Source organism: Nostoc sp., from assembly GCF_036917975.1.
In the GTDB taxonomy this organism is placed as follows: domain Bacteria; phylum Cyanobacteriota; class Cyanobacteriia; order Cyanobacteriales; family Nostocaceae; genus Nostoc.
The window spans coordinates 1-57,671 of record NZ_JBALEJ010000109.1 but is presented as its reverse complement, the minus strand read 5'-3'; the positions used below and the strand labels follow the sequence as shown (position 1 = coordinate 57,671).

The 57,671-nt window shown below is 42.4% G+C and carries 52 protein-coding genes and 2 pseudogenes (1 of these 54 running past the window's edge); 32 read left to right on the top strand and 22 right to left on the bottom strand.

Features of this window, described 5'->3' with window-relative positions; translation table 11 throughout:
• The 3 genes from V7K76_RS33105 to V7K76_RS33095 form a co-directional block, all read left to right on the top strand.
• The coding region annotated (locus V7K76_RS33105) for a tetratricopeptide repeat protein (RefSeq protein WP_335030395.1) crosses the window boundary (this coding region is incomplete at its 5' end): on the top strand, positions 1–287 show 287 of its 2,840 nt. The annotated region extends 2,553 nt beyond the left edge of the window.
• Between the two features lie 67 nt (positions 288–354).
• Positions 355–1,287, top strand: coding sequence for a trypsin-like serine peptidase (locus V7K76_RS33100; protein WP_334779019.1), 933 nt, complete (start codon positions 355–357; stop codon positions 1,285–1,287).
• Between the two features lie 185 nt (positions 1,288–1,472).
• The gene (locus V7K76_RS33095; RefSeq protein WP_334779020.1) at positions 1,473–3,317 is read left to right on the top strand and encodes a tetratricopeptide repeat protein; all 1,845 of its coding nucleotides are present in this window, start codon (positions 1,473–1,475) and stop codon (positions 3,315–3,317) included.
• 392 nt (positions 3,318–3,709) lie between these two features.
• Here V7K76_RS33095 and V7K76_RS33090 read toward each other — a convergent pair whose 3' ends face one another.
• Positions 3,710–5,509 carry an iron uptake porin gene (locus V7K76_RS33090; protein ID WP_334775556.1) on the bottom strand — a complete coding sequence of 600 codons (1,800 nt, stop codon included), beginning with the start codon at positions 5,507–5,509 and terminating at the stop codon, positions 3,710–3,712.
• Positions 5,510–6,179: 670 nt separating this feature from the next.
• On the opposite strand from V7K76_RS33090, the pseudogene V7K76_RS33085 reads away from it, so the two are divergent.
• Positions 6,180–6,524 (top strand): annotated as a pseudogene (locus tag V7K76_RS33085) (class II aldolase/adducin family protein); the annotation flags it as partial.
• Positions 6,525–6,774: 250 nt separating this feature from the next.
• Here V7K76_RS33085 and tftA read toward each other — a convergent pair.
• On the bottom strand, positions 6,775–8,127 hold the full coding sequence (gene tftA / locus V7K76_RS33080; protein ID WP_334775557.1) for a hormogonium tapered terminus morphoprotein TftA: 1,353 nt from the start codon (positions 8,125–8,127) through the stop codon (positions 6,775–6,777).
• A 340-nt stretch (positions 8,128–8,467) separates the two neighbouring features.
• Between tftA and dnaG the strand changes: the two genes are divergently transcribed.
• Together dnaG and V7K76_RS33070 are read left to right on the top strand one after the other, a co-directional pair.
• Entirely contained in the window at positions 8,468–10,426 is a 1,959-nt protein-coding gene (gene dnaG / locus V7K76_RS33075; protein WP_334775558.1) for a DNA primase, read from the top strand.
• Positions 10,427–10,843: 417 nt separating this feature from the next.
• Positions 10,844–12,394, top strand: coding sequence for a DUF3131 domain-containing protein (locus V7K76_RS33070; protein ID WP_334775559.1), 1,551 nt, complete (start codon positions 10,844–10,846; stop codon positions 12,392–12,394).
• A 68-nt stretch (positions 12,395–12,462) separates the two neighbouring features.
• On the opposite strand, the gene V7K76_RS33065 is transcribed toward V7K76_RS33070, so the two are convergent.
• From V7K76_RS33065 to V7K76_RS33055, 3 genes are read right to left on the bottom strand one after another with little or no spacing between them, the layout of a single operon-like run.
• A complete protein-coding gene (locus tag V7K76_RS33065) occupies positions 12,463–12,711 on the bottom strand; it encodes a type II toxin-antitoxin system VapC family toxin (protein WP_334775560.1) in 249 nt (82 codons plus the stop codon).
• Positions 12,708–12,938, bottom strand: a complete 231-nt coding sequence (locus tag V7K76_RS33060; protein ID WP_334775561.1) for a hypothetical protein — start codon at positions 12,936–12,938, stop codon at positions 12,708–12,710. Before V7K76_RS33060 ends, V7K76_RS33065 begins: the two co-directional genes overlap by 4 nt.
• 25 nt (positions 12,939–12,963) lie before the next feature.
• Positions 12,964–13,122 (bottom strand): hypothetical protein, encoded by a 159-nt coding sequence (locus V7K76_RS33055; protein ID WP_334775562.1) that lies wholly within the window; start codon positions 13,120–13,122, stop codon positions 12,964–12,966.
• An 87-nt stretch (positions 13,123–13,209) separates the two neighbouring features.
• Here V7K76_RS33055 and V7K76_RS33050 point away from each other — a divergent pair, with 87 nt between their 5' ends.
• From V7K76_RS33050 to V7K76_RS33035, 4 genes are all read left to right on the top strand, one after another.
• Entirely contained in the window at positions 13,210–16,002 is a 2,793-nt protein-coding gene (locus tag V7K76_RS33050; RefSeq protein ID WP_334952703.1) for a DUF3131 domain-containing protein, read from the top strand.
• 314 nt (positions 16,003–16,316) lie between these two features.
• Positions 16,317–18,323, top strand: a complete 2,007-nt coding sequence (locus V7K76_RS33045) for a glycosyltransferase (RefSeq protein ID WP_334775564.1) — start codon at positions 16,317–16,319, stop codon at positions 18,321–18,323.
• 46 nt (positions 18,324–18,369) lie between these two features.
• Positions 18,370–19,083, top strand: a complete 714-nt coding sequence (locus V7K76_RS33040; protein ID WP_334775565.1) for a PIG-L deacetylase family protein — start codon at positions 18,370–18,372, stop codon at positions 19,081–19,083.
• 107 nt (positions 19,084–19,190) lie between these two features.
• On the top strand, positions 19,191–19,517 hold the full coding sequence (locus V7K76_RS33035; protein WP_334775566.1) for an STAS domain-containing protein: 327 nt from the start codon (positions 19,191–19,193) through the stop codon (positions 19,515–19,517).
• Positions 19,518–19,748: 231 nt separating this feature from the next.
• On the opposite strand, the gene V7K76_RS33030 is transcribed toward V7K76_RS33035, so the two are convergent.
• On the bottom strand, positions 19,749–20,939 hold the full coding sequence (locus V7K76_RS33030; protein WP_334775567.1) for a PP2C family protein-serine/threonine phosphatase: 1,191 nt from the start codon (positions 20,937–20,939) through the stop codon (positions 19,749–19,751).
• A gap of 150 nt (positions 20,940–21,089) precedes the next feature.
• On the opposite strand from V7K76_RS33030, the gene V7K76_RS33025 reads away from it, so the two are divergent.
• Positions 21,090–21,506, top strand: coding sequence for an ATP-binding protein (locus V7K76_RS33025; protein ID WP_334775568.1), 417 nt, complete (start codon positions 21,090–21,092; stop codon positions 21,504–21,506).
• 370 nt (positions 21,507–21,876) lie between these two features.
• On the opposite strand, the gene V7K76_RS33020 is transcribed toward V7K76_RS33025, so the two are convergent.
• A complete protein-coding gene (locus tag V7K76_RS33020) occupies positions 21,877–23,022 on the bottom strand; it encodes a BMP family ABC transporter substrate-binding protein (protein ID WP_334775569.1) in 1,146 nt (381 codons plus the stop codon).
• 785 nt (positions 23,023–23,807) lie between these two features.
• On the opposite strand from V7K76_RS33020, the gene V7K76_RS33015 reads away from it, so the two are divergent.
• From V7K76_RS33015 to V7K76_RS33005, 3 genes are all read left to right on the top strand, one after another.
• Positions 23,808–25,310, top strand: a complete 1,503-nt coding sequence (locus tag V7K76_RS33015; protein ID WP_334775570.1) for an acyl--CoA ligase — start codon at positions 23,808–23,810, stop codon at positions 25,308–25,310.
• A gap of 116 nt (positions 25,311–25,426) precedes the next feature.
• Entirely contained in the window at positions 25,427–25,633 is a 207-nt protein-coding gene (locus V7K76_RS33010) for a hypothetical protein (RefSeq protein WP_179064108.1), read from the top strand.
• Between the two features lie 18 nt (positions 25,634–25,651).
• The gene (locus tag V7K76_RS33005) at positions 25,652–26,839 is read left to right on the top strand and encodes an AIR synthase related protein (protein ID WP_334775571.1); all 1,188 of its coding nucleotides are present in this window, start codon (positions 25,652–25,654) and stop codon (positions 26,837–26,839) included.
• A gap of 64 nt (positions 26,840–26,903) precedes the next feature.
• Here the strand turns inward: V7K76_RS33005 and V7K76_RS33000 are convergent, their stop codons facing one another.
• A complete protein-coding gene (locus V7K76_RS33000; RefSeq protein WP_334775572.1) occupies positions 26,904–27,218 on the bottom strand; it encodes a hypothetical protein in 315 nt (104 codons plus the stop codon).
• Positions 27,219–27,639: 421 nt separating this feature from the next.
• Here V7K76_RS33000 and V7K76_RS32995 point away from each other — a divergent pair, with 421 nt between their 5' ends.
• A complete protein-coding gene (locus tag V7K76_RS32995; protein ID WP_334775573.1) occupies positions 27,640–28,326 on the top strand; it encodes a PHP domain-containing protein in 687 nt (228 codons plus the stop codon).
• 148 nt (positions 28,327–28,474) lie between these two features.
• Here the strand turns inward: V7K76_RS32995 and V7K76_RS32990 are convergent, their stop codons facing one another.
• A complete protein-coding gene (locus V7K76_RS32990; RefSeq protein WP_334775574.1) occupies positions 28,475–28,954 on the bottom strand; it encodes a hypothetical protein in 480 nt (159 codons plus the stop codon).
• Positions 28,955–29,450: 496 nt separating this feature from the next.
• On the opposite strand from V7K76_RS32990, the gene V7K76_RS32985 reads away from it, so the two are divergent.
• The 4 genes from V7K76_RS32985 (at position 29,451) to V7K76_RS32970 (ending at position 31,199) form a co-directional block, all read left to right on the top strand.
• Positions 29,451–30,050 carry a TetR/AcrR family transcriptional regulator gene (locus tag V7K76_RS32985; RefSeq protein ID WP_334775575.1) on the top strand — a complete coding sequence of 200 codons (600 nt, stop codon included), beginning with the start codon at positions 29,451–29,453 and terminating at the stop codon, positions 30,048–30,050.
• Positions 30,051–30,067: 17 nt separating this feature from the next.
• Positions 30,068–30,457: a tautomerase family protein gene (locus tag V7K76_RS32980; protein ID WP_334775576.1), complete on the top strand. Its 390-nt coding sequence runs from the start codon at positions 30,068–30,070 to the stop codon at positions 30,455–30,457.
• Positions 30,458–30,570: 113 nt separating this feature from the next.
• Entirely contained in the window at positions 30,571–31,014 is a 444-nt protein-coding gene (locus V7K76_RS32975; RefSeq protein ID WP_334775577.1) for an acyl-CoA thioesterase, read from the top strand.
• A 20-nt stretch (positions 31,015–31,034) separates the two neighbouring features.
• A complete protein-coding gene (locus V7K76_RS32970) occupies positions 31,035–31,199 on the top strand; it encodes a hypothetical protein (RefSeq protein ID WP_334775578.1) in 165 nt (54 codons plus the stop codon).
• Between the two features lie 207 nt (positions 31,200–31,406).
• Here V7K76_RS32970 and V7K76_RS32965 read toward each other — a convergent pair whose 3' ends face one another.
• The 4 genes from V7K76_RS32965 to V7K76_RS32950 form a co-directional block, all read right to left on the bottom strand.
• Positions 31,407–32,978, bottom strand: coding sequence for a serine hydrolase (locus V7K76_RS32965; RefSeq protein ID WP_334775579.1), 1,572 nt, complete (start codon positions 32,976–32,978; stop codon positions 31,407–31,409).
• Between the two features lie 365 nt (positions 32,979–33,343).
• Positions 33,344–34,084, bottom strand: coding sequence for an RNA methyltransferase (locus tag V7K76_RS32960; RefSeq protein WP_334775580.1), 741 nt, complete (start codon positions 34,082–34,084; stop codon positions 33,344–33,346).
• Positions 34,085–34,207: 123 nt separating this feature from the next.
• Positions 34,208–34,603, bottom strand: a complete 396-nt coding sequence (locus V7K76_RS32955) for an HNH endonuclease (protein WP_334775581.1) — start codon at positions 34,601–34,603, stop codon at positions 34,208–34,210.
• A 2-nt stretch (positions 34,604–34,605) separates the two neighbouring features.
• Positions 34,606–34,947 (bottom strand): hypothetical protein, encoded by a 342-nt coding sequence (locus V7K76_RS32950; RefSeq protein ID WP_334775583.1) that lies wholly within the window; start codon positions 34,945–34,947, stop codon positions 34,606–34,608.
• A 211-nt stretch (positions 34,948–35,158) separates the two neighbouring features.
• Between V7K76_RS32950 and menB the strand changes: the two genes are divergently transcribed.
• Positions 35,159–35,992 carry a 1,4-dihydroxy-2-naphthoyl-CoA synthase gene (gene menB / locus V7K76_RS32945; RefSeq protein ID WP_163936219.1) on the top strand — a complete coding sequence of 278 codons (834 nt, stop codon included), beginning with the start codon at positions 35,159–35,161 and terminating at the stop codon, positions 35,990–35,992.
• Between the two features lie 332 nt (positions 35,993–36,324).
• Here the strand turns inward: menB and V7K76_RS32940 are convergent, their stop codons facing one another.
• Positions 36,325–36,606, bottom strand: coding sequence for a hypothetical protein (locus V7K76_RS32940; RefSeq protein WP_334775584.1), 282 nt, complete (start codon positions 36,604–36,606; stop codon positions 36,325–36,327).
• Between the two features lie 442 nt (positions 36,607–37,048).
• Complete coding sequence (locus V7K76_RS32935) at positions 37,049–37,588, bottom strand: DUF721 domain-containing protein (RefSeq protein ID WP_334775585.1); 540 nt, start codon at positions 37,586–37,588, stop codon at positions 37,049–37,051.
• Positions 37,589–37,828: 240 nt separating this feature from the next.
• On the opposite strand from V7K76_RS32935, the gene V7K76_RS32930 reads away from it, so the two are divergent.
• The 7 genes and pseudogenes from V7K76_RS32930 to V7K76_RS32900 all read left to right on the top strand — a co-directional run bounded on the left by V7K76_RS32930 (position 37,829) and on the right by V7K76_RS32900 (position 46,291).
• The gene (locus V7K76_RS32930; protein ID WP_334775586.1) at positions 37,829–39,169 is read left to right on the top strand and encodes a hypothetical protein; all 1,341 of its coding nucleotides are present in this window, start codon (positions 37,829–37,831) and stop codon (positions 39,167–39,169) included.
• A gap of 272 nt (positions 39,170–39,441) precedes the next feature.
• Complete coding sequence (locus V7K76_RS32925; protein WP_334775587.1) at positions 39,442–40,194, top strand: PspA/IM30 family protein; 753 nt, start codon at positions 39,442–39,444, stop codon at positions 40,192–40,194.
• A 345-nt stretch (positions 40,195–40,539) separates the two neighbouring features.
• The gene (locus tag V7K76_RS32920; protein ID WP_334775588.1) at positions 40,540–41,319 is read left to right on the top strand and encodes a PspA/IM30 family protein; all 780 of its coding nucleotides are present in this window, start codon (positions 40,540–40,542) and stop codon (positions 41,317–41,319) included.
• Between the two features lie 151 nt (positions 41,320–41,470).
• Positions 41,471–41,806: a thioredoxin family protein gene (locus V7K76_RS32915; RefSeq protein WP_292853761.1), complete on the top strand. Its 336-nt coding sequence runs from the start codon at positions 41,471–41,473 to the stop codon at positions 41,804–41,806.
• A gap of 60 nt (positions 41,807–41,866) precedes the next feature.
• Positions 41,867–43,099: an LL-diaminopimelate aminotransferase gene (locus V7K76_RS32910; protein WP_334775590.1), complete on the top strand. Its 1,233-nt coding sequence runs from the start codon at positions 41,867–41,869 to the stop codon at positions 43,097–43,099.
• A 1,209-nt stretch (positions 43,100–44,308) separates the two neighbouring features.
• On the top strand, positions 44,309–45,307 hold the full coding sequence (locus V7K76_RS32905) for an NF038130 family PEP-CTERM protein (protein ID WP_334775591.1): 999 nt from the start codon (positions 44,309–44,311) through the stop codon (positions 45,305–45,307).
• Between the two features lie 560 nt (positions 45,308–45,867).
• Positions 45,868–46,291 (top strand): annotated as a pseudogene (locus V7K76_RS32900) (response regulator).
• Between the two features lie 21 nt (positions 46,292–46,312).
• On the opposite strand, the gene V7K76_RS32895 reads toward V7K76_RS32900, so the two are convergent.
• Positions 46,313–46,492 carry a hypothetical protein gene (locus V7K76_RS32895; RefSeq protein WP_334699329.1) on the bottom strand — a complete coding sequence of 60 codons (180 nt, stop codon included), beginning with the start codon at positions 46,490–46,492 and terminating at the stop codon, positions 46,313–46,315.
• Positions 46,493–47,241: 749 nt separating this feature from the next.
• Between V7K76_RS32895 and uvrC the strand changes: the two genes are divergently transcribed.
• Together uvrC and V7K76_RS32885 are read left to right on the top strand one after the other, a co-directional pair.
• Positions 47,242–49,119, top strand: coding sequence for an excinuclease ABC subunit UvrC (gene uvrC / locus V7K76_RS32890; RefSeq protein WP_334775592.1), 1,878 nt, complete (start codon positions 47,242–47,244; stop codon positions 49,117–49,119).
• A gap of 819 nt (positions 49,120–49,938) precedes the next feature.
• A complete protein-coding gene (locus V7K76_RS32885) occupies positions 49,939–50,118 on the top strand; it encodes a replication restart DNA helicase PriA (RefSeq protein WP_334775593.1) in 180 nt (59 codons plus the stop codon).
• A 325-nt stretch (positions 50,119–50,443) separates the two neighbouring features.
• Here the strand turns inward: V7K76_RS32885 and V7K76_RS32880 are convergent, their stop codons facing one another.
• The 6 genes from V7K76_RS32880 to lgt all read right to left on the bottom strand — a co-directional run bounded on the left by V7K76_RS32880 (position 50,444) and on the right by lgt (position 55,604).
• Positions 50,444–50,929, bottom strand: a complete 486-nt coding sequence (locus tag V7K76_RS32880; protein WP_334952684.1) for a hypothetical protein — start codon at positions 50,927–50,929, stop codon at positions 50,444–50,446.
• A 30-nt stretch (positions 50,930–50,959) separates the two neighbouring features.
• Positions 50,960–51,844, bottom strand: a complete 885-nt coding sequence (locus V7K76_RS32875) for a class I SAM-dependent methyltransferase (RefSeq protein WP_334775596.1) — start codon at positions 51,842–51,844, stop codon at positions 50,960–50,962.
• Positions 51,845–51,972: 128 nt separating this feature from the next.
• Complete coding sequence (gene rlmN, locus V7K76_RS32870; protein WP_334775597.1) at positions 51,973–53,067, bottom strand: 23S rRNA (adenine(2503)-C(2))-methyltransferase RlmN; 1,095 nt, start codon at positions 53,065–53,067, stop codon at positions 51,973–51,975.
• A 78-nt stretch (positions 53,068–53,145) separates the two neighbouring features.
• Positions 53,146–53,499 (bottom strand): phenylpyruvate tautomerase MIF-related protein, encoded by a 354-nt coding sequence (locus V7K76_RS32865; RefSeq protein WP_273763732.1) that lies wholly within the window; start codon positions 53,497–53,499, stop codon positions 53,146–53,148.
• Positions 53,500–53,616: 117 nt separating this feature from the next.
• Positions 53,617–54,441: a precorrin-4 C(11)-methyltransferase gene (gene cobM, locus V7K76_RS32860; RefSeq protein WP_334775598.1), complete on the bottom strand. Its 825-nt coding sequence runs from the start codon at positions 54,439–54,441 to the stop codon at positions 53,617–53,619.
• 287 nt (positions 54,442–54,728) lie between these two features.
• On the bottom strand, positions 54,729–55,604 hold the full coding sequence (gene lgt / locus V7K76_RS32855; RefSeq protein ID WP_334775599.1) for a prolipoprotein diacylglyceryl transferase: 876 nt from the start codon (positions 55,602–55,604) through the stop codon (positions 54,729–54,731).
• Between the two features lie 493 nt (positions 55,605–56,097).
• Here lgt and coaD point away from each other — a divergent pair, with 493 nt between their 5' ends.
• The 3 genes from coaD to V7K76_RS32840 all read left to right on the top strand — a co-directional run bounded on the left by coaD (position 56,098) and on the right by V7K76_RS32840 (position 57,602).
• Positions 56,098–56,649: a pantetheine-phosphate adenylyltransferase gene (coaD, locus tag V7K76_RS32850; protein ID WP_334699322.1), complete on the top strand. Its 552-nt coding sequence runs from the start codon at positions 56,098–56,100 to the stop codon at positions 56,647–56,649.
• The gene (locus V7K76_RS32845) at positions 56,559–57,227 is read left to right on the top strand and encodes a DivIVA domain-containing protein (RefSeq protein ID WP_334775600.1); all 669 of its coding nucleotides are present in this window, start codon (positions 56,559–56,561) and stop codon (positions 57,225–57,227) included. The genes coaD and V7K76_RS32845 overlap by 91 nt, the downstream gene beginning before the upstream one ends.
• Before the next feature lie 231 nt (positions 57,228–57,458).
• Entirely contained in the window at positions 57,459–57,602 is a 144-nt protein-coding gene (locus V7K76_RS32840) for a hypothetical protein (RefSeq protein ID WP_334775601.1), read from the top strand.
• The last annotated feature ends 69 nt before the right edge of the window (positions 57,603–57,671 follow it).

The window sequence follows — 57,671 nt, the reverse complement described above, 5'->3', positions numbered from 1 at the left end:
TGAGTGCTTGCGAAACGGGTTTAGGTAAGGATGTCCAAGGTGAAGGATTGGTAGGGTTGACACGAGGACTGATGTATGCAGGGGCAAAAAGTGCTGTAGTGTCTTTGTGGCAAGTCAATGACACCGCAACATCACAATTGATGCCCCAGTTTTACACAGCGATGTTGCAGCAAAAAGCATCTCCCACAACTGCCCTGCGTCAAGCACAACTCAAACTGTGGCAGCAAGAAAACTGGCGAAACCCATACTATTGGGCGGCTTTCACCTTGCAAGGCGAGTGGAGATGAGCCAGGGAGTAGCAATCCCCAATCCCAGTTAGTTCAAATATTCAATAATTACGGAGTGTTAGTAGCAATGAATAGAAGATTTTTTGCCCTCTTGTTGACCGGATTTCTGATTGTCACAACTTTTAGCTATTGGTCATCAGTTCAAGCAGAAACCCAGGTAAAACCACAGCAAAGCATTACACCCAAATTCATCAGTTCCCAAAAACTTAATCTAGAAGGTGATGGCAAACCTTTCATCCCTCCTGGTTTGGAACGGGGTGCCAAACCTGAGGAAAGCGACTCTAGAGGCATTCCTAGAGGAACAGATAACCGTACCCCGATGTTGAGCCATAAATATCCTTGGTCGGCAATTGGTCGAATCAAAGGAACTACAGGCGATGGCAGTGGTTATTACTGCACGGGAACCTTAATTGCTGCTAATCTGGTTTTAACTAATGCTCACTGTGCTATTGACCCCGAAACAGGCAAATTAAGCACAAAAATCGAGTTTCTGCCTAACGTCATCGATGGCCATTACGAAGACATAGCGGAAACCAAAGAAGTTTATTATGGAACAGATTTCAAGGAAAGCAAGGATCTTAGTCCTAATGATTGGGCAATTCTGAAAATTAACCAGCCTCTAGGTCGCAAATATGGTTATTTGGGATGGAAATCGATACCTTCTACTACGCTGGTTCGCAAGGAAAAAGCATTCTTTTTTGTGGGCTATTCTGGTGATTTCCCTAACGACAATTATCAAGAATATTTCAGTGCCGGGGCGGGATGGACGGCAAGTTATGAGGCAGGATGCAGTATTGTCGGAGAAAAAGATGGTTTTTTATTACATGATTGCGCTACTGCTGCTGGTTCTTCGGGTAGCCCCATTGTTGGCGTAATTGGTGGCGACCCTTATATTGTGGCTCTGAATAATGGTGAAGCAAAAAATCTCCAGACTGGACAAGATATCATCAATTTTGCGGTGAAAATTTCTACCATTGAGGAGGCTACGCGGGGAAATTAGATAGGGTTAGTTGTCTTTAAGAAGTAAATTGAAGAAGAATTCAGAAGTCAGAATTCAGGAGCGGAGCCGGAGACGCTCCGCCTCCGGTCAGAATAATCGAAAAATTTTTTGCCGCTAATTATTTTTCCCATTTTTGCTGCCAAGACTAGAATTAGAATTGATGTGACATTCTCCTAGTAGCCAAAGTGCCAGACTCTCTGCCATTAAGCGATCGCTATCTTGCCTTAATCGATGAAATTGTCGAAACCACCCTCAAGGGCAAAATTAGCTCTGTAGAACAGGTGTATCAAATGCTGCTAAAAGGTATCACTTCCGGGACAGGGGAAGTGTTTGAGCTAGCTTTGAGCGATCGCCTGAGTGCCTTCCAAAGCCAAGTCGATAGCGAAAAAGACGAACTCAAGAAAGCCAAGGCGACTCGCAGTTTGAGAGCCATTAAGACGATTCAAAGTCAATGGCAACGCTGGCAAGAGCAAAATAAAGCCACAGAAGCGATCGCCTCCGCAGTTACAGAAATTACCACAGCTACCGCTAACGAGCGTCTGGCGACATTTATTCGGGTTACTGACCCCAATCAGAAGTATCCACTAAATTTGCAACAGCTACAGCAATTGTCAAAAGCATTGCAGCAATTTGCTCAAGCTGATTCTGATTTACAACAATTTTCCGAAGGAATTACTCGTGGTTTAGCTTCTTGGCAGCGATTACAAGATAACTTGCTCAGTTGGATGTACGAGCAAAAAGAATCTCTGGGATTTGGCGGCGTACCAGGAGAACGTGGCCCTTGGGCAAGTTGGGCTAAACAACTCAGTAGCGAGTTACCCCAAGCACTGCTTCGCACCTTAGCTAGAGAAGAATCAGCAATTGAGTTTGCCCAGCGACAACGGGGTATCACCCTCAGAGATTGGGTAGAAATGGCATTGATTTTACAGTTCTTGCAACGGGGACTAATTAACTGGTTTGACCAACAAGCTTACGATGTGAAAGCTGGGCCAAAGTTGTCCATTTCTACTTTTTTGACCTTTGCAGTAATTTGGAGTCAGTTAGCCAGTGGTTTTAGCAGCATTGGGACAGTATATAGCGATGCCTGTTCTCAAATCATGCTCCAGATATTACGAACCTTTGCCCAGCGTCCATATTTTCCCTTTTACGGCGGGATTTTTGCCTCTTTTACTGGCACTTATTTACGAGATGCCTTAGATTATCTGGATGAACCACTGCGACGAGGCGAGGGAACCCAAGAAAAGGCACGTATTTTGACACTTTTAGGCTATTCTCAACGTGCTTTGGGACAATACCAGCGCTCAATTGATTTTCATCAGCAGGCACTAGAAATCGCCAGAAATGCAGGCGATCGCACCTGTGAAATTGCCAATCTCAACCACCTCAGCCGTACCTACGTGCAACAGCAAAATTATGCTGAGGCAATTAATTATAGTCAACGAGCATTAATACTAAGTCGGCAAGCAGGCGATAGGACAGGAGAAGCAAACGCGCTGGTAAATTTAGGTTACAGCGAAGTTATGCAGGCTCAGGAATTGGAAAACCTAGAACCTGAAACTTATGAAGCCGCAATTAACTATTTGGAACAAGGTTTAAAATTATCAGAAAAATTAGGCGATATTCAAAGTAAAGCCTTATGTGTGAGCAGCTTAGGAATTGCCTATTTAGTAATCGGAGAACATCAAACGGCAATTAAATATCTTGAAGATGGTTTTAAAACGGCACAAGTTTCCGGTGATTTGTATTTGCAAGGGCGGAACTTAGCTTATTTAGCAGAAGCTTATTATCATTTGCAAAATTCGGAAAAAACCGTTTATACAGGCTGCTTGGGAATGTATCTTTTACAGCAAATTGCTTCTCGTGAGTGGCGACAACCGGCAGGGTTACTGACAATTTTACAAGGACAAATAGGGGTAGAAGCTTTCCAAAAGTTATTACAGCAACATCGCCCGAAGATGATTGCTGTTATCGGTGTAGATGGGTACGATCACATTCCACAATTGTTAGAAGAATATAAGCAAGATATGTAAACAAGGGGAGCATCCCAATGAGAGCTTAAATCTTTTCCCTCACCCCCAGCCCCTCTCCCAAAGATGGGAGAGGGGAGACATAATTCTAGTTCCCCTTCTCCCAAAGATGGGAGAAGGGGTTAGGGGATGAGGGCTATCAAGGTTTTTGCACATTTGGGATGCTCCCTAAACAAGTAATCTGATCATTAGGATTTTGACCCCTCTCCAAACCTCTCCCCCTGTGGGGGAGAGGCTTTGAAACTTTTTCTCTGGTTGTATGAAACCACCCTGCTTCTTAAGGGGGATTTAGGGGGATCTAATGTCTTTAATTTTGAATGGGTGAATGCGTGAATTGTGGTTAATTATTTCTTTCTGTAGCTTACCCATGCGGGAACCGCTATAGTTTTTTCAGGTTAAAATCTGAAGGTAGTGCGGAGCCAAAGAACTACACTATCAGGATTGCTAGCATTGAAGTCAGGTGCAGTAATCCAGATTACACCAGGCGTGATTGCAATATTGTCATTGACTTGATATTGATAAAAACCCTCAATGTGTAAGGAAGTATCTTTGTCTACGACACCATTGCCATTACCTAAATTCACATTTGGACTCAGACTAGTCAACTTTGGCTCCATCCCCACAAAAATACCTCCCAAACTACCTTTGTGGAATAAATCGGGAAATGATAGTCCGGCACCCCAGTCCCAGACCTCTGCATCACCACTCTCCAAGTAACGGTGCGCGGAATAACCAACCCATCCATTTACTGCCAGAGATGGATTAATCCGATAAAACGCTTCTGCACCATAAGTATTTGCTAAAGTTCCTTTTCCAGGCACGGTGCTGTTTGCTAAGTTACTGCCGATAACTGGGCCAAAGTTTGTGCCACTCAGACCTGTAGTGTTTGGTGGACTATAAGTATTGGCGTAAGTCAAAGCCAGTCGGAAATTACTCTTGGGGCTGCTGTATAGTAATTGTCCTAGAGCTACATACCTGCCATCAAATAAGCCATTATTAGCCGTCGGATTGTTACCGTTAATCGAGGTGTACTCCAACCCTAATTCCAGCTGTTTACCAAAGTTATGGAGGATGGCGATACCGGCTCCGGTATCTCCATAGTCATAGACCATATTTCGCCGCGAATATCGTGAGATCCCATTAGCTGCTGACCCTTCAAAATACGGGTTGATGGTTCCACTCAAGCCTAGTTCAAAGGCTCCATCAGACTGAGCAAAAACGTTAATTGCAGTATTACCACCAAGTAAATAACGATAGCGGACACCACTAACTATAAGTTGATTGTTGGGGAATGATGGACTGGCGTAATCAGAAGTTTTGCCATCATTAGTTCCAAGTATTCCACTTCTTGTTGCTCCCGAAGGGGTAGTATTGTTTGCCGCTAAGGTTACTCGCAGTTGATCTGTGCCATTAAAACTGGTGTTTAACTTTAAAATAACCGAGTCGCTGAAAGTGAAGTTGTGAGGTGCAGGTTGTTTGGTGAAGACGTTATTCCCTGCCACAATTCCTGCAACCACACCCGCAACTTGACCAACGAGTTTGGTTGTGGTGGAAAACTGTTGTGCTTGAAGAGTTGCTGTTCGTGTCTCCAAGGAATCCACCCTCCCCCGCAGTTGAGCCAGTTCTGGCGCAAACTGATTTTGGAGTTTTTGCAATGTTTCTAAATCTTCTTTTCGGACTAGATCGCTAGTTCCCGCACTCACCAGTTCATTGATTCGAGCTAGGGCTGCATTTAATCCAGCTGCAAACTCGTAACGAGTCATTGCCCGATTCCCCTGAAAGGTTTGGTTGGGGTAGCCTGCAATCACCCCATACCGTTCCACTAAAGATTGCAAGGCTTGAAATGCCCAATCGGTAGGTTTGATATCTGATAACTGCGAAACAGAAGTTACCTGCTCCATTGCTGGATTGCTGACTGTGCGATCGCTACTCTTACGAGTAGGTGATCCTTTCGGTGCTGGTGAGAGTAGTTGGGAAACAGGTGTAACTTGCTCAACTACAGTATTGTTGCGATCGGCATAAAATACAGGCAACTGCATAGAAGCAGGAACAACGTTACTATTACTCACAGGAGATGCAGTAGATGCAGGTATATTAGCCTGACTTTTTGCCGGATTTATAACTAAGAGAATTGATATATCTAGCAAAAAAAGTAAGCAAAATGTAAATCTAGAATCCCAGCGAACAATCGACATGACTCCTCAACCTTAAAAGCGAAACAACTGACTGAAATATTTCTGACAATACTTCTACTCAAATCTGACAATTCAGGTCATCTGCTAAAATCTCAGATGAGATCAGATTACTATCAAGGATTTAACTGGGTAGAGAGGTGAAATCTCAGGTTCTCAAACCAGCAATACATTGATGCAATATGAAGTCCAGAAAATCGCCTAAATTCTGATTTCTGATTTTTTAACTCATTCGAGAATACTTGAAACATCTTGCTTATGATGCTGCTTCATCAGATACCTTATTCAAGCCTTTTTTTCTAGAGAAAAAATAATATCAAATAGATGCTATGTGAACAAAGATTTCTAAAACATCTTCTGACATCCTGTTTTGCTGGTGATGGCACACGAAGTTTATCATTGGCTACTTCAACGACTAAAACTTGATTTGTATCCTAGTTATTTCTAGGCAAATTGATACGGCTAGATATCATATTTTGATTCAAATAACTAGAAATACTATTAATATTTATTTAAATACTGTAAGTTGATAGGCTTACAGTATTTTGTGCAAACTTATCTTTGCATAGAGATTTCTAAAATGCAAGTCTCGCTACTCTACTGGAGTTTAGACTAAAAGCGTAAGTAGTTAAAAATCTGATATCAGGTAATTAGTATAGCGGTTCGCATTCAGATGCGGTACAACATTACATCACGAGGTGTAGGGAACTTCGTTTCCATTGAATCAGAGCGTCGCCATCGCCAAGAACGTTTGGCAGCAGCCTTTCGGGTATTTGCGCGTTTGGGTTTTGCTCAAGGATTGGCAGGACACATCACTACCCGCGATCCCGAACTTACCGATCACTTTTGGGTAAATCCCTTTGGGATACATTTCAGTCGCATTCGCGTATCAGACCTGATATTGGTAAATAGTGAAGGTCAAGTAGTCCAAGGTGAAGGTCAAGTTAGTCAAGCAGCGTTTGCCATTCACTCTCAAATCCACGAAGCCCGCCCTGATGTCATAGCAGCATGGTATGCACTTACCTGTTAGAGGTCGTTTTAGGCTTTAGACATCTCCAGAAATTAAAGATGCGTTACCCAGAACCCTTGTAGAGACGTAGCACTGCTACGTCAAAACAATTCTTTTTCGGAGATGTCTTTTGATTAATAATTATTTGATGCTAGATAGACCCGTGGTGTAGGGGCAATTCATGAATCGCCCCTACGACAGATGTGGTTTTTCCAATTACCTATACTTGGTCTTTCGTGTCAATGCGTAAGTCCCTAACTCAAAGAAGTCCTGCTGATTCATATAATCGTTTGAGCATTGCTGAAATCTTTGTACCATAATCTAAATCTGCTGACCACCGCCCTGCTAGCTGATCAATTAATGGCGCAATCCCCCGCGTAACAAAGCGAAATCTTGGATCTACTACTTCTTGTACCAAAGGTTCTAAACTGGCGTAAGCTTTCAAATGTTGGATATGTGCCCTCACCCCAATTCTGGCACTTGGAAAAGATGCAGCCTCGGCACCACCACCGATCGCACCCAAGCCAGCAAAGTTATTTTGCTCAGGTTTAATATCACCACCAAACTGTAAAAATCCAGTTTCTACACACATTTGGCAAAAGGCAATATCATAATTCACTCCTTCTATAGCTGCTTCTTCACGATAAAGTTTTGGGATATCAGGAAACTGTGCTAAAGCATTTTGATTATTATTTCTCAGGAATAATTGTAACTGTATTTCAGAAGTAGTACCGTTTGACATCACCCGCGAAAATTGACCTGGGCAAACTACCAAATTCGATCGCAAGCTAACAGTACGCGTCGCCGCATCCCAACTGACTGCAACATTAAAATCTCGTAGTTCGATTGCTTTGACATAAACTACTTTGTGATAGGTAATCCGATTGACATTAGTCGCTTTTGAAAGGTCAATCCGCAGCAGGTCTACTAAATCAATGGGAATGTAAGCATTGCCATTAACTAAAACTCCTTGTTCTGTATAACTTTGTCCATTAATATTAATATTAATTGGTGGATAATTTGGTTCTGCTGGAGTTCCAGGACTGGGGTCAATTACGCGACTCCAAGTTACTAGTCCATCGGCAATTCCCAAAGCAAAATCACGGCGGCGAGTTTGCAGCAAAGCCCGATCTTCTGGATTGCTGAGAAACCCCACTTGCATCACCAAAGCTGCAAGCGTTGTCTGGCGACAGAATGCTAAACTACCCAATCCACTATCTGTATCTGGCTTGACTCCGCGATTTGGTAATTGGGGTACGCGGCGCAATAACCCCACTAGCAACTGTTCAGCATTACTCTTGCGATCGCTATTATTAGCAATGTAAAAGACGCTAGCCCCCCGTACAGAAGGGCTACTAGCCGCATTAGCTGCAATTTCTAGAGCGACATCACCCCGACGGCTGCGGGAATTGATCCAGGTGATAGTTTGGGCGGCACTCAAGTCATCAGGAACCGCCAAAATTTCTAAACTCCGCGCCCTCAGTTCTGTGACAATCAAATCCCGCAGCAAAATCATTTCTTTTGCTTCAGTTGTACCACCCGCGATCGCACCTTGATCTATTCCTCCCGCTTCTTTGCCTCCATGAGCCGCTGATATAAAAATACGCCCCATTTTCAGTATTTCCTCTGGTGAAATTAAGTCTAAGCAATTCTATACATCATTCTTGGTCTAGCAACAAGAATATAATAGCGATCAGAAGCCCAAAGTCATTTATCCTTTGGTATTTCTCTAAAGTTAATGACTAGTGATTGGGGACTGGGGACTGGGGAGTAGGGAAGGGAAAGCAGGGGAGCAGGGGGCAGGGAGAAGAGGAAATTGGGAAAAAAGGAGAAAGAGGAGATTTTTCTTCATCCCCCTTGCACCCCGCACCCCGCTCCCTTGCGTCTTCATCCCCCCCAATCCCCAGTCCCCAATCCCCAATTCCCAATTCCCAATCCCCAGTAACTAAGATATGCAAATCCCCCGCTTGCACCCAGACACAATTGAGGAAGTTAAATTACGGGCTGATATTGTAGATGTCGTCTCGGAATACGTAGTTTTACGCAAACGTGGAAAGGATTTTGTCGGTTTGTGCCCCTTCCATGACGAGAAATCTCCCAGTTTCACTGTCAGCCAAACCAAGCAAATGTACTATTGCTTCGGCTGTTTAGCTGGGGGAAATGCCATTAAGTTTGTTATGGAGTTGGGGAAACGCTCTTTTGCTGACGTGGTGCTGGATTTAGCACGGCGTTACCAAGTACCTGTACAAACTCTCGAACCCGAACAACGCCAAGAATTACAGCGTCAACTATCTTTGCGTGAGCAGTTATATGAAGTTCTCGCTTCCTCAGCACAGTTTTATCAACACGCCCTGAGACAATCCCAAGGGCAAAAGGCACTTCAATATTTGCAATCTAACCGCAAATTCAAAGAAGAAACTATACAGCAATTTGGTTTAGGTTTTGCCCCCGCAGGTTGGGAAACTCTCTATCGGTATTTGGTGGAAGATAAACATTACCCAGTGCAAATACTGGAAAAAGCGGGATTGATTAAGCCACGCAAGGAAGGAGGCGGTTATTATGATGTATTTCGCGATCGCCTCATGATTCCCATCCGCGATGTCCAAGGGCGCGTTATTGCCTTTGGCGGTAGAACTCTGACTGATGAACAGCCTAAATATCTAAATTCACCAGAAACCGAACTTTTTAGTAAAGGTAAAACCTTATTTGCCCTCGATCAAGCCAAAGGTGGGATTTCTCAACTCGATCAAGCGGTGGTGGTAGAGGGATATTTTGATGCGATCGCTCTCCACGCTGCTGGTATTAATAATGCTGTCGCCTCGCTCGGTACAGCCTTAAGCTTAGAACAAGTCCGGTTAATATTACGCTACACCGAATCGAAACAATTAGTACTCAACTTTGATGCTGATAAAGCTGGAACTAATGCCACCGAACGGGCGATCGGTGAAATTGCCGAATTAGCATACAAAGGTGAAGTTCAGCTAAAAATTCTCAATTTACCCGATGGTAAAGATGCTGATGAATATTTGCATAGCCATACCCAAGAAGATTATGGAGAACTGCTAAAAAATGCCCCACTTTGGCTAGATTGGCAGATTCAGCAAATTATTCAAGACCGCGACTTAAAACAAGCTACTGATTTTCAGCAAGTAACTCAGCAATTAGTCAAATTACTTAAAAACATAGCTAACAGCGATACACGAAATTATTATGTTTCTTATTGTGCTGAAATACTCAGCTTAGGAGATACCAGACTTATACCCCTACGAGTCGAAAATCTGCTAACTCAAATTGCTCCGGCTGCGGCTATATATTCTAAACCTGTTTCAGCTAAGAAGGCATGGGGAGGTAGCAACGTTTCCCCACTCCCCATTTCAAACTTTCCACTCCCCACAGAACGCAGCCTTTTAGAACACGCAGAGGCGTTATTATTGCGAATTTATTTGCATTGTCCTGAACAGCGTCAAGCGATTATTGACGAACTAGAGGAGCGAGATTTACAATTTAGCCTTTCCCACCACCGATTTTTATGGCAACAGATTTTAGAAATTTCATCCGGTGATGGAGAGACAAAAAATTTAGTTTCTCTACCAAATTTAATTTCCCGCCTCCAAGACCAGTTTTTAGAATTTGACAGTGAGATCGGGTTAATTTCCCATTTATTTCATGTCGATGAAAAAAACCAGAAAGAAATACTTCGGACTCCGCAAGTAGTTCAAGCTGCGATCGCTTGTATGGATTTGGTGATGCTTGAAAAACGTTATCGTCACTTTTTGGAACTATGGCAACAAACCGATCCAGAGGCAGAACCAGAGCGGTATCAATCGTATTATCAGGCTTTCTACGCTGAAAAAATCAAGCTTCAAAAAATAGACCGACAACGGTTATTTTCCATTACAGAGTTAATGTAAGATAGCGATCGCCTATAAATCAATACGCTTGGGTTTTCGAGACGCGATAAATCGCCGTCTCTACAAGTGTTTTGTTGCTCATTCTGAACTGTATTGTTGTATAAATAGCTCGACCAATTTTCTATCTGAGGATTGGTTTTAGAAATCTGCATTGCTTTTGATGCAAAATTTGGCGTTGTAGAGATGAGTTATGAATTAGACATCTCCAGAAATTAAATATGCGTTACCCAGAACCCTTGTAGAGACGTAGCAGTGCTACGTCTCTACGTTATTTTTCGGAGATGTCTATTAGACATAGGAGTGAAAATTAAATATGCCTTACCTGAAACCCTGTTAGTTAGATTTCAAAGTTGGGAAGAATGCATTTAGTGAAACTACGCAAGCAACGCTAACTTATAATATGAGGCTTTAATCAGTATGAGTTCTGATTTTCAACCGCCACCTAAGAGCTTGTCCATACTAGCTTCTGTAGGAGGAGTAGTTACTGCTGTAATCGCGATCGCAATTTTAAATGGTTGGTCTAAGCACCTTTCCAAGACTTCTATAGCAAAACCGGAAATATCAGCATCCGAAACTGCTTCACGCCAATTGCTACAACCAAGTAAACCCCAAACCCAAAGTCCTGCCTCTGGTGCTAAAGCAGCGGAAATAGTTGCCAGCCTGGATGCGAAATCTGTAGTTTTGCCAGGTCAACCCATTCCTAAGAACCAATTAACAGTAGCCATAATCCCATATACTGCTCCTGGAGTTGGAAAACTCACCGCAGAAGAAACGACAACTGCGCGTCAGGCTTGGTCATACTTCCAGCGCAATTGGAACGATGAAACTGGCTTGATCAATTCTGTGGATGGTTTTGCCTCTATCAGTATGTGGGATCAGACAGCAGCGATTGCAGCCTTAGTCAGCGCTAGAGAACTCAATATCGTGCCTGCGGCTGAATTTGATGCCAAAATGACCAAAATGTTGAATACATTAGCGTCTATGCCCTTATATAAAGGAGAACTACCTAACAAGGTCTACAACGCTAAAACTCTCGTACCCGTTAATTATGGTCAACTAGAAAAACGCGAAGAAATTGGTTGGTCAGCCATCGATTTGGGGAGAATGGCAATTTGGCTGAAGATTGTCGAGGCAAAGTATCCAGAAATGCGATCGCAAACATCAGCAGTTTGGAAACATTGGCAAGTTAAGCGTCTAACCAAAAATGGCCAAATGTATGGTACTGCTGTCATCGAAGGTAAAGAACAGTACAACCAAGAAGGCCGTTTGGGCTATGAGAATTATGCCGCCTATGGTTTGAAACTATGGGGTTTGGATGTTAAGCAAGCCTTAGATTATCAATCTCATACAGCCTTTGTTGACCTTTACGGACAGGGAATTCCTTACGATAAACGCGACTATAAAAACTCTGGAGCCAATAATTACGTTCTGAGCGAACCCTATATCTTAGATGGCATCGAAACTGGGTTTCAAGCTTTGCCGAAAGTCTATGCCGATCGGATTTTAGCTGCTCAAGCAGCGCGTTATGAAGCCACAAAACAATTAACTGCCGTCACCGAAGACAACTTAGATCGCCCTCCCTACTTCGTTTACAGCAGCCTATTTGTCAACGGGGAACCTTGGGCAACCATTGCAGATACCAGAGAAAAACACAACGATTTGCGATTTCTCAGTGCCAAAGCTGCGATCGGCTGGCATGTACTTTATAACACCGCATACACGCAGCAGTTATTTAATTTCGTTCAAAGCAACCTCAAATCAAAAGATGGCTGGTACAACGGCTTTTATGAATCTCTGCGTCAGCCAAATAAAACTCTTACTGCTAATAATAATGGCGTAATTTTAGAGAGTTTGCTGTATAAACAAGTTGGACAACCGCTCACCGTTTGGGCAGGAGTCAAAAGCTATAAGTCAACCAAAAGGGCTATCAGAACGCCGCAAGTTACAGCTAAGATTCTCAGACCATGAAAAAACTGGCGTTGCATACTAGGGGTCATCTACTGTGCAATGTCCATATTTTACCCACATAAGTCTATTCAGTAACGCCACCTTATGGCAAAAGTCTCTGAACAGACACTGAAATATCTGTAAATGCTAATGGTGTAATCAATGCTGCGAGTGTGTCTTCGGGAAATATAAAAAATATCTGTAAGTGTTGTCGCAGTGACATATCCAACGACACGACTAGAATCAATCTCCTGAAACAACAGTTCCGCGTCCTGGAAAAATGGCTCTCGCTGCAACAGAAAATCTAGGACAATATTGGTATCAATTAAAACTTTCATTCAAGATACTTGTCCACTCGTCGCTCTTCTAACATTACAGCCACTTCTTCATCAGTCGATACTGGCTGGTCTGTTTTTAGCAAGCCTCGCATCCGTCTAATCGCGCTAGAGCGTTCAGGCTCAGAAATTAGCGTGTCTTGCAAAGACTCAATGATAGCGCTCACCAGTGCAAGGCGATCGCTCGGTGGTAGCTTGAAGACCTGGTCTTTCAATTCTTCTAGCAACATAGACGGCTCTTATGGTCGAAGGTGTCTACCATCTAGTATGAGCGATCGCGCCCTCTATAACCAGATTCTTGACTCTGGTATAGAGGCGATCGCCCCCAGCATATAGCAATCCTAAATGAGTTGTGAAAATCGAGAGACTAAGATCCCCGACTTCGTAAAAGTTGTCGGGGATCTTATTGTTCACGAATGATTTAGGACTCTGATGAAAATTCGATTTATGAATTATAACTGTACAGACGGGCTATGACGCTCCTAACTCTTTCTTTACATTATGATATACAAACCCCCTCAACAAAAAGTGTTGAGATGGATTGCATTGTTCCTAGTTGGGACATTTCTGCAATTGTTATTTTACATCCCGACACCAGTCTTATCCCAAAATTCCAATAGCTGTAGCAATATTACAGCCCCGCTCACATCTGAAGAACAAACTTATGCTCGTGCTGCTTGGCAGTATTTTGTCAAAAATTATCAGCCAGCAACGGGATTTACCAATTCTACTGGGGGTTATCCTTCGGGTACACTCTGGGATATGGGTAACTACCTGATGGCATTGAATGCTGCACGCTGGTTGAATCTTACTGACCAAGCAGACTTTGATTCTCGCCTCAACAAGTTTTTGACGACTCTCAACAGCTTAAAGTTATTTGAAGATGCATTACCCAATAAAGTCTATAACGCGGCCACTGCACAGATGGTTGATTATGGTAACAATCCACTCTTGAGGGGTATTGGTTGGTCGGCTTTGGATGTTGGGCGAATTCTGGCTGCTTTTGATGTCATCCGTACCTGTCATCCGCAATATAATGAGTGGCTCAAAGGGATTGTAGCAAAGTGGCAGGTGGCGCGATCGCTCAAAGATGGACAACTTTTTGGCGCTACTGTTCTCCCTGACAACAAAACGTTACTGGTGCAAGAAGGACGACTCGGCTACGAAGAATACGGCGCTAGGGGTTATCAACTTTGGGGTTTCTCTGCACCCAAGGCTATTGCTTTAGAACCGTTCAAGTTAGTCGAAATTAATGGTGTCCAAATTCCTGTTGATAGCCGTGACTTTCAAAGCACCAATGCTAATAATTATGTTGTGAGTGAGTCTTATATCCTGGATGAGATTGAATTTGGTTTGCAAGGTGAGTTAGCTGATTTTGCTGCCAGGGTTTTAGATGTGCAAAAACGGCGTTTTGATACCACAGGTCAATTAACTGCTGTAACAGAAGATAATATCGACCAAGCACCTTATTTTCTCTACAACACCGTCTACGCCAACGGTGTCAACTGGGCAACTATTACCGATAGCAATCAACCTTATCCACAGTTTCGCAGTATCAGCACAAAAGCTGCTTTTGGCTGGCATTATCTATTTCCAGATAATGCTTATGCCCAAAAAGTTTTTGATGCTGTTAAGGATCTCCGCAGTCCTGATGATGGCGGTTACTATGCTGGTATTTATGAAGAATCAAAACAACCCAATAAAGCTTTAACAGGTAATACTAATGGGTTAATTTTGGAGATTTTATACTACAAAGCTAGGGGAAATCACCCTTTAATTGCTTCTGGTTCTGCAAGTGTGTCTAATAGTAAGCCTAGTGTAAATGCTTCTCCAGCAACACCCGCAAATCAACCGAATTCTACTGGTAAGACTGCGATCGCAACTCCTGCGGACAATTCTAAACCGACAGAAGTGGCTGTTGCACCAATTCCACCAGTAGATAGTCCATCATCTAACCTGAAGCTAAATCGACCACTGACGGTTATTGAACGGCGTTATGCAGAGGCGGCTTGGCGATACTTTCAAGCCAATTATCATTCTAAAAATGGGATGATAGACGATCGCAGTGATTTTAAAGGTGCAACCCTCTGGGGATTGGGAAATTATCTCGCAGCCCTCCATGCAGCGCGATCGCTCGATATAATTACCCCCAAGGAATTTGACGGGCGCACCCGGCATCTATTAGCAGCCTTGACAAAGTTACCATTATTTGCTGGGGAATTGCCGAGTCGAAGTTATGATACGCGATCGCTCCAACCAGTAGATTATGGTGGAAATCCAGTTCCAGAAGGAAACGGCTGGTCAGCTTTAGATTTAGGGAGAATGCTAGCAGCGCTTTACAACTTAAAAACCTGTCATCCAGAATACACGGCTGCGGTAGATAAAATTGTGCTGGATTGGTCATACTTGCGTGTGGTGCGTGAAGGTATTCTCTCTAGTGCCACTGTCACTAAAGAGCAAGATGGGCGATATCTGACGCGCGTTAACCCAGAAATCCGGTTGGGTTATGAAGAATATGCCGCTCGTGCTTTTCAATTATGGGGGTTTAATCTTGAGCGTTCTGCTGTTGGGGGAGAATATCAAACTGCCTTAGTGGAAGGATTGAAAGTTCCAATTCAACGCCATCGCACAGATACTAATTCCAAAGTTAACCAATACACAGTTAGTAATCCTTTTGTACTCTATGCCCTGGAGTTTGGACTAGATCCACAAATGCGATCGCTCTTTGAGCCAATTTTTCAGGCGCAAGCCGAACGTTACCGTCGTACCAGCACCCTCACAGCCTCAGCTACCACTTTAATTGACCGTAAACCTTACACTGTCCACAGTACAATTACTGGACAAGGTGAGCCTTGGGCAGCTTTAGGAGATGATGGTAAACCAGTAGCAAAGGGGCGATTGGTAAGTACAGCAGTAGCTTTTGCCTATAATGCCCTGCTTCCAGAAAATAAGTATAGTCAACAGTTACTCCAAGGGACGACTGACTTATATAATCCATTAGCTGGATTTTATGAGGGCTTCTACGAAACCACCGGCAAAACAGCAATTGGTTTCACTAGCGACACCAACAGTATAATTTTGCAATCCTTGTTATACAGCGTGACAAATCGACAACCCTTAATTCGTCCGACTACCACCACGAACTCTCTTTGGTGGCAAGCTGTCACCGAGGGAAATTCTGGGCGGGGTCTACCTAGCACTGCCACACAACAAACCAAGTTAATTTCTGATAGTTCTGGAAGTTACTGGGTTTCAGATAGTAAAAATACTCACTTAGTAACTGGCACAAAATAACAAAATTCTTGTAGAGACGTAGCAGTGCTACGTCTCTACATACGATTTATCGAACAGAATTCAGGAGTCAGAATGGGCTAAACGCCCCGCTACCGCTAACAGAATGAATTCTGTACGACTGGCGGATAGCGCAGCGTTAGCGAGTATTTTCGAGTCGCGTCAAGATTGCTGAATTCTGAATTCTGCATTCTTCTTCAAACCTCAATTCAGCAACGCCAATTTTGGGTTAATCGAGAATAAGTTGTTAGTTATAAATTTAACTAGGGAATACTTCTTTTGAGGGGGATGCAGATACATTAACTATCGATACTCAAATGACTTCAGCTTCTATTATTGATAATTCCGCAAACTTTTCTGGTAACAGCCGCTCATTACTCAAAAAAAGAACCCTATTATTTCGTTATCTAGCAGAAATCAATTTAATTTTTGGCATCTGGTATTTGCAATGGCGCATCACCCATTCCATCAATTTTGATGCCCTCTGGATTTCTATTCCTTTGCTGATAGCAGAGATTTATAGCTATTTCGGTGGCGTAATGTTTGTAATTGGCTTATGGCGACCCTTAGTCCGACAAATTAAGTCTCTCGACCAAATGACCCCACCTATATCCAGAGCAGACTGGCCAACAGTGGATGTGTTTGTAACCTGCTACAACGAGCCACCAGAAATTGTCGAAGAAACTGCTAAAGCCGCCCTAGCAATGGATTATCCGCCAACAAAGCTACGGGTTTATGTGCTGGATGATGGTAACTCGGCTGATATGCGAGCGATGACCGAAAGATTGTGTATTGAAGATTTGCAGTCTGTACAATTACAGAAAGAAGTAGTGCGAATTGATGCAGAATGTTCTTATTTGTTCGAGCGCTTGAAGCAACTAGAAAATCTCACAATTAATGCTCAAGCTGCTGAACAATGGCTGCAAGCATCATCAAAATCAGTAGTTAACGATTCTGCTGCTGGATTTGTGCAAAGTCTGCGTCAGTTAATTCTCTGGCTATCTCCTGAACATCATACTATTAGCGATTCTCCTGCAAAGACGCTACGCGAACGCCTAATTAGCGAACGCAAAGCCTTACAAGAAGCTATTAGCAAGAAAGAACTAGAACTAGTTGAACTCGCTCGTTTTCGCTACATTGCTCGTCCCAAACCGGCTGGTGTACCCCATCATGCGAAAGCGGGTAATCTCAATTACGCGATTTTTTCGGGAGAAACTTCAGGACAGTTTCTTCTTACCCTAGATGCTGACCATATTCCTAAACCACAATTTCTCAAGCGAGTTCTACCTTATTTCTATACCTATAATCTTTTCACAGGTAAATACGATCAGAATCAAATTGCTTTTGTTCAGACCCGCCAAGATTTTTACAATATTCCTCCAGGCGATCCTTTTGGACATCGAGCAAATTTGTTTTATGGGCCACTTCAACAAGGCAAAGATGGCATGAATGCCGCTTTTTATACAGGCACAAATGCGATTTTGAGGCGAGAAGCACTGATTAGTGTGGGACTACAACATTTTGCTGATGAGTTTGCCAAAGATGAAAAACGCCTGAATGAATTTCAATTAATTGGTGGCGTATCCAGCAACAGTATTACAGAAGATATGAATACAGCGATGCGTCTGCATGGTGCTGGATGGAAATCTATTTATCATAATGAACTTCTAGCAGAAGGGTTAGCACCAGATGACCTGAGTTCTACTCTGAAACAGCGACTACGTTGGGCACAAGGAACTATCCAAGTGCTATTGAGAGAAAACCCGCTCACCAAACCAGGACTAAGTTTTTGGCAAAGGTTGCACTATTTTAAGACGATGTATAGCTATTTCTCTGGTTTTGCAACTTTGGTTTTTATTTCTTGTCCAATTATCTATTTTTTTACGGATATTATTCCAGTTAAAACCTATGGCCCTGACTTTGCTTTACACTTTTTTCCCGCTTTTATTATCAACCGTCTGACTTTTATATCAGCCACTTGGGGCATTCCAGCTAGAGAAGTTTGGCGCTCTGAACAATATGCGATCGCTTTATTCCCCTTATTAATCCAAGCTGTATGGAGTGTATTTACAGGACAAAAACTCAATTTTCAAGTCACACCTAAGCAACGGCAATCTGGCATTTATCTCAAACTTGTTTGGCCACAATTAGTTGTCTTTATCTTGACCATTTTAGGAATATTATGGAGTCTTTATAAATTTGCAATTGGTCATCTGAATTATCCTGGCGTTCACTTACTCAATGGTGCATGGGCGATCTATAACTTATTGCTTTTGTCGGCTATCATCCGCGCCTCTGTTTGGCAACCTCCAAAAGAGGCCTAATTAAGAGTGTTGAGTTACTTACAAATTCAATCTAGAAAAAACAGCTATGAACACTTATTCAGACTTAAACAACTCTAGTCAGCGAAATGTCTTAACAATTTATGCTCATGCTGATGATGAAGTTCTACCTGCTGCTGGTACTCTCAGTTTGATGTCTAAAGCAGGGTGGAATGTTCGTTGCTTAATTTTGACTGATGGCGGTCTTTCTAGTTCGCCTATTAAAGGTACGCGTCATCAAGAAGCAGATGCAGCAGGTAAAATTATCGGTGCAACTTACGAGTTTCATGCACTTGAAGAGTGCAATTTCTCAACCCAAGCAGTAATAAAAGTGACTGAAGAAGCTCTGGGACGCTGGCAACCCGATTTGATTATTACTCATGCACCACAACCAGAAAAATATGGACATAGAGATCATGAAGTGTGTGCGATCGCAGTTTCTAATGTTGCTACCCGCAAAAACATACCTCTATGGTATTCAGCACCGCCTGTTTTCTTGCGCGGTTTTGAACCAAACTTTTTTGTAGATATCACCTCTGTAATTGAAGAAAAAGTTGCAGCTATTGGTTGTTATGAATCAGAGTTAAATAAAGCATTTATGCAGCTTGATGCCATACTGGTTTTATCTCGTTTTTGGGCACGAGAACTAGGTCAAAAAGATGGCTATTTTGAAGCGTTTGAAATTTCTCGACAATGGGTTGATGCTAGCTTTTTTACCGCCATAGCAAATAATAGCAATCACCAAGTAGTAAAACAGAGCTAATTGGATAAGCAACACAAAAGCATTGCTCTATCTATTGCGCTTTAGCTGATGTCAATGCCAAAATATAAATACATAGTTTTCAAGCCAGAAAATAGGAAAATAAAACCATGAGTTTGAGTGTAAAAATACTAGAATTGTCTGGAATTTTAGATGGTATTAGAGGTAATGAATTACGTCGTGAAGTTAGCGATATTCTGGCAGCCGGAGCCGATATTTTGTTACTTGACCTGAAAGAAGTAAAGTTTATTGATAGCTCTGGTTTAGGTGCTTTGGTATCAGCAATGCAAATGGTAAGAGCTACTAATGGCAAACTGTTTGTTTGTTCGATCAGCGATCAAGTTAGAATGTTATTTGAATTGACTAAAATGGATAGAATTTTTCAAACCTTTGCCGATCAAGATGACTTCAATCGCCAAGTATTGGCAATACAGTAAGCTGCTAGTACAAGAAGGCAAAAGTAAAAAGAAAGAATGCTTATTTTGTAAGTTTTCTGGCTATTTTAAATGGTTGGTTTATTTACGCCGTGTTGTACTAGACAATACCAAATTTCAAGCCGCATACAGCATATTTTAGGTAAATGAGGTACAAAATTTAATAAAAAATCATATACCAAGAGACTTTCAACCCTATTCCCTATTCCCTATTCCCTGCTGTCTTTGACTATACTAACCAAAGTTAACTTTTACTAAAGATAAGTCATCATCAAGATTATCTTGAGCATTTAAGGTGAGAATGTTCGCTAATAGTTGATTAAGATTACAAGTATCTTTTTGACTATATTTGCTTAGTAAGTCAATGAAAGCATCAATACCCCAAATTTTACCATTTGACTGATTAATTTCATAAGCACCATCACTAAAGATGTATAAAGTGCTGTTTGCTTCAACCTCAAAAGCAGCATCCTCAAATTGAACTTCCGGTAAAAAGCCAATTGGTAAATCTAAAGAACTTAGCTGTTTAACTTCAATGCTGTTCGTAGAGGTATTAGATAACAATAAAGCTGGTGGATGTCCGGCGTTGGCATAAATGAGTTGACGTTTTAGGCGGTGATAAACTCCATACCAGATTGTGAAGTATTTATCACCGTGCTTCTTCATTTGGAAGGCGTGATTGAGCGCTTTCAAAACTTCACTTGGTTGACAAAAGTTAGTGTTAGGTAGAGATTGCGATCGCAAAACATTCAGCACTGATACAGATAGGAGGGCTGAACCTACCCCATGACCTGATACATCTAACAAATAAATTGCCAAATGATCCTCGTCAATCCAATGATGGTCGAAGCAATCACCCCCTAGCTGTGCTGAGGGAATAAACAGATTTTCTGTAGTTACTTCTCCTACAAGGGGTGAGGGTAAAAGCGATCGCACATAAGCAGCAGCCTCAGACAATTCTGCTTCCAAAATTTGCTTTTGAGTTTGCAAATCCTGATTTAATGTCTCCAAAACTTGCTTTTGACTTTGTAAATGTTGATTTAGCTGGTGTAACCTTAATCCTGCTCTTACCCGTGCTTTCAATTCATTCATCTCTATTGGTTTAGAGATAAACTCATCTGCTCCAGCATCAAGTCCCCTAACTCTATCTTCCTCCTCTCCTCGAGCTGCTCCTCTAGCCGTCAATAGAATAAAAAAAGTAGTTGCTAACTCTGGATCTGTTCTAATTCGACGACACACTTCTAGTCCATCTACCTGAGACATCATCCAATCACAGATAATCAAAGCCGGATGTAGCCTTTGTGCTTGTATAATTCCTTCTTCGCCATTGCTGGCTACAGTAGTATCATAACCCTGCCTTTGGAGTGTGCTTTTCAGTACTGCTCGCACTGTCGGGTCATCATCAATAACTAGAATTTTAAACATAGATTACACTTTATGAAGTAAAATTATCAGTAATATAGTTGCTTTCATTCAAGTTATATGAAATTCAGATTTTAATGTATAGTAAAATTACTCAAATTAATAAATTAATTAACGAATATGATGATTTTAAAATATTTTATTAGTTAAGAAGTGAATAAGAAAATTTATCTCCAAGTCAACACAGACCTGAAAGCTTCACCTCAAGTTTTATCTTGGTTTGAGCAGATTAATCAACCACCTATTCTTGATAAACAAATTTGGTGGCAATGTCAAACGCTGATTATAGAAGGCTTTACTAACATTGTTGAACATGCCCACAAAAATTTACCTCTTGAAACTCCTATTGAGATAGAAGCTGTGCGGTTAGATGAATACATAGAAATTCGCATCTGGTCTCAAGGCGAACCCTTCGACTTAGAAAAAAAATTGCGTCAAACATCTGAATTTGAAGAGAATGAGCAAGAGCGCGGGCGGGGTTTAAAAATCATGTCTGTCATTGCCGACAAGTTGAGTTATGAGCCGACAGGAGATAATCGTTACTGTTTATTTATTAGTAAATGTTATTAAAGATGCCGATTATAGGTGTAGGGAATGTGGGTTATAAGGGACTTCCAAGAAATAAATTACCAAATCTTGTGGGGTGGGCATCTTGCCATTGGCGTCAAGTTAAGAAAAATACAGTCTTGTCAAGAGGGGTCTACTAATTGGCTAGCCATCCACAAGGGGTGGGGTTTCAACAACCGTTGGGAAACAATGATTCTTTCTCTGCGAGACGCTACCGCGAACGCGCCACTTGCAGGCGTTAGCGCGTAGCGGGACGAAGTACAGTTTTAAACCTCACTTCTTTTCATAAACCACCCATTTAAAATAGTCAGAAAGCTTACAAAATAAGCATTCTTTCATTTTACTTTTGCCTTTTTACTTTTGCCTTCTTGTGCTAGGATTTCCCTTTCGGAATTGACCCTTCAATTCCCTCAACATACCAATCCATCGCTAGTTGTCCCCGATCATCCAACACCTTACCCTTTGGCACTCGCACTACCCCTTTTTGGTCTTTCACCGGGCCATTAAAAGGATGTGCAGTACCCTGAATAAACTCATCTCGCTTCGCATTCACTAATTGCTGCACATCAGCCGGAATCGCCTCATTCATTGGGGAAATATCCACCATTCCCTGACCAATACCATCCCAAATATTTTGAGACTTCCAAGTATTACTCATTACAGCCAAAGCTTTATCTGTATAGAATTTGCCCCATTTATTAATAGCTGATGTCAGGTGGGCTTTTTGACCAAACTTACTCATATCAGTGTTGTAGCCAAAAGCATAAATACCTTTTTCCTCAGCCAATTGGACAACAGCACTAGAGTTGGTATGTTGTGTTAATATATCTGCACCTAAATTGACCAAAGCTTGAGCCGCATCTCTTTCTTTGGCTGGATCGTACCAACTTTGCACCCAAAGTACCTTAACTTTTGCTTGGGGATTTGTTAGCCGTACTCCTTGAGTGAATGCACTGATTCCCCGGATTACTTCTGGAATTGGGTATGCGCCAATAAAACCAACTACATTTGATTTTGTCATCTTGCCAGCAATCATACCGGTTAAGTAACGCGGTTCTTCAAAGCGTCCCAGATAAGTACCAACATTGGTAGCACGTTTGTATCCTGTACACTGTTCAAAGACAACATCACTAAAGTCTTTGGCAACTTTAATTGTTGGGTTCATGTACCCAAAGGAAGTTGTAAAAATTAACTTGTTACCATCTAATGCTAATTGGCGAATTACCCTTTCAGCGTCAGCACCTTCTTTGACATTTTCAACAAAAGTAGTTTTTACCTTATCTTGAAGATTGGCTTCCATGTCTCTGCGACCTAAATCATGGGCATAAGTCCAGCCAAAATCACCCACAGAGTCCACATAAACAAATCCCACCTTGAGAGGTTCATTTACCGCCACAGGCGACGCTGAAGGAAACGCCTCACCCTGCGATTTGGTGGAATTTCTGCCTTGAATACAACTAGTTAAGGCAAAGCTAGATCCTGCTAAAGTGAGATACTTTAGAAAATTCCGACGATCCATATTTTATCTATGGGGTTTAGTTGGTGAAAAAGATTTTTCTGATTTCTAGTCACGACAGCCACACTCCACACTATTGACTTAATTTTAGCTCTTGTTTTTTGCCGTCAACTTATTTGAATTGGGAATTGGGCATGGGGTATGAGAAATGTGGACAAGTGGGACAATGAGCATAAAAAGGTTAAGGAGGTTAAATAATTCGTAATTCGTAATTCGTAATTAAGTTTTGTGAAAGCGACGCGCAAAGCGAGTCTGCGATAGCGCAGCGTTAGCGAGTACTCGAGCGTCGCGTCCGGGGATTTAGACCCCGACCCAAAACTTGCCGGTTATTGAACCGGGGGACTTAAACCCACGGAGTTTGTTAAGGAGGTTAACAATTCAAAATTCAAAATTAAAGACATTTCAGACGAACGCGAGTGCGTCTCGTAGAGAAGAGAAGTGCCTTGCACGGGTTAAGAGCGTTGTGGCAACTGACGCTCCTCCGTCGCTCATAGCGTTGCCATGCCGTTCGCGTTAGCGTCTCTGAAAGAGAAGGGTTTACGCTAGCGCTAACGGGGGATTTAGCGAGAAACGCGGTCTTGGGATGCATCCCAAGTGGAGCGATTTCTCAAGACAAACTCCGACTGAAATGGGTGTTACATGTAGATTGCAGGTTCTTAAACCCTTTAATTTACGATCAAGGAAATAAGATATAGAGTTTCTTTTCCAATGCCCCATGCCCAATGCCCAATGCCCCATGCCCCATGCCCAATGCCCAATGCCCAATTTTATTAATCTGGAGGTTTTAAATGAATTTATTTGAGCTTTTAGCAGGGGAAGACAATCATCCAGCGCTAGTTACGGCTGAGGGGCGATCGCTAACTTATCAGCAATTGCGCGACAATGTTCTTGGACTAGTATCTCAACTCAACAGCTTTGGATTGAAACGGGGAGAACGTATTGCCATTGCGATGAGTAACGGTTCACCAATGGCGATTACCTTTTTGGCTGCTGCTTTATGTGGCACTGCTGCACCCTTAAATCCCAAATACAAGCAAGAAGAATTTGCCTTTTATTACCAAGATACCAAAGCAAAAGCACTGATTACGTTATCTGAGGGGCTAGAAGCAGCCATTGCCTCTGTCACACCCGATATGATGCTGATTAATGCCAAGGTAAACACTGACGGCACATTAAGCTTTGAACTGGGGACTGGGGATTGGGGATTGGGTAATGGGGACTGGGAAAATTTGGTTGGAGACGATGATATAGCGATGATTCTCCATACTAGCGGCACTACGAGTCGTCCCAAGCGTGTGCCAATTCGTCATCGCAACTTAATCGCTTCAGCCAACAACTTCATTGGTGCTTATTCACTCACAGCCGCAGATACGACACTTTGTCTAATGCCCCTGTTCCATATTCACGGATTGGTGGGCTGTTTGCTGGCAACTCTGGCATCGGGCGGTACACTAGTTTGTCCCAATGGTTTTAATGCCCTGGAGTTTTGGAAACTGGTAGATATCTACAAACCCACCTGGTACTCCGCAGCGCCAACTATGCACCAGGCAATTTTGGCACGCGCTAGCCGCAACACAGAAATTGTTAAAGCTAACCGCTTTCGTTTTATTCGCTCTAGCAGCGCTTCTTTGCCCCCGGTTATCATTGAACAGCTGGAGGCTACTCTAAATGCTCCGGTGGTAGAAGCTTATAGCATGACTGAAGCATCTCACTTAATGACCACTAATCCCCTACCGCCAAAAGTCAGGAAACCGGGTACTGTTGGTTATGGCTTCGGTGTCGAAGTAGGGATTATGGACTCTGAAGGCAACCTATTATCTCAGGGAAGCTTGGGTGAAGTGGTGGTAAAAGCACCCAATGTTATAGATGGCTACGAAAATAATCCAGAAGCTAATGCCACTGCTTTTGTAAACGGTTGGTTCCGCACAGGAGATCAGGGTACTGTGGACGAAGACAGCTATCTCCGCTTGACTGGACGCATTAAAGAATTGATTAACCGAGGTGGGGAAAAATTTTCTCCATTAGAAGTGGATGATGTCTTGTTGCGTCATCCCGCAGTTGCCGAAGCCTTAGCTTTTGCTGTCCCCCACAAATCTTTAGGAGAAGATATCCACGCTGCTGTAGTTCTGAAAGCAGAAGTTAGCGAAAAAGAACTTTTAACTCACTGTTCAACCATGCTGGCAGACTTCAAAGTTCCCAAGCAAGTTCATATTTTAGATCAACTACCTCGTGGTGCTACCGGGAAACTACAACGGTTGGCGATCGCAAAATTGTTGAATATCGGGGAGTAGGGAGTGGGGAGAAAGATGGCGCTGCTCAAAAAAAAATCTCGCAAGCTGAGTTGGTGAAATTGTAGATTGCAGGTTCTTAAACCCTTGAATTTACCATCAAATAGGAGTACTAGTAAATGAATAGCAAAGAACTAGCGCAATACATCGAAGCAACCAATAGCATTACTAAACCTTGGCTTTTAGTACAACTGCGCCTTAAGAAATTACAAGAACGTCGAGCTATGCTTGCAGACGATGTTTATACCAAAGAATTAGAAGATATTCACCTAGACTTGATGAAATTGGGTGAATGGTGGCGCGGTATTGAAGATGAGGTATTTTAAAGTGAGGAGTTAGGAGTTATGAGTTTTCCTAACTCCTCACTTTTCACTTTTTACTTAAAACGCAACCTGATGCCTCAAGCTCTCGATCAAGTCGATTACGATACTCTCGATGCTGCAAAACGACGCTTCATCGATGCTGCAAAACGCACACTGGGTTTTGCAAGCACATACGGCATAGTGCCCGCGTCGGGTTTAGGAGCCAGCGCCAATGCTTTTAGCTTCAACCTGGCTCCATTTCTAGAGGCCGGGGCTAGAGAACTTTCGATGACACTTGTACCCGAAGGACTGGGCACCGCAGACGATACCCGCCCTGACGACCTCAGTGAACAAGAACTGCGACGATTCTGGTGGAATATTGGTATCAAGATTATCTCGTGTCTGACGAATGATGCTGCAACTTCCGGTATGCAGACTATACTTCTCGGTCTTTATTTGCCGTCGAGTACTCCTGAAACAATCTTTACCCCCGCATTTCTTGATGGGTTTCTGGATGGAGTGGTTGAAGCCTGTAAACGAGTGGGTTGTGTCTATCTTTCAGGGGAAACTCCTCAACTAAAAACGAAGATGATTCCAGGGCGACTCGACATTGCCGGCTCGGTTTTTGGCGTTATGCCGGCTGGTGTTGCTCCGATTGATAGCTCGCGTCTGGATGCCGGAAATACTATTGTTCTCGTCGAGAGTTCGGGCCCCCATGAGAACGGCTTTACCCCATTGCGAAAGCTGGCTGAGTCGCTCCCTGATGGCTATAGAACAAAACTCCCAAGTGGGCAGGAGTTCTGGGAAGCGATAAATGCTGCATCATATCTCTATACGCCGCTTGTACAGGCGGTGCTTAGTGAGGGGATTCGTCCCACAGCGATGGAGAATATTACTGGTCATGGCTGGCAAAAGCTGATGCGTTCGGTGAAACCGCTCCGGTATGTTATCGAAACGATGCTCCCAGTACCAGAGATATTTACCTTTGTTGAGGGTCATCTTGAGGGTGGAGTCCAGACGATGCTTTCGGTGTTCAATTACGGTGCAGGATTCGCATTCTATACAGAGTCGGAGCAGGATGCAGAAAAAATTGTCCTACTTGCAAGGGAACATCAACTCTCGGCTGTGATTGCCGGAAGGGTTGAAACTTCCCTTAGTCGCGAGGTAGTAATAGAACCCTTGGGAATTACTTTGAAGGGAGATTCTTTTGGGATAGCGCGAGGGGTGTAATAAGCTGCTAGCGTAGACATAGCCCGTTGTAGACATCGCCAATTTTCTGAAAGCTATTCTAAACTCACCAAAGAGGCAGGGGGCAGGGAGCAGGGGAGAAAAATTCGCTCATTTCCCCTGCCATCTGGGTTTCAGAGCCAATAAATTTATCGTAAATTAAAGGGTTTAAGAACCTGCAATCTACATGTAGCACCCATTTCAGTCGGGGTTTGTCTTGAGAAATCACTCCACTTGGGATGCATCCCAAGACCGCGTTTCTCGCTAAATCCCCGTCTGAAATTTCTTTAATTTTGAATTTTAAATTTTGAATTGTTAAGTATGGGGTTCTCACCCTGCCACCTGCCCCTTTTCCTCTTGGTGACAGAATCTTCTTATTCATGCGGTTTTATGCGATGCCTGCGGCGGGCTACGCCTACGCTAAAGTTGTTATTAGTTAAATCAAAGCGATAATTACTGAGGTAAATAACGATTTTTACACACAAATTATAGTTGCATTTCCAGCTGATTATAGCTAACTACTCTAAAAAGCCTTTAGTATCTAAGTCATTTAGCACAGATGCTATAGACGTATTTATGAAGTTTTAGATGCAATATTTATTACTACTTAAAAATAAAGTAGTACAAATTACCCATGACTACCGAGATTAAGATTTGCTAACGTAGTCTTAACATATTGAAAAATTTGCTGAGAAAGCTGAGAAAGTAGCAACCAACACTAATTTTTTAGTGGTGGATCTTTCTTATCTGTAGATGTAGCGTTTTAGTGTGTTAAGAATATATATTTTTGTTCAGAGGGAGTTATGGCTGTAAATTTGGCCCGGACTACTGCTTCGGCAGAACTTTTGAAGCAAGTATTCCATAACATTGATGCACATAGTTGTCCAAAGTTATTCAACTTTCACATGCACACTGTCTACTCGGATGGCAGGTTGCAGCCGAGTGCATTGATGGAGCAGGCGATCGCGATTGGGCTGAAAGGGTTAGCTATTACCGATCATCATGGTATTATCGGCTATCAAGCATCACTTGCTTGGTTAGAAGATTGGAAGTGGAGTCATGCTGGTGTCAGCACTCCTTACTTGTGGAGTGGTGTGGAAATCAATGCCAATCTTTTGGATACAGAAGTTCACATTTTGGCTTACGCTTTTGGAACAGAACACCCTAGTATGAAACCCTATCTGCAAAGAAGACCGACTATAGGGCAAGAATATCAGGCAAGTAACGTAATTGCCGCGATTCATGAAGCCGGGGGCTTGGCAGTTTTGGCTCATCCGGCTCGTTACAAGCGATCGCATTTTGACTTAATTCCCGCTGCTGCCCAAAAGGGTATCGATGGCGTGGAAACTTTCTACGCCTACAATAACCCCAACCCCTGGAAACCCAGCATCGTGGAATCAGAACAAGTGCAAAAGTTGGCTGATGAATACTTTCTTTTCAATACCTGTGGTACTGATACCCACGGTTTGAGCCTGTTACAACGCTTGTAAAGATGAATCAATTTGTTTTTATACCCCTGGTTCAAGCAGCCAGGAGGTTATCTTTTTTTGGATATTCAATAGTCGAGCCTGATATTAACCCACATTTGGCAGGTTAGCTTGAAAATCAGGGTATTTTCTCCAACTAAAATTTGACTACTCAAAATTTTTTAAACACCCTCTTAGCGCCACTCTTGTTTTTTCTGTGTCGCTGCGATGCTAATCTTTTTTTGGTTTGCTGACGAAGTTGCTGTGCTAGGAGTGCGGCTTCCCTTTCGGCTCGGAATAAATCAACTCTTCGCGTTGTCAAAACAAATGATTCATCCGGCTTTCGTTTTACCCAAGGGACACTAACTGCGAAATACTGACAAATATTTTTGTACGCATCCTGACTTAGGACTGGGTAACGTTTTTGAGTATTCAGTGTGTTAGCGATCGCTTTCAACTCCAATATCGCTGCTTCTAACTCCCCTGCCATCTGATTAATACGTTCGACTTGCGTGATTAAACGCTCCCGTTCACTGATGATTTTTTCCTCTTGGGGTTGCAGTGGCACTATAGCAGTAGTTACAGATGTCGGCTGCAACAGTGAAACTTTCACCAAAATGGGCTTTTTGTCCGTGTTTTGAATTTTTTTCATACTACTACCTCAAGTAAGGCTAGCTGACTTGTAAGGCATTGTAGCAGCATTTAGTACATTTGTACTAAATATTTTGCCGCACTCGGAATTCAGAACTCAGCACTCAAAACTCATACCAATTCACGAAAATCCTGATACATTTTTAACCGAGTACCGTGGGTTTAAATCCCCCGGTTCAATAACCGGCAAGTTTTGGGTCGGGGTCTAAATCCCCGGACGCGACTCGAAAATACTCGCTTGCCGCCGGCGCTATCGCAGACTCGCTTTGCGCGTCGCTTTCACAAAACTTAATTACGAATTACGAATTACGAATTACGAATTATTTAAGGCTTTACGCTACGCGATCGCAAATCTAAAATCCAAAATTGTTTGACTTTCAAGCGAATATTATGATATTTGTAAGTCAGACCATTCGGTCGGTAATATTTTATTTACAGCAATTATCAATTCAATAAACCCCAGTACCCAATCCCAAGTCACCAGTCCCCAATCCCCAATGTCCAAAGGCGAAGAAACAAAAAGCAGAATTCTCCGGCAAGCAGCCGAACTGTTTAACCAACAGGGGTATGCAGGATCATCGATGTCTGACATTATGCGTGTTACTGGATTGCAAAAAGGAGGAATTTACAATCACTTTCAAAGCAAAGATGATCTCGCGCTACAGGCTTTTGACTTTGCGATCGCTCATATCAGACAGCATACTAGATTTGCATTACGAAGCAAACGCCACGCCATAGAACGTCTGCAAGCAATCATTGGGGTATTTAGTAGCTTCGCAGAAAATCCACCGATCAAGGGAGGGTGTCCATTGCTGAATACTGCTGTAGAGAGTGATGATGCTCATCCGGCGTTGCGAGAACGCGCTCAACAAGCGATGAACTCGTGGCTGCATCTGATTCATCGAATTATTGAGACGGGAATTGAAAAGGGTGAAATTCGCCCAGAAGTGAGTGCTGATGAAATCGCTACCATCATCATTGCAACGTTAGAAGGAGCCATAATGATGAGCAAGCTTTATGGAGATTCAATTCACATGCACAGAGTAATTAATCACCTGAATCAATACTTGGAAACTCACCGAAACAGTACTCAGTAATCCTGAACTTTAAAAGTATGGCACAAATCAAGGTATATGGTTTAGCAGAAAAATTAAATCCTGTAAAAATAGAGCTATCAAATATAATTCATGCCTCTGTTATTCAGGTTTTAAAAATTACCCCTGAAAAAAGATTTCACCGTTTTTTCCCATTGGATAAATCAGATTTTTACTATCCATCTGATAGATCAGACAATTATCTGATTATTGAAATTAGTATGTTTGAGGGGCGATCGGTGGAGACAAAAAAACAGTTGATTCGCCTACTTATTGAAAATATTAATGAAAAATTGAATATTGCTGTGTATGACATTGAAATCACAATTTTTGAAACGCCTAAATATAACTGGGGTATTAGAGGTTTACCTGGTGACGAGTTAATCTTAAACTACAAAGTAGAAGTTTGAAACTATATATGGCTAAAGGGTTATTAGACAATTAATAATTACTCATACCTAAAATAGATGAATAATTTTACCATCTTACAAACCAATCGGTCTTAAAACTCCTGGGATAAATAATGCTAGTAAATAACAACTTACATAGACCATTAGAAGTAGTATTGGCGATTCCTGTAAGAACTTATGATATTGACTTTATGGGAATCGTGAGTAATATTGTGTATATCAGATGGCTAGAGGATTTACGTTTAAAGTTTTTAGATGAACATTGGCAACTCAATCAACAAATTGAGCAAGGATATACACCGATTATAGCTGGAACAGAAATTGAATATAAACGTCCGATAATGATGATTGATCAAGTAATTGGACGTTTATGGCTGAGTAATTTAGGACGGTTGAAGTGGACTGTGCAAGCTGAAATTTTATCTAACAATGAGTTAGCAGCAGTAGCTACCCAGAAGGGTGCTTTTGTCAATTTGCAAAATAGTCGTCTTATTCCCATTCCAGAGGAATTACAGAAGAAATATTTACAGTATCAACAAGGGATTCAGAAGATTTAATTTCCTGAAGGAGATTTGAAATGAGAAAACCAAGCATCCTAGTTACAGGCGCTACTGGACGACATGGTGGTACTGGCATTCGCATTGTGGAAATTTTGAGGAGCCAAGGCTTCTTTGTAAAGGCTATGGTTCGCCGCAAAGACGAGCGTAGTTTACAACCCCTTCGGGGCGGGAGTAGGGAGTAGGGGAAGAAATTAGCCCTCGATTTAGGTTTAAAGCCGTACTTCGTCCCACTGCGCGAACGCCCGCAAGTGGCGCGAACGCGAACAGCGTCTCGTCAGAGAAAAAATCCTTGTATCGCATATTGGTTGAAACCCCGCTTTTCGGAAAAGCTTTCTTAGTTTCCCTACTCCCTACTCCCTTTCATTTTTTCCTTGTTCAGTCATTACGAATTATCTTGGAGGGTAATACTGAGGATTCATCACTGGCGATTGATAACCGTTTGCCGGTACAGTACTTCCCATACTGTTGGGTACAGGAGTGACAACAGGAGGCTGATAAATGCTCATGGGAACTGTGCCTGTTGTACCGTTGGGTAAAGCAGGATTCACAACCTGGGGCTGATAACCATTTGCGGGTACTGTATTTGTAGTAGTGCCAGGTGTGACAGCATTCTGGCTAAACTCTTGGTAAGCTAAACGAGAAATTGAGCTAATCAATTTTTCGGCACGAGGATCGTTTTCAGGGCGTTGTACCATTACAGAGGCTATGTAGCGCTTGCCAGTTGGAACAACAATTAAACCTGCATCTGCCAACATTGTGCCGATATCACCCGTTTTGTGGTATGCTCTCGCACCTGTTCCTAAACCTGAGGGTAGCAGAGTGTCTTTCTGGGTGCGGCGCAAAATATCGAGCATGAGGTCGCGTGATGGCGCACTCACTAAATTTCCCTGACTCACAATGGCCATCAAATTTCCTAGTTCCTTGGGACTAGTAGTGTTTGTCCCTTGCAAATCTGGGAGTTGATTGCGAATTACCGTGGTTGTCAATCCCCAACTGCGGAAACGCTGGTTTAAAGCGTCTATTCCTCCGAGTCGAGCAATCAGCATATTTGTTGCCGTGTTGTCGCTGATTGTAATCATTTTAGTGACGACTTCCAGAGCGGCGTACTGGGTTCCAGGTGGTTTGTATTGCAGATTACCTGAACCGCCAGCTACCAAATCCTGTTGCATGGTTAGCATTTCATCCAGGTGAATTTTCCCTGCGTCCACATCCTGGAAAAAGGCAAGCAAAATCGGCACTTTAATCGTACTGGCCGCTGGAAAACTGGTAGAGGCATTGATATCTACATAACTACCAGTATCCAAATCTACTAAGAAAACTCCGGGTGTGAGATTTGGGTTAGTGGCCGCCAAATTTTGCACGGCATTTTTCAACGAGGTAATTTCTTGAGATAGATATAGAGTTGAAGACGCAACTAGAGGAGTTTGGGAAGGTTGCGGCTGCGATCGCAGCACATTACTATTAGATTGCGATGTCGAACTTGTGCTGATGCGATTTGCTGGGTCTAATACTGACAACGCCGTGCCCACAATTGCACCCATCCCCACACCCACAATCAATAACCGCAAAACATACAATATGGTTTTGGCCATTGGCTTTAACCGGGTTTTCCGCGATGAGCGCCTGCTTGTTTTTGGCTTTTCCATCCGCACTGTTTTAACCATCACAGCACCCGGACGGAAGGGAGGAATTTTTCCCTTTCCATTAGGTATTGGTTTTACTGCCGTTGGCATGACTAACCCCGATTTTACCCTACGTGTAGTACCAGGGATTGGGGGAGGAATGATTTGATTTTTTGAGCGTGTTAGTGCCCCTTCTTGTCCATTTGTAGTTGGCGGTTGGCTGTTAGCTTTAGCTTTAACTTTCTTCTTCACCACTTTATGAACTTTTTGTGGCGGCTGGCGGCGATTTAAGGGTTGACGCCGTGAGAAAGCTGTTAGTTCGTCACTTGACTCTGACACAGTTACTCCTTGTGACCCACTTGACCGTGCCAATTTTAGATTTTAGATTTTAGATTATTTCGGTACAAGCCCCGCCCCTGGTGGACGGAATAAATCCATTCTTACGCTCCTACGTCGCTAATGCTACGCTATCGTAAATCTAAAATCCCCAAGCCCCGCACCCTTGTAGTCGGGGTCAATCCAAAATCGTAAATCTAAAATCCAAAATTGATTGACTGTTTTCTTGCAGACTCCTGACCCAAAACTTAATCTTTAAGCAATATTAATACTCAAATTCTACTTTGCCACTAAGTAACATTTTTGTGTTTAGTTTAAGCGATATTAAATATTTTGGGGGGATGATTGCGTATATATTAAACGAATAATTACAAGTTTTCACCATCCCTCTGATTTTTCAGGGCCCATTCTACCTGCTGCAAAATTCCTCGTAGCATGGCTACTTCCCCAGTCTTCAGATGAGCGCGATTATATAGTTGGCGAAATTTTCCCATGCGACTTGCTGCTGTATGGGGATACACATAACCAATTTTCAGTAATAGTGATTCTAATTGCTGGTAGTATCCTTCCACAGCATCTAAGGTTGCGAGTTCTTTTTCGGGTAAGGTTTGGGTATCAAGTTGCTGGGCAGATTGTGACAATTCATAACAACAGATTGCTACAGCAGTAGCCAAATTCAGGGCGACATAATCTTGACTTGTGGGAATGCCAACAAACCTCTGTGCATAATTTAATTCTTCATTGCTTAATCCTCGGTCTTCTCTGCCAAAAATTAGGGCTGCGGGTTTTTCTGGTTCCTCCAGTAACCAGGGTAGTGCAGTGCGGGGGTTTTCTAAGGGTGTTTCCAAACTGCGAATGCGACCAGTGGTAGCGATCGCCCGTACACATCCATGCAATGCTTCTGGTAAGGTTGCCACTATTACCGCAGATTCTATAATTTCCTGAGCGTGAACAGCCATCATCAAAGCTTCCGTCGAAAGCGGATCGCATTGGGGGTTCACTAATACTAAATTATATAGACCGAAATTTTTCATTACCCTGGCGATCGCGCCGATATTTATCGGCCCAGCTGGTTCTACCAACACAATTCTTAATCCAGCCAAGCCCATTTTTTGCCTCCTGCGATCGCACCAGTACTTACAGACTAATTTTCAGCATCGTAGTTCTGCTGAAGAGTTTCCTTGAAATCATTTTACCTGTGTAAGTGAATGCCTGCGTCAGGTCTGAAGAGTTCAGCGCAATCTTTGCCGTTGGGCTAGTCGTCCGTCACTATTTATTTGTAGTAATCTAATCGTTGTACGTCCCATAGGCGTTAATCCCACTAGATTCAGTTCTGAAAAGATGAAGTGTTCAGCCCATTTCTGGGTGCGTGGGTTAAAGAGAAAACTAAAAGCCCGTGTTTCTGGATCGAAAGATCCTAAGTCAGTGCCTTTATGACGATTACATCGCCAGCAGGTGAGGGCTAAATTATCAGCATTTGTTGCGCCACCGTGCTTTTGAGCAATAACATGATCTATCTCATGGGCAAAAAAAGCAACTTCTGCGGGTAATTGGCAATATTCACATCTGTAGTTTGCGCGTTCTTCTACGAGTCGGCGAAGAACAACCGGAATATAGGTTGCACTCACAGTCAGCTGGTCAAATAAGATAAGTTACCTGCTTTAATCATCACAACTAAGTGTTCAATACGTTCGTATTCATCTAGTTCTTGCAACTCCGTGGGTGTAAGTTCACCTGCGTTACTCCGTGTTAACAAGGTACGCAACCGTTCTTGCATTTCGGGAGTAGGTTTAAATTCAGCAATTTGTTCAGGAGTAGGGTTGCTAGCCAAAAAATCTAGGATATATCGGTAAACTTGTGCTGGTACAGCTGGTTGTTGGAGACTCAATGCAAGTAGTTCAGGTAAGCGATCGCCTACTTGTGCTAGTTGTTGAGATAATTCCTCTGATACTTCTAGGGTGATTCTTGGCATGGGGATTGCATTGGCAATTTACTTATTATTAAATGATATATCTCGAAAATTTTCATTACCCTAGCGATCGCTCCGACATTTATTCCTTCTTCCCAGTCCCCAATCCCCAATGCCCAGTCCCTTACCTCTACGAGTGATTCAGAAATCAAAGACGCTCGATAGCGCTACGTCCGCGATAAAATTCTCAAGCACAATAGCGCACTCCATACCAATGCAAATTAACTGGCAAACTGCCAAAACCTACGAAGATATTCTGTATCAAAAAACTGATGGCATTGCAAAAATCACCATCAACCGTCCCCACAAACGCAATGCTTTCCGTCCTGAAACCGTCTTTGAATTGTATGACGCTTTCTGTAATGCTCGTGAAGATACCACTATTGGTGTTGTCCTATTTACTGGCTATGGCCCACATACTGATGGCAAATATGCCTTCTGTTCTGGTGGCGACCAAAGCGTGCGGGGACATGCAGGTTACGTGGATGATACTGGCATTCCCCGCTTGAATGTGCTGGACTTACAACGCCTGATTCGTTCCATGCCGAAAGTGGTGATTGCTTTAGTGGCTGGATATGCGATCGGTGGTGGACATGTTCTACACTTGATTTGCGACCTGACCATCGCCGCCGATAACGCCATTTTCGGACAGACTGGCCCGAAAGTCGGCAGTTTCGACGGTGGTTTTGGAGCCAGCTATCTCGCCCGCATCGTGGGACAAAAAAAAGCTAGAGAAATTTGGTTTCTCTGCCGCCAATATGATGCACAACAAGCGCTAGAAATGGGCTTAATTAATTGTGTTGTTCCAGTGGAACAACTAGAAGCCGAAGGTATTCAATGGGCGCAGGAGATTTTAGAAAAAAGCCCGATCGCAATTCGGTGTCTCAAAGCCGCCTTCAACGCTGATTGTGACGGACAAGCTGGTTTGCAAGAACTCGCTGGCAACGCCACCCTACTTTATTACATGACAGAAGAAGGGTCTGAAGGCAAACAAGCCTTTCTCGAAAAGCGTCCACCAGATTTCCGCTCTTTCCCTTGGTTGCCTTAGAATTCCAAAAATCGCACCTCACTAAAGGGTGCGATTTTTTTAGATATCAACTTTTACAGCACTAAAAATCTTAAAAACAAATCTTATTTTAAGTAGACTACAAACTCAGTCCAGTAATAATGGATGACTAAATTACCACTGCTTTAGTCTTTACCTGTTCAGATATAAGTAAGTCCGTGCTAATATTTTCAGCTATGTTAAGGAATTTTAATGTAGGGTGTGTTGTCGCCAAGCGCAGCACGATCAACAATCTCAGGTGCATTAGCCTACGGCATAACACACCCTACAGCTAATTTATATTTCTTCATATACATTGAATTTTTCTCACCGACTTACTTAGAAGCAGTTATTTCCTCTATCGGGACAAGAGCAGCATTGTCTAAATCTGAAGCTAGAGATTGACAAGATGTTAAAACTGGGGCTGCATCTGGCAAACCCCAAGCATCCTCCAAGGTTTCCCAAGAAGGTGCAAAAGGTGGAAGCGCCAAAGAGCAAGCCTTCCAAGTTGCTTGAACTGGTGCGCCCAACTGCTGGCACATTCCACCACGGCGACCCTCTGGCTGGTAATGACGGCAATATTTACAGGCAGATGCTAAAACTTTAATGGCTTTCATTAGGATTCATCTTTAGTGTAGTTTCTGGCTGAATTTCATCTTTATATTCTGCTTCTATATATAAAGACAGAGAAAAGCCAAAAAGTCATTATTTGATATAGGTTTCAGCGATCCCAAGTAAAAAGTAAACTTCAGGATATTTTTATAATCTTGTCATATATTTAAATAATCCTTAGAGCAGTTACATATAAATATCGTCTAAAACTTATTAGGGATCAAGATTAAAACTAAAGCTTTTGATTTCTCCAGCCTTTTAACTTATTTCTTAAATCCTCCTTAAGGCAGAGAATTTTAGATAAATAGTCTGCTTTGCATATCACATTCGGCAGACTTTAGCAGTAAAATAATATCTTTTCTCAAGATTCAGAACTATTTGATGTAATGGCAGCAGGTTACTTCAGGATAAATTCTGCTTAACGAATAATGCTCAACTATTTTGCCTTCAAAAGCGTTTAGCAGCACAGATAGAACAGACTTCCCAGCGTTGGAGTTCACCTGCTGGTGTAGGAGATTGACATTGGGGACAAAGGGGTAAGCCATGCGATCGCGATCGCATAATCTTCGTCCAATGTCCAAAAGCCGCATTCACATCCTTCGTGGGTGTAGCATCAGGGTGTTTAATCTCATCACCAAGATAACTGGGATGCTCATCGGGCGAAACCGATTGTTGCTGTTTTCTCTCCACAGATCGATTTTGCCAGCCAGCAGTAGAGAAGCGAATATCAAGCAAAGGCGTTGGCAGCTTTTTATTTAACTTTAAAAGTAGGGATGTGCGACCAAAAGTCAAGTTTTGCGCCCAAGCAGCACTAGAAGTTGCTACCGACAAAACATCACGCTGAATCGACAATGGCCGAGCATTTGCAGCAACCACAGGGCCAACAACTTCTGCCCAACACTTGAGTAGAAGTTGAAATGGTTGCTCCTGCCATTTAGCCTGCTTTTCCAGAATCCCTAAAATATCATTAATTGATTTCAACGACATCGTTAAAGGTGGAGAGTGGGGAATGGGGAGTGGGGAGTGGGGAGTGGGGAAGATGAGGGAGCAGGGAGCAGGGAGAAGAATTTTCCCCTCCGCCCCCCGCACCCCGCCCCTCTGCCTCTTTTCAATGCCCAATGCCCAATGCCCCATGCCCAATCTATCTATTTAAATAATTTCCGCTACTATTGTCACAAATATATCTAAAAGTTAGTTCCAACAATCTACGCTTGAGGCACAGAAACAATGACTCAAAACCCCCTGAAAGATTCTGATAATCATCAATTGTCTAAAACACCTGGGTTGAAACCAGCACTAGCAGCAGCATTAGCGAGTTTAGAGGTACCGCTAGATCAAGAGTTAGCTCGATATCGACGTACGCGAACTGGTTTAGTATCAAACCAGTCCCGTGTTGCTAGTTACATGAGTAATCAATCTCAGCCATTAACTGCCATTCCTACAACATCGGGCACAACTCAGTCATCGGTAACGGAAATTAAAACTAATGTGCCACCGACATCTGTACCCGTTAATCATCAGGGAACCCCAGCGCCAACTAAGGCAAAAATTGACGTACCCCCCACATCTGTAGCAGTGAATCCTGAGATCAACCCAGCACTAGCTACGGCAAAAACCGAGGAACTGAATAATCTTAATGTACCCTCTACCTCCGATTCTGCTAAAACACAAACTCAACTTCCACCACCCCCACCCAACTTTAGTAGCAGCATTGTGCCAGCACTCGTTAAAGGGACTAAAAACGAAAATCTCTTGCAACCAGATAACACTCCTAAGCACCCAGATGACTATTTAGAATCTAGCGAAGCACTGCTGCGAAGTCTGGCAGAAGAACAACCAGAAACCAAGAATCCAAGTAATTCTAGTGACACTCTGTTATCACCTTTGGGAATTGGCTCGATGTTGCTACTACTGGTGGCGAGTCTTACCTTGGGTTATGTAGTGTTCAATCCCAAAAGCTTACCACAATGGAATTTAGGCAATTTGTTTAATGGAAACTCGTCTCCCACACCAGGAAATACTGAAGAAGTTGGCAGTAATGTTCAACCTCAAATCCAGCCACCAAGTACATCTATGCCCAAATATCCCAATCTCGCTAATGAAGAGTTTCCTGAGGTGAGAGATCCTAATGATGTAGTTGGCTTAAAACCCAAAGTCCAACCAACCCCCGCAGTAGTCCCTAATCCAGTAGTTCCTCAAAACCCCGCAAATCCTGAGGCCAACACAGCCTTAAAACCGACAAATCCGATCGCCTTAGCACCAGTACCGACGCTACAATCCTTGCCTCCTCTGAATTTGCCTCCCACTCCAGCGATAAAAACCTCGCCTAATACGATCGCAACTTCACCAAAACCGAATGCAGAAATCAAACCAGGAACAGATGGGTTCTATCATATAGTGATAGATAATAAAGGTGCGGCTTTTGCCTCAGCACGGCAAGTAATTCCTGATGCTTATTTATCGCCCAACAAAGAATTGATTTATCTAGGTGCTTTTAAAACTAAAGAGCAAGTAAAACAACAGATGCAACTTTTACAGGCAAGGGGAATCAAGGCACGGGTTCAGTAGCCATAAGTTGCAAAAATTTACGATACCATGAAATAACAGTCCTGAGTCAATAAGTGCTGAGTTGTGTTAGCGGTAGCGGGGCGTTTAGCCCGTGGTAAGTGCTAAGTAGTAGGGAAAAAATCTTATTTGTTGACGAACCTACGACAAAAATTCTTATACTCAAGACTTTAGTTGGGCATTCAGCACTCTATAACTAAATTCATCACTCAGTACTCAATACTCAGCACTCATCACTCAGCACTGGATTTGGATTTCGTGAATGGAGAGCCGACATGGAATTAATCAACCGTATTCTGCGGGTGATTCGCGCTAATTTCAATAGTTTGATTAGTGGTGCAGAAGATCCAGAAAAGATTTTGGAGCAAGCTGTTCTGGAGATGCAGGAAAATCTGGTGCAGTTGCGGCAAGGTGTTGCACAAGCGATCGCTACCCAGAAACGCACTGAACGCCAGGCGGCTGCTGCCCAATCTCAAACAGAAGAATGGTATCGTCGTGCCCAATTGGCGCTACAACAAGGCAGCGAACCTCTAGCACGCGAAGCATTGACTAAGCGTCAAGCCTATAAAGAAACTACTACAGCCCTATTTTCCCAGATAGAGCAGCAAAACGAGATAGTAGTTAGGCTAAAAAAGGATATGCGATCGCTAGAGTTAAAAATTGCCGAGGCAAAAACTAAAAAAGATATGTATATTGCTCGCGCCCGTTCTGCTGAAGCGTCTTATCGCCTCCAGGAAATGCTCGGCACAACTTCTACCACTAGCAGTCTGAGTGCCTTTGAGCGCATGGAAGAAAAAGTTTTACAGATAGAAGCTCAATCAGAAGCCATAGCTCAACTTAGTAGCGACGACTTGGAAACACAATTTACTTCTTTGGAATCTAATGATGTAGATACGGAATTGGCAGCGATGAAGGTACAGGTTCTTAACCAGGCAGAAAACACACAGCACGAAAATCTACTAATTGAGGAGAGCCAGAAGACAGCGCAACCTCCCCAACAGCAGTTACCCAAAACTCAGGAGTCTTGAAAAAGAGGCAGTTCTTGCTGGGGGCAGGGGGCAGGGAGCAGGAAGCAGAAAGGGGATTCGACCCCTCCCTGTTCGGGAACCACTTAGTAGAAGTGGGGGAATCAGACCCATACAACGCTTGTCGGCTCAAAGCTTGGGTTATTTCCCCCTGCTCCTTTTCCCCCAGCAAAGAGCCTCTTCTTGAAGTTCGACTAATTACCCCGATTTGGCATATCTTAACAATTAGGGGTTGTTAGGAGATACTGATTCAAACTGGAAAGATTACATTGAAATAGGTAGCTATAAAAAAGTAAAAAAGCTAACTGTCCAACAAAAAGCGTAAATTACACAAGGAAAAACAAAGTTATGGGATTATTCGATCGCATTAAGCGAGTAGTTAGTTCTAACCTCAACGACCTGGTTAACAAAGCTGAAGACCCCGAAAAAATGCTAGAACAAGCCATCCTGGAAATGCAGGAAGACTTGGTACAGCTGCGTCAGGGAGTAGCCCAGACCATCGCCGCCCAAAAACGCAGCGAGAAACAATACGCTGATGCCCAAAATGAAATCAATAAGTGGCAACGCAATGCCCAACTAGCACTGCAAAAAGGTGATGAGAACTTAGCACGACAAGCTTTAGAACGCAAGAAGACTTATACGGACAGCAGCGCAGCCCTCAAAGCTAGTTTGGATACCCAAAGCACTCAAGTTGAAACCCTCAAGCGCAACTTAATCCAGTTGGAAAGCAAGATTTCTGAGGCTAAAACCAAGAAAGAAATGCTGAGAGCGAGAATCACCACTGCCAAAGCCCAAGAGCAACTCCAAAACATGGTAAGTGGGATGAATACCAGCAGTGCCATGTCTGCCTTCGAGCGGATGGAAGAAAAAGTCTTGATGCAAGAAGCTCGGGCCCAGGCACAAGGAGAGTTAGCAGGTGCAGATTTAGAAACCCAATTTGCCCGGTTGGAATCTGGTAGCGATGTTGATGATGAATTGGCAGCTTTGAAAGCGCAACTTTTACCACCCGCAACTCCACAAAATCAACCCCAACTGCCGCCGCAACAAACCACTGCTCCTAATCCTAAATCTAATGAGGTGGTTGATGCCGAGTTGGATTCCCTACGCAAACAATTGGATCAACTGTAAAATTGGTAGAAAACTTATTTGAGCTAGTCCCACACCTGTTGGCTGTGGGATTTTACGTCATTAGTTATTTGCTATTGACTATGGACTATTGACGACTTTGGGATAAAGTATTGTGTGTGCCAACTTTGATCGCCACCTGATGGAGACTGCAATGAGTAAGGCTGTAATCACCATAACCGATGCTGATTTTGAAACTGAAGTGTTAAAAGCCGAGCAGCCTGTATTAGTTTACTTTTGGGCTTCTTGGTGTGGGCCTTGTCAATTGATGTCGCCCCTAATTAACTCAGCTGCTAGCCAATATAGCGATCGCCTCAAAGTCGTTAAAATGGAAATTGACCCCAACCCACTCACTGTTAAGCAGTACCAAGTTGAAGGCGTACCCGCCCTCAGACTATTTCAAGGTCAAGAAGTTTTGATATCCACTGAGGGAGTTATCGGCAAAGACAAATTACTAGCTCTCCTAGATACCCACTTAAATACTAATTAGTCGATAGTTCATAAGTCCATACCAAATGACCAATGACCAATGACTAATGACTAATGACTAATGACTAATATGCAGTTTGCAAAACGTTTACAACCCCTACAATCAAATGTATTTGCTGATATGGACAGAGCCAAGGCAGTCGCTTTAGCAGCTGGACGACAGGTAATTGATTTGTCGTTGGGGTCTTCTGATTTACCAGCCGAGTCCCATGTAATCGAGGCGATCGCCCAGTCTCTTAGCGATCGCAGTACCCACGGCTATCTGTTGTTTAACGGTACTCAAGGATTTCGCGAAGCCGCAGCCAGGTGGTACGAACAAAAATTTGGCATTAAAGTCGATCCTCAAACTGAGGTACTACCTCTAATTGGTTCTCAAGAAGGCACAGCCCATCTACCTCTAGCAATACTCAATCCCGGAGATTTTGCCCTGTTGCTCGATCCAGGTTATCCCTCTCATGCCGGGGGAGTCCATCTAGCCAGTGGTCAAATCTACCCAATGCCACTACTGGCAGAAAACAGTTTTTTACCAGTGTTTGCTGATATTCCCGCCCCAGTCTTAGCCCAGTCGCGGATGATGGTATTAAGTTATCCTCATAATCCCACGGCTGCGATCGCACCTTTATCTTTCTTCCAAGAAGCTGTCGCCTTCTGTCAGCAACACAATCTCGTACTGGTTCACGATTTCCCCTACGTAGATTTGGTATTTGGGGAGAGTGGGGACTGGGCAGATTCTTCTCCCAATCCAAAATCCAAAATCCAAAATCCAAAATCCCTAGTCCCTTCAATTCTGCAAGCCGATCCAGAGAAAAGCGTCTCCATTGAATTTTTCACCCTTTCCAAGTCCTATAATATGGGCGGCTTCCGCATTGGCTACGCCATCGGTAATGCCCAGTTAATTAACGCCTTACGCCAGGTAAAAGCCGCCGTTGATTTTAATCAGTATCGGGGAATTTTGAATGGTGCGATCGCTGCCCTAACTGGCCCGCAAGCTGGCGTCAAATCTGCCGTCGCTACCTTCCAGGGACGGCGTGATGCATTCATCAATGCTCTACACCGCATTGGCTGGAATGTCCCTACTCCCCAAGCCACAATGTATATCTGGGCAAAATTGCCTTCACATTGGAGTCAAAACTCCATAGAATTTTGTACCCAACTAGTCAAACAAACTGGTGTAGCCGCTTCCCCAGGTGCCGGCTTTGGCAAATCTGGAGAAGGATATGTGCGTTTTGCCTTGGTACATGAGCCACCTTTGTTAGAAACTGCTGTAGAAAGAATTGCCGAGTTTCTTCATTGAAATAGGAACTAGTACAGCACGGCGTAATTAACAATTCAAAATTCAAAATGACGCTCTCTACGAGACGCTACGCGAACGCAGACTCGCTAACGCTACGCTAACAAAATTCAAAATTAAAGAAATTTCAGACGGGGATTTAGCGAGAAACGCGGTCTTGGGATGCATCCCAAGTGGAGCGATTTCTCAAGACAAACCCCGACTGAAATGGCTGCTACATGTAGATTGCAGGTTCTTAAACCCTTTTATTTACGATAAACCACCCCTTCGGGTGACGCTCGCAGGCTCGCTAACGCTGCGCTAACGGCAGTTCCTCATGGGGGAAACCCCCAAGACCAGACTGCCTCACCATTCCAAATCAACGAAACTCTTACGCTGCGCTGCATTCATTTTGACTTTTGACTTCCGCCTTGCGGTACTAGAACACCGATTCATTAATAAAATACAAGACTGATAAACCCTGTTTTAACGTGTTTTACAACCAAATATTCCTTGTTGCAACCCAACGAAATCTGTTTTTTTCGTTATGATTCCGATTACTGAATCGGTGTTCTAGGGACTTATACTGAGCAGTTCGACCCTTCTCTACGAGGCGTTTTACAGCTATTTTCATGTAAATAGACCACACGGTAGGGGCACAGCATTGCTCATTAGTGTCAACTTAACTAACGTGAAACGGGCGGTTAGAAACCGCGTCTACACAAACAAAAGCTACCGATCCTGGGTTTCAAAACCTTGATTTGACCTTAGTCCGCGGAGGCGGACAATGCCAGTGTAGCCGCGAATTCTATGAGACTGTTGGCGAATTAATGGGGGGTCTAACCCATCATTTTTAGATCGGCGCAGCAAGTTGGAGAGAAATGGCAAAATCTACGCAGTATTGATTCCTACGAATCTCCGTATTATACTGAACTCCAAAATATAGTGTAGTGATCTTACATACATAAAATTTTCATCAAAATATGTAATTAGACGCATAAAAAAATCGAAAGATTCGTCATCTTTTAATTGATAATCAGCAGTAACTTTACCCAATTAGGTCTTCATGTTTCTTAAACTGGGTTTGTACGCTGAGATACCAAAGATGGTTAACAATACAGTTTGTGTTTTTAAGCAGCTGTATTGCCAAAAAGCCTGTATTCAAGACAACCCAAGCCTAAAAACGGCAGTAGTTTAAAACTTAACTTCCAAACTGACAGAGACTTAAAAACAATGAAAATGACTTTCCAGAAACTTGTAATTGGTGCCTCAATGGCTATTGGTGTGAGCGCTCTTACCACCGCCCCAGCACACGCTACATCTTTTAGCTTCGATAATAATACAGGAGAAATTAACACTTACACTGGTGGCTCAGATGGTACCTTCATTAGAGGGAATGCACAAGGTGGTACTAACGCTGCCATCAAAGCTTTAACAGATAACGACCCCACTTCTAACGTCGAGCTTTGGTATACTACTGAGAATCCAACTTCTAACGTTGGCTTCACCGCCACACAAGGAAACTACAGTGCTACTGTTAGCAGTGTCACAGCTAGTGACTGGAATAATTTTGGTTCCCAATGGATAAGTGATTTGTTAAATACCTATACCCCATTCCAGTCAGTGTGGAATGGGTTTTCAGCCAGTACCAAATCATTAATAACAAGTTCTTTTTCTTCGTTGGGGATAGGAGATCCTAACATTGGTGGCTTCCAATTCGGTCAAAATGGTGGTGTACAACTACAATTGGTTGGTGACTTGGATGTAAAGTCCAACCTCTCAACTACAATTTCTAGTAATCTTACCCAAACGTGGAATGGAGTGAAATCACTATTTCCAGGCAAAACATTACAAACTGTAAGCGCTTCAGATGTTCAAAATAAGATTTTATCACTACCGTCCGGATCAGCTACCGTGCAAGCACTGACATCATTCAAAGACCTCCTCAACTTCCAAACGGCATTAAATGGCTACGCAGGTGGAATTGGAGTTAGTGAAATTGCCAAGGTAGTTACTGGTGGTCAAACCTACTACGCTTACAGCTTTGACCCCACTGTGTCAGGAATTACAGCCTCTGATGACCACTTATCCTACAGCGCATATTACACTTGGAACACACCTGGATACACTGATCCTTCAAAGCAAGTCCCAGAACCATCAATAATACTTGGTCTGCTAGGTGTTGCTGGTGTGTTTGCTACCCAACGCAAATTTAAAAAAGCATCTATCTAAGATTGCGGATTCAAAACTACAAATAACTAAGGGAGCTGTTAGCTCCCTTTTTTAATGAATACTTCCTTGCAGCTATAATAAAATTTAATATACTAGGTTATACTGTTTCTAAAAATATTTGCAACAAATAAATTGGTTGTAACGTTCTTTTGTACGCCTCTACTAAAATATTTATAGTATGGATTTTGTGAAATGGTATTACTTACCCTTACATCTAGATAAAAGCTATTTTAATAAGGGCAATTACCATACCCTTGCTTAGGTATCCCTTAAGTATTTTTACTTATAAAAATTTAGCGATTCAATTTTTATTAAGCAGCCGTTTATTTAAAACTATAAGCTTAAAAGAAGTTAGGAACAAAGCTTAAATTTTGATTAAAATATACTTAAAAAGATTATTATTTAAGTAATATAGTGTAGCTAAATTTAATTGATTCATAATCTTTGAATAGATTACATAAGTAAACTTTGTATTCATTTCACAATTTTAATACACTACTATTTCAGATTCTGATAATAATTGTTGGCTTTTACTTAAAATTATCAGATAATAGATAGCAATGACAGCACAATTACTCAATGAGAGATAAGCCATTGCGGTCACATAAAGTTAGACGAATTTTGCTCGTCGAAGATCATTATCTCAATCGGATGTTACTTAGTGACTATCTAAGTCACTGTGGGTACGAAGTCCAAAGCTTATCAGAAGGCTCTACTTTTTTCTCAACTATAGAGAAATTCGAGCCAGATTTAATGTTGTTAGACTTGAAATTGCCAGATATTGACGGTTACTCACTCTTAAAACAAGTCCAGCAAAAACCTGATTTGTCAAAAATACCGATCATTGTGGTTTCAGCCTTTGCTTTTAAAGCAGATCAAGAACTAGCTCTGAGTTTGGGCGCACGTAGCTATTTTGTCAAACCCTTAAAACTTAAGGATCTAATTCTTACAATTGAAGAACAATTTACTTGTCACCACAGATAAGCTTTTCTGCTAGGCGTGCATTTATTCTGCTTTTTGGTCAGCAATAAACTCTTCAACGCGCTCACTAAGAGTTTGTACGGAACTGCCAATAGTTGAAATTTTTTGTTGTACTTGCGCTAACAATAAAACTGCTGTTTGTAGTTCATTGAGAGTTTCAGCCATAGCCTCACGATACTGTAATTCAAAATCTTGTAAATTCATAGTCTAGCTCTTGTTTGAAATCATTATAATAACTATGTTCTCAATCATAATCGTAAATTTAAATAACTCAATCCGTCAATTCGCTTAATATTATAAATTCAATAAATAAACATAAATAGTGCCAATTGACAAAGATTTTATCTGTTATTTATATAAGCATTATATAAACGCATTCTTTATTTTTAAATAAAGATAAATAAACACAAAAAATATTATTATGTAAAATGGAAAGCTCCAGATAATAAAATACAGCAGGGAACAGGGAACAGAGTTGAAAGTCTCTTGGTATATGGCTTTTTTATAAAATTTTGTCACTCATTTACCTGAAATCTGCTGTATTATCAATTTAAAAAAGTTAATAATAGATTGAAAAAGCAAAGTTTTTATTCTGACAGTAGCAGTCAAGAACTAAGATCGCAGCTAGATAAACTCTCGTTGACTCCAAAGTTTTTATGCTTGCGATAAGTTTTCTGACAAGTTTCTAGCTGGGAAACTAATTCACCCTGCGGAAAGCCGCAAAAGTAGCTACAGCATACTTATTTTTGTGCAGGCTAAAGGTCTACCTGACTTAGGAGTTGAGAGTGCTGAGTTAGGAGTTAAGAGTTATTATTCTCCCCAGTCCCTCTTTCATCTGTTCTGGCGTATGCAGTTTTTGATGGCTATTTCATCTTTACTTCATAAATAGTCTGTTAAATCGGCACGAAAAAACAATTTTTCTTAAAATAGAGAAAGATTACCTAATTTTGGTTGTGACAATATCTACTCAAATATTACCACTGGTTAAAGATCCAGAACGACTAGAAAACCGTCTAGCCGAAATTCCACCGGAACCGGGGGTTTATTTCATGCGGGACAGGAGCGATCGCATTATATATATAGGTAAATCACGTAAGTTGCGATCGCGTGTCCGTTCCTATTTTCGGGATGGCTACAACAAGAGTGAACGTATCGCAACGATGGTCAAATTAGTGACAGAAATTGAATTTATCGTCACTGATACTGAAGCCGAAGCTTTAGCCCTAGAAGCTAATTTGATCAAGCAGCACCAGCCATACTTCAACGTGTTGCTCAAAGATGATAAAAAATATCCCTATCTCTGCATCACTTGGTCAGAAGATTATCCGCGAATTTTTATTACCCGTAAACGCCAATTCGGCAAAGAAAAGGATAAATTTTACGGGCCTTATACTGATGCTGGTTTATTACGAGAAATTGTCCGCATCTGCAAGCGGATCTTTCCCCAGCGACAACGACCTCAACCACTTTTTAAAGACCGTCCTTGCTTGAATTATGATTTAGGGCGTTGTCCGGGTGTGTGTCAACAGCTGATTTCACCAGAAGAATATCGCAAAATTGTGCAAAAGGTGGCGATGGTGTTTCAAGGTCGAACTCAGGAATTGATTGAGATTTTGACCCAACAGATGAACGCAGCGGCCGAGAACTTGAATTTTGAGTCAGCCGCGCGGATTCGCGATCAAATTTCTGGGTTAAAGTCGCTGACAGCCGACCAAAAAGTATCTTTACCAGATGATACCGTTTCACGGGATGCGATCGCACTGGCAGCCGACGAACAACACGCCTGCATTCAACTATTTCAGATTCGCGCGGGGCAATTGGTAGGACGTTTAGCCTTTGTGGCCGATGCTCATGCAGAACCAGGAGCTATTTTACAACGAGCTTTAGAGGAACATTACCAAACTGCTGACTCAGTGGAAATACCTTTAGAAATTTTGGTGCAGCATGATTTACCAGATGCGGAGATATTGGCGGATGTCTTAACTCAACGCAAAGGCAAAAAAGTCACAATTTTGACTCCTTTGCGGCAAACTAAGGCAGAATTAATTGAGATGGTAGAGCGAAATGCTCAGTATGAATTGCAAAGAATGCAGAAATTTGGCGATCGCAATCACCAATCAATGCAAGATTTAGCCGCCATTCTCGATTTACCAGATGCACCCCACCGCATCGAAGGTTATGACATTTCCCATATTCAAGGGTCAAATGCTGTCGCTTCCCAAGTTGTGTTTATCGACGGATTACCTGCGAAACAGCACTATCGACACTATAAAATCAAAAATCCGACGGTGACAGCAGGACATTCAGATGATTTTGCTAGTCTGGCTGAAGTTATCCAACGGCGGTTTCGCAAGTATGGGGAAGATCAGCAATTAGCGCGTTTGGGTAATCCTGACTGGCCGGATTTAATCATGATCGATGGTGGGAAAGGTCAGTTATCATCGGTTGTCGCCATTTTGCAAGAGATGAATTTATTAGAAGACTTGCGAGTTGTGAGTTTAGCAAAGCAGCGAGAAGAGATTTTTTTACCGGGAGAATCTAAACCTTTGACAACTGATGCAGAACAACCAGGGGTACAGTTATTGCGGCGACTGCGGGATGAAGCGCATCGGTTTGCAGTGAGTTTCCATCGTCAACAGCGCAGTGATAAATTGAAGCGATCGCGCTTAGATGAAATTCCTGGCTTAGGACATCATCGACAAAAGCAGCTACTAGGACATTTTCGCTCAGTTGACTATATTCGGCAAGCGACAACCACACAACTTGCTGAAGTAGCAGGAATTGGGCCGCGTTTAGCTCAAGAAATTTACGATTATTTTCATCCTGCTTGAAGTAAAAACACCTACTCTCACCTTGAAGAGTAGGTGAAAACAAAATGTAGATATAGGAATCCGATTTGATTCCTGAAAAAACCTAAGTATATGTAGTGGTGTGGCAAGCTTAAAATAGTACATTAGAGGTAGATTGGGTGGAGCGGAGCGCAACCCAACCTCAATAGGGTTCAGTTAAGGCTAAAACTCTTTGTCAAATCCAATTTTTTTAACGAACCGCCTTCGCGCAGCGTCTCGTTAGAGAAGGACGCCAAGGACGCAAAGAGAAGAAAGAAATACTTAACTGAACTGTATTGCACCCAACCTACAATTTTTTTGCAACTTTGAGCGATTCCCAAAGTTCCCAGCAAAGGGTATTGATTCTGACTCCTGAATTCAGGAATCAGAATTCAGGAGTCAGAATTCTTTTTTAATTTCATAAATCTTGTCAGCAAATATGAACTAAATCTTAAGATAAAGATTTTGTGACTAAATATACAGTAATTTATTGGTTTTAATTTTTGAATACAAGAACGGCTTTTTTGTATTCGTTCTAAATGACTATAACCAAGGCTCTCTCAAGGCATTAATCATAGGGATCAGTAAATCTCTAAGCAAAATTTAATTAAAAATCAATTTATGTATCTAAAGTAGGAGAGTAAAATCATTTAAGTTTTAGGATAATAGATAAAGATATCAAAAACTTTTCAAACCTGAAATTTTGTTTAAAATAATCAGCCAATATTACAGCAATTTGTTAAGTTGGGTCGAACCAAAATTTTTCTTGGTTTAACTTGTGGCTTTACTAAATAAAAAATAATTACAACCAGGGGTTTTAAAATGCAGACAGTACAAAAGGTTCACTGCCCAAATTGTGGTAGCCACGCGGAGCGCTATTATATTTCTGATAGTCAATTAACTCGGACACAATGCCCAATCTGTGACTATTTAATGATTAGTTGTACTCGCACGGGCAAAGTCATTGAGGCTTATGCCCCAGGAATTCTCGCACACCGCTAGAAAATAAAAATTAAAAATTGGAGAATGTGTTCTCTAATTTTTAATAATAAAGTTATTTATCAGAAAGGGAGCATCCCAAATATTTACAAGAAAGGCAGAGGGCAGAAGGCAGAAGGCAGAAGGAAAGAAGTACTTAATAAAAACTTTAGTTCTGGGTTATTGCCCAGTTAAAAAAAAGAATTGTATCGAGCGGAAAGTGCCACGAGATACAAAGCGTCCAAGATCAATCCCACGTTTTTAAACGTGGGTTCCAACTGAGCCTCCTGCCTTCGTACTTCTGCCTTCTGAAAAAATTGGGATGTTCCCATCAGAAATTTTAAAACCTTCACAGGTTGTTATTCTGTTGTCTGAGTTGTTGCTGTTGTCTCTGTTGTTCTAATCTCAATTCTTGCTGTTGTCTAATTTGTTGATCTTGTATCTGTTGTTGCTGTTGTAATATCTGTTGTTGCTGTCGTGTAAAGTCTTGCTGTTGTAGTCTCGTTTGTTCCTGTTGTACTCTCAGTTGTTGCTGACGTGTGAGTTCTTGCCGTTGTCGTGTAAATTCTTGCTGTTGGATTCTCTGTTGTTGTTGTAATTGTGGTTCTTTAAGGTTTAGCCGTAGCCATGTTTCCTGAAATTGCTCTTGTGTTTGCTGATTTCGCTCCTCTTGTTGTTGTCTCATTCTTTCTTGAAAGGACTCAGGTTGCTGAGGATTCGTCTGAATTATTTGTCCATAAGCAGGAGAATCAATTGGCAAAGCTTTTGCAAGAACAATTACCAGTAGCCATAGTTTAAGCGTGAATGAGCGATTCAACATATATATATTCAACATATATATAATTATATAATTAATTCTATTTAGTCAATGGCGTGTCGCAATACACATCAGCGATAAAGCTGCTTGTGGTGAATTAGGATTAATACCAGACCATAATTGAGCCAAGCGATACTTCTTGTCAGATTCACCGTAATTGCCTTGCAATACTTCTGCACCAACTGTATGGTTATGGGGATAAACCTTGACACTAAAACCAAGTGGCTCCAGAACTTTGTAGTAAAGCTCTGGCGTTACTCCATCTCCAGGTCGGTGATGAACCTCAGTTGCTAATCCCCAAGTCTGCTCTGCTGCTGAGGCATGACCTCCTCGTTTCATTAGCCGATATAGCCCTAAGCGTAAGTTCCATAACCACAAACCTAATCCTTGGAAGTTCCAGGCAGTCAACTGAGGGTCGTGGTCTGTGATTAGGATGCCACCTGGACGGACTAAACGCGCTGCTTCCTGCAACACGATATCCATGTAATCACAGTGATGTAATGTAGCATTTAGTACTACTATATCAGCGAAGTTAGAAATGAAAGGAAGTTGGTGGGCATCTGCTTTCACTGCTGTATAGCCAAGACGTTGAGCCATAGACAATGCCCCATAGCTAATATCTACACCAATTAACAATTGTGGTTTTCCCCCAAGCGTTGCATATAAATTGCCTGGGCCACAACCAATGTCTATAACAATTTTATCATCCCAACTCCCTATGGCCGCTTCCCAGGAGGACTTGAACACTTCATCACGATGACAACTTTCAAAATAGTTTTTTGCCCATTCTGGATGCCCAAAGTAATAACTATTCGCTTCGATGGCTGGACTGGAAGTAGAAACAGGAAAATTTAGGATATCTTGGTTATCTATATCTACCTTAAAATCAGCAGCAATATAAGGTCTGAGAACTGAATATGAAGAACTTGGCATAACTATCACCTCTATTAATATCCTGCTTCAGATTGCTACAAAATGAGCTAACCATTAAATTTCTTAAATGATTAATATAACAGGGTTTTGTGAGATCCAAGCAATTATATTTACTGAGTAGAAAATGTTTAATTATTACTTGCTCTTAATTGCCCACAAGCAGCATCGGCTTCTAAACCACGAGAATAACGGACACTAACAGCAGTATTTTGCTGCTTGAGGACGTTGACAAATGCTTCAATGCGATCGCGGTTGGGGCGTTTGTAGTCTACTTCTTGAATGGGATTGTAGGGAATTAAATTTACATGACTTTGGAATCCTCGCAGGCATTTTGAAAGTTCTAAGGCGTGTTCTGGTAGATCGTTAACACCAGCGAGAAGAACGTATTCAAAAGTAACGCGGCGGCCAGTGATTTCTACATATTCCCGACATTCAGCCAGTAAATCTTCTAGAGGATAGTTGCGGGCGCTGGGGATGAGTTTTTCTCGTAGTGCTTGGTTGGGTGCGTGGAGACTCACAGCCAGAGTAACTTGCAAATTATTTTGGGCGAACTGACGGATGCGATCGCGAATCCCAACTGTAGAAACTGTAAGCGATCGCTGCCCAATACCGACATCTTGATTCAGAGATTTCAAAGCTGCTAGAACATTCTCAGTATTTAACAACGGTTCACCAAGTCCCATAAACACGACATTGCTAACCCGTTGCTGAAAATCTTCTTGGACAGTCAACACCTGATCGATAATTTCGTGCCGTGCTAGGTTGCGCTTGTAGCCTCCCTTTCCAGTAGCGCAGAAATCACACGCCATCGGGCAACCCACTTGAGTAGAGACGCAAACTGTCAGCCGGGCTTTTGGACCTTCTCCCCTTTCTGCGAAGGTGGGGATACCAACAGTTTCAATAATTTGCCCGTCTGTTAATCGTAAAAGATATTTTACCGTACCATCGGGAGCCTCAGAGCGGTAATGTAAAATTGAGCGCCCAATAGGGATTTCTGCTACTTCTGCACGCCATTGCTTGGGGAAGACAGAAATATCAGCTAGCGATCGCACTCCCTTGTCATAGATCCATTCATGCAGCTGCTTGCCTCTGTAAGCAGGTTGTCCCTGCTGCTGCACCCAAGTAGTTAACTCGGCAACGGTTGCACCTAGTAAGGGAGGGATTAATGCTGATTTTTCTGGGTTGTGTGAGTCAATCGGAGATACAAGAGGCGTAGCAGACATAAAAAATCACGAGTTGATGCTGAATCTCTATACTACACCTGCCAGATTAACTTAGTCTTGACCTAAGAAGATGGTTAATTAACCAAAGGTTGTGCCATTCCAGCCCCACATTGCCCCCTTAGCGTCTGCAAACTCTATGTAAATGCGATTTTTCGGCACGCCTAGAGTTTGGTTAATCTGCTGGCAAAAGTCCTGACTCATCGCTGCGGTTTGATCTGGCTTCATCGTACCGATGCTTTTAATTTCAATGTAGCAAACCGGGTCAGTATTCCCTGCAAAAGTCATGGGGATTCCTGGTTCAAAAGCAGTCATTACGTATGATTCTGGTTTTCCCAAATGTTTCGCTAACTTGGCTGATAGATTTAAAAGCATCGACTCAATTTCAGCTTTTTGAGGAGCAGATGCAGAAGTTTGCACTTTAATTAATGGCATAGTACCGAATTGGGATTTTGAATTTTATTGACATTGTTAAGTTTATCGAAACGCAGAGGCAATGGGGAGATGAGGAGAATAACCAATGCCCCATGCCCAACGCCCCATGCCCAACACTTAATTATGAGATGAGCGAAATAGATGACCATGTTCGGGATGATATAAACGCGATCGCCCTGTTGCTGGTGAGAGTGCTGGGCTGATTATATAAAGTGTAGTGCGAATTAGTTTTTCTTTATAAGTGCAATCTGCCATTTGATTCAGAGGGACAACCTTAATTTTTTCATCCGGCCAGCCGATGCGAAAGCAAATCGCAATGGGGGTTTCGGCTGGATAGTGTTCGAGTAATTTAGCTTGGGCATTTTCAACGTGACGCGCACTGAGATATAAGCAGAGGCTAGCCTGATGTGCTGCCAGAGTCGCTAATTCTTCAGTGGCGGGGACTTCTGTACGTCCACTGATGCGTGTCAAAATAATGGTTTGAACTAAACCAGGCACAGTCAGTTCTATTTTTAGTTTAGCAGCAGCAGCTTGAAAGGCGCTGATACCAGGTATAACTTCAAAAGGGATATTTGCCTCTGCGAGGAGGTGCATTTGCTCGTGAATGGCGCTGTAGAGACTAGGATCGCCAGAATGAAGACGGACTAGAGATTTTTGCTGCGATCGCACCCTATCAATCATAATTGGCAAAATCTCTTCTAAAGTCTGATTCGCAGTTCTAATGATCTCCGCATCTTCTCGACAAAGTTCTAAAATTTGTTCGGGTATTAAAGAATCAGCAAATAAAATCACATCAGCAGCAGCCAGTAGTTTCTGCGCCTTCACCGTTAATAAATCAGGATCTCCAGGCCCCGCTCCCACAATATACACAGACGGCTCTAAAGCATATAGTGTTTTTTTATAACTATAGTCTTCTGTATATTCACTTTTAAAAGAACACACGGCAATCCCTCAAAAAATTTTTGTGGCAAATTTTTCAGTATCTTTCCGGATTCATCTTCTTTCCCTAGTAGATAGTAATGGTAGATGCACCCTGGTTAAGCCCTAGAGAATACTCTGGGGCATTTTTTCTTTTTAGGCATTGGGCATTAGGCAGAAGTTCTTTAATTTTGAATTTTATTAGCGCAGCGTAAAGCCTGCGGCATGGCTTCGCTTAGAGCGAGTCTTCTCCCAAAGGGAGACGCTAAGAGCGAACGAGCGTCATTTTGAATTTTGAATTGATTGCTCCCTCATCTCCCACTCTCCCCATTACCTTTAAGAGTAGGAACTACATCGGGTAAAGGGCGTTTGAGTAAGTAAAGCCAAGCTAATCCAACTAATCCCAATAAAATTCCGAGACTACTGACTACTTGTGCCATTTTTAATGGACCCAGCATCAAGCTATCAGTGCGAAAGCCTTCAATCCATAAGCGTCCTAAGCTATAGGCTGGCCAGTAAACTAGAAACAGTGTGCCTACTTTCAGGCGTGGCTTACCGGATAAAGACCGGAAAAACAACGTTATGAGTAGCGTAAACACCATTAAATCCCACAGAGATTCGTAGAGGAAGGTGGGATGAAAGTAATCGAAACTAGCATAGTCTAGAGGACGACGATCTGGTGGAATATACAGCTTCCAGGGTAAATCAGTCGGATCGCCAAAAGCTTCAGAATTAAAGAAATTGCCCCAACGTCCGATCGCTTGCCCTAAAATCAGCGAAGGTGCTACTAAATCTGCCAGTTGCCAAAAAGAAACCTGCTTGATTTTGGCAAAGATTAACGCAGCCACAACGCCACCCAGAATCGCTCCATGAATGGCAATACCTCCTTCCCAGATTGCAAAAATCTTTTCTGGAGTTGGGGCATATTTTGGCCATTCAAAGAAAACGTAATATAACCGTGCGCTAGGAATTGCCCCAATCAATAACCAAAAGAATAAATCGCCTAGCAATTCAGGATTAACATTACGGCGCTTTGCCAAATTCTGGGAAAGGATGACGCCAATTAATACTGCTGTGGCAATCAATAAGCCATACCAACGGATACTTAGTGGCCCGATTTTCACCAGAATTGGTCCTGGTGAGGTGAATTGAAATGCCAAAGGCAAGGTGGAAAAATCCAGTGCCATGAAAAATTACCTAGAAGAGTTCGTTAACTACCCGCGCACTTTGCTAAGTACGGAGTTTCTGACCAAGCCCCGTTGGGGCGGGAGTAGGGAGTAGGGGAAAAAGACGCAACACCTACAACCTTCTTCTCTACGAGACGCAACGCGTTCGATACAAGCCCCGTCTTTCAAGACGATAGCATTGGTCGGGGCTTGAAATCCCGACCAATGCCGTCTTCCCTACTCCCAACTAAGAGTTCCCTACTCCCTGTTTGGTGACATCTTGAATACTGGAACTACCCTTGAATTATCCACAATATTGTGGGGATGTAGGTAAAAATCCCGTCTCCAGATTTAGGATTCTAGATTTAGGAGTCTAGTTCCTAACGCCTAGTTGAGCATAACTAAAACAATTGAATTTAGTATCCTTACTCAGAGCGCAAGATGGTAGATTTGAGTAAGTTACACAAAACGGTTTCGATATAATCACCTAAACAACTTTGATATATTTAAAATTGTGATCGCTATTTATCCTGGTAGCTTCGACCCCATCACCTTGGGACACCTTGACCTCATCCAGCGCGGGAGTCGGCTATTTGAGCGGGTGATTGTCGCTGTACTGCGGAACCCCAACAAGATGCCACTTTTTAGTGTGGAGCAACGGCTAGATCAGATACGTCATTCTACACAACATTTATCGAATGTAGAAGTAGACAGCTTTGATGGTCTTACCGTCAACTATGCTCAAATGCAACAAGCACAAGTTTTGCTGCGGGGTTTACGGGCTGTATCAGATTTTGAAGTGGAACTGCAAATGGCCCACACCAATAAAACTCTGTCTACCGAAATAGAAACAGTTTTTCTTGCAACCTCAAATGAATATAGTTTTTTAAGTAGTAGTGTGGTAAAAGAGATTGCAAGGTTTGGTGGCTCTATCGATCATCTCGTTCCCCCACACATTGCCCTGGATATATACCAATGCTACAATCAGAAATCTCCAATGTTGAACCCAATCTCAACGGAAGCAATCCCCCCCCTCAAGAATATCTCGGTGGAGAGGGAAGCATAGATATTCAACAAGAACTCAACCGCCTAGAGGAAATAGTTCTCTCTAGTCTCAGGATTCCGTTGACGAGACGCACGCTCATAGATGAAGAAAAGTTCTTGGATCAGCTTGATTATATCCGGCTGGCTTTACCATCACTTTTTCAAGAAGCAGCAGCAGTTCTTGAGCAAAAGGACGAAATTTTACTGGAAGCGGAAGAGTATGGACAGCAGGTTGTTGAGGCTGCACAAGCTAAAAGAGCGCAAATTTTAGCTGAAAGCGATATTATTCACCAGGCAGAACAAGAAGCCGAACAACTAAGGCGACAAGTGCAACAGGAGTGTGAGGGAATAATGCAAGAAACCCTCGCTGAGATTGAACGTAAGCGGTATGCTTGTCAGCAAGAGTTAGAGACGATGCGACAAACTGCGATCGCTCAGGCTCAAGAAATTGAAGATGGTGCCGATCAATATGCCGATGGACTTTTGGGAAATATTGAGCAGGATCTCAAAGAGATGTTGCGAATTGTCACCAATGGACGGCAACAACTGCAAATTGATAATCTCACCCAGCGCAATTCACCTCCTGCAAAAAAAAGATAGAGGTTCTAACGATAAATGGGGAAAAATTATCGGTTGGGTTTTGCTACTGCTTAACCCAAAGCTTTTCATGAATGAAGGCTTTTTGGGAAGCTACTTGGTAGCTGTTCCATATTTAAATTCATAGAGCGGGCAAGATGCCCACCCCACAAGAGTTGTGTTGAATTCATATAGATGTTTTTTAGCTTAATAGATTTAAAATTTTGGCTTGTAATTAAGCAGGATTTTTAATAAATGTTTACTTTCGCTCAAGTTAACTTTGGAGTAAATCTAGCTGGTTTAATTGGAATTATTTATTTGCTTTGGGCAATTATTTACTTGATTTTAACAGTAGCTTGGCTATCCCAACGGGGAACTAGTACAGTACGGCGTAAATAAGCAGACCATTAAATAGCCAAAACTTTGCCCTTATATGTCCACTTAAAAGGTTTAGCCATTGTTTGATTA

Coding starts and splice junctions, on each gene's coding strand:
- V7K76_RS33100 (WP_334779019.1), top strand. CDS start 355: ATGAATAGAAGATTTTTTGCCCTCTTGTTGACCGGATTTCTGATTGTC.
- V7K76_RS33090 (WP_334775556.1), bottom strand. CDS start 5,509: ATGTCGATTGTTCGCTGGGATTCTAGATTTACATTTTGCTTACTTTTT.
- tftA (WP_334775557.1), bottom strand. CDS start 8,127: ATGGGGCGTATTTTTATATCAGCGGCTCATGGAGGCAAAGAAGCGGGA.
- dnaG (WP_334775558.1), top strand. CDS start 8,468: ATGCAAATCCCCCGCTTGCACCCAGACACAATTGAGGAAGTTAAATTA.
- V7K76_RS33070 (WP_334775559.1), top strand. CDS start 10,844: ATGAGTTCTGATTTTCAACCGCCACCTAAGAGCTTGTCCATACTAGCT.
- V7K76_RS33065 (WP_334775560.1), bottom strand. CDS start 12,711: ATGAAAGTTTTAATTGATACCAATATTGTCCTAGATTTTCTGTTGCAG.
- V7K76_RS33060 (WP_334775561.1), bottom strand. CDS start 12,938: ATGTTGCTAGAAGAATTGAAAGACCAGGTCTTCAAGCTACCACCGAGC.
- V7K76_RS33050 (WP_334952703.1), top strand. CDS start 13,210: ATGATATACAAACCCCCTCAACAAAAAGTGTTGAGATGGATTGCATTG.
- V7K76_RS33045 (WP_334775564.1), top strand. CDS start 16,317: ATGACTTCAGCTTCTATTATTGATAATTCCGCAAACTTTTCTGGTAAC.
- V7K76_RS33040 (WP_334775565.1), top strand. CDS start 18,370: ATGAACACTTATTCAGACTTAAACAACTCTAGTCAGCGAAATGTCTTA.
- V7K76_RS33035 (WP_334775566.1), top strand. CDS start 19,191: ATGAGTTTGAGTGTAAAAATACTAGAATTGTCTGGAATTTTAGATGGT.
- V7K76_RS33030 (WP_334775567.1), bottom strand. CDS start 20,939: ATGTTTAAAATTCTAGTTATTGATGATGACCCGACAGTGCGAGCAGTA.
- V7K76_RS33020 (WP_334775569.1), bottom strand. CDS start 23,022: ATGGATCGTCGGAATTTTCTAAAGTATCTCACTTTAGCAGGATCTAGC.
- V7K76_RS33015 (WP_334775570.1), top strand. CDS start 23,808: ATGAATTTATTTGAGCTTTTAGCAGGGGAAGACAATCATCCAGCGCTA.
- V7K76_RS33010 (WP_179064108.1), top strand. CDS start 25,427: ATGAATAGCAAAGAACTAGCGCAATACATCGAAGCAACCAATAGCATT.
- V7K76_RS33005 (WP_334775571.1), top strand. CDS start 25,652: ATGAGTTTTCCTAACTCCTCACTTTTCACTTTTTACTTAAAACGCAAC.
- V7K76_RS33000 (WP_334775572.1), bottom strand. CDS start 27,218: ATGAATAAGAAGATTCTGTCACCAAGAGGAAAAGGGGCAGGTGGCAGG.
- V7K76_RS32995 (WP_334775573.1), top strand. CDS start 27,640: ATGGCTGTAAATTTGGCCCGGACTACTGCTTCGGCAGAACTTTTGAAG.
- V7K76_RS32990 (WP_334775574.1), bottom strand. CDS start 28,954: ATGAAAAAAATTCAAAACACGGACAAAAAGCCCATTTTGGTGAAAGTT.
- V7K76_RS32985 (WP_334775575.1), top strand. CDS start 29,451: ATGTCCAAAGGCGAAGAAACAAAAAGCAGAATTCTCCGGCAAGCAGCC.
- V7K76_RS32980 (WP_334775576.1), top strand. CDS start 30,068: ATGGCACAAATCAAGGTATATGGTTTAGCAGAAAAATTAAATCCTGTA.
- V7K76_RS32975 (WP_334775577.1), top strand. CDS start 30,571: ATGCTAGTAAATAACAACTTACATAGACCATTAGAAGTAGTATTGGCG.
- V7K76_RS32970 (WP_334775578.1), top strand. CDS start 31,035: ATGAGAAAACCAAGCATCCTAGTTACAGGCGCTACTGGACGACATGGT.
- V7K76_RS32960 (WP_334775580.1), bottom strand. CDS start 34,084: ATGGGCTTGGCTGGATTAAGAATTGTGTTGGTAGAACCAGCTGGGCCG.
- V7K76_RS32950 (WP_334775583.1), bottom strand. CDS start 34,947: ATGCCAAGAATCACCCTAGAAGTATCAGAGGAATTATCTCAACAACTA.
- menB (WP_163936219.1), top strand. CDS start 35,159: ATGCAAATTAACTGGCAAACTGCCAAAACCTACGAAGATATTCTGTAT.
- V7K76_RS32940 (WP_334775584.1), bottom strand. CDS start 36,606: ATGAAAGCCATTAAAGTTTTAGCATCTGCCTGTAAATATTGCCGTCAT.
- V7K76_RS32935 (WP_334775585.1), bottom strand. CDS start 37,588: ATGTCGTTGAAATCAATTAATGATATTTTAGGGATTCTGGAAAAGCAG.
- V7K76_RS32930 (WP_334775586.1), top strand. CDS start 37,829: ATGACTCAAAACCCCCTGAAAGATTCTGATAATCATCAATTGTCTAAA.
- V7K76_RS32925 (WP_334775587.1), top strand. CDS start 39,442: ATGGAATTAATCAACCGTATTCTGCGGGTGATTCGCGCTAATTTCAAT.
- V7K76_RS32920 (WP_334775588.1), top strand. CDS start 40,540: ATGGGATTATTCGATCGCATTAAGCGAGTAGTTAGTTCTAACCTCAAC.
- V7K76_RS32915 (WP_292853761.1), top strand. CDS start 41,471: ATGAGTAAGGCTGTAATCACCATAACCGATGCTGATTTTGAAACTGAA.
- V7K76_RS32910 (WP_334775590.1), top strand. CDS start 41,867: ATGACTAATATGCAGTTTGCAAAACGTTTACAACCCCTACAATCAAAT.
- V7K76_RS32905 (WP_334775591.1), top strand. CDS start 44,309: ATGAAAATGACTTTCCAGAAACTTGTAATTGGTGCCTCAATGGCTATT.
- V7K76_RS32895 (WP_334699329.1), bottom strand. CDS start 46,492: ATGAATTTACAAGATTTTGAATTACAGTATCGTGAGGCTATGGCTGAA.
- V7K76_RS32885 (WP_334775593.1), top strand. CDS start 49,939: ATGCAGACAGTACAAAAGGTTCACTGCCCAAATTGTGGTAGCCACGCG.
- V7K76_RS32880 (WP_334952684.1), bottom strand. CDS start 50,929: ATGTTGAATATATATATGTTGAATCGCTCATTCACGCTTAAACTATGG.
- V7K76_RS32875 (WP_334775596.1), bottom strand. CDS start 51,844: ATGCCAAGTTCTTCATATTCAGTTCTCAGACCTTATATTGCTGCTGAT.
- rlmN (WP_334775597.1), bottom strand. CDS start 53,067: ATGTCTGCTACGCCTCTTGTATCTCCGATTGACTCACACAACCCAGAA.
- V7K76_RS32865 (WP_273763732.1), bottom strand. CDS start 53,499: ATGCCATTAATTAAAGTGCAAACTTCTGCATCTGCTCCTCAAAAAGCT.
- lgt (WP_334775599.1), bottom strand. CDS start 55,604: ATGGCACTGGATTTTTCCACCTTGCCTTTGGCATTTCAATTCACCTCA.
- V7K76_RS32845 (WP_334775600.1), top strand. CDS start 56,559: ATGCTACAATCAGAAATCTCCAATGTTGAACCCAATCTCAACGGAAGC.
- V7K76_RS32840 (WP_334775601.1), top strand. CDS start 57,459: ATGTTTACTTTCGCTCAAGTTAACTTTGGAGTAAATCTAGCTGGTTTA.